At 67.9% G+C, this 47036-nt stretch carries 42 protein-coding genes, 1 tRNA gene, 1 pseudogene and 1 riboswitch; of the genes and pseudogenes, 13 read left to right on the top strand and 31 right to left on the bottom strand.

Features of this window, described 5'->3' with window-relative positions; all coding sequences use genetic code 11:
* The 6 genes from VFL28_01585 to VFL28_01560 all read right to left on the bottom strand — a co-directional run.
* On the bottom strand, window positions 1-231 hold a 231-nt coding region (locus VFL28_01585), incomplete at its 3' end, for a hypothetical protein (GenBank protein ID HET7263330.1).
* 64 nt (window positions 232-295) lie between these two features.
* Window positions 296-1330, bottom strand: coding sequence for an oligopeptide/dipeptide ABC transporter ATP-binding protein (locus VFL28_01580; GenBank protein HET7263329.1), 1035 nt, complete (start codon window positions 1328-1330; stop codon window positions 296-298).
* The gene (locus tag VFL28_01575; protein HET7263328.1) at window positions 1320-2222 is read right to left on the bottom strand and encodes an ABC transporter ATP-binding protein; all 903 of its coding nucleotides are present in this window, start codon (window positions 2220-2222) and stop codon (window positions 1320-1322) included. Before VFL28_01575 ends, VFL28_01580 begins: the two co-directional genes overlap by 11 nt.
* A gap of 125 nt (window positions 2223-2347) precedes the next feature.
* Entirely contained in the window at window positions 2348-3217 is an 870-nt protein-coding gene (locus VFL28_01570; protein ID HET7263327.1) for an ABC transporter permease, read from the bottom strand.
* A gap of 10 nt (window positions 3218-3227) precedes the next feature.
* Window positions 3228-4163: an ABC transporter permease gene (locus VFL28_01565; GenBank protein HET7263326.1), complete on the bottom strand. Its 936-nt coding sequence runs from the start codon at window positions 4161-4163 to the stop codon at window positions 3228-3230.
* Window positions 4164-4225: 62 nt separating this feature from the next.
* Complete coding sequence (locus VFL28_01560; GenBank protein ID HET7263325.1) at window positions 4226-5758, bottom strand: ABC transporter substrate-binding protein; 1533 nt, start codon at window positions 5756-5758, stop codon at window positions 4226-4228.
* A gap of 277 nt (window positions 5759-6035) precedes the next feature.
* On the opposite strand from VFL28_01560, the gene VFL28_01555 reads away from it, so the two are divergent.
* The 3 genes from VFL28_01555 to VFL28_01545 all read left to right on the top strand — a co-directional run bounded on the left by VFL28_01555 (window position 6036) and on the right by VFL28_01545 (window position 10352).
* Window positions 6036-8759 (top strand): SpoIIE family protein phosphatase, encoded by a 2724-nt coding sequence (locus VFL28_01555; protein HET7263324.1) that lies wholly within the window; start codon window positions 6036-6038, stop codon window positions 8757-8759.
* A 62-nt stretch (window positions 8760-8821) separates the two neighbouring features.
* Complete coding sequence (locus VFL28_01550; protein ID HET7263323.1) at window positions 8822-9877, top strand: phosphodiester glycosidase family protein; 1056 nt, start codon at window positions 8822-8824, stop codon at window positions 9875-9877.
* A gap of 82 nt (window positions 9878-9959) precedes the next feature.
* Window positions 9960-10352, top strand: a complete 393-nt coding sequence (locus tag VFL28_01545) for a spore germination protein GerW family protein (GenBank protein ID HET7263322.1) — start codon at window positions 9960-9962, stop codon at window positions 10350-10352.
* A gap of 69 nt (window positions 10353-10421) precedes the next feature.
* On the opposite strand, the gene VFL28_01540 is transcribed toward VFL28_01545, so the two are convergent.
* The 10 genes from VFL28_01540 to VFL28_01495 form a co-directional block, all read right to left on the bottom strand.
* Entirely contained in the window at window positions 10422-10841 is a 420-nt protein-coding gene (locus VFL28_01540; protein ID HET7263321.1) for a VOC family protein, read from the bottom strand.
* 35 nt (window positions 10842-10876) lie between these two features.
* The gene (locus VFL28_01535; GenBank protein ID HET7263320.1) at window positions 10877-11332 is read right to left on the bottom strand and encodes an SRPBCC domain-containing protein; all 456 of its coding nucleotides are present in this window, start codon (window positions 11330-11332) and stop codon (window positions 10877-10879) included.
* The gene (locus tag VFL28_01530) at window positions 11329-11646 is read right to left on the bottom strand and encodes a metalloregulator ArsR/SmtB family transcription factor (protein HET7263319.1); all 318 of its coding nucleotides are present in this window, start codon (window positions 11644-11646) and stop codon (window positions 11329-11331) included. The genes VFL28_01535 and VFL28_01530 overlap by 4 nt, the downstream gene beginning before the upstream one ends.
* A gap of 87 nt (window positions 11647-11733) precedes the next feature.
* Complete coding sequence (locus tag VFL28_01525) at window positions 11734-12615, bottom strand: serine hydrolase (protein HET7263318.1); 882 nt, start codon at window positions 12613-12615, stop codon at window positions 11734-11736.
* A gap of 20 nt (window positions 12616-12635) precedes the next feature.
* On the bottom strand, window positions 12636-13487 hold the full coding sequence (locus VFL28_01520) for an aldo/keto reductase (GenBank protein HET7263317.1): 852 nt from the start codon (window positions 13485-13487) through the stop codon (window positions 12636-12638).
* A 93-nt stretch (window positions 13488-13580) separates the two neighbouring features.
* On the bottom strand, window positions 13581-15254 hold the full coding sequence (locus tag VFL28_01515; protein HET7263316.1) for a thiamine pyrophosphate-binding protein: 1674 nt from the start codon (window positions 15252-15254) through the stop codon (window positions 13581-13583).
* 60 nt (window positions 15255-15314) lie between these two features.
* Window positions 15315-15788 carry a VOC family protein gene (locus tag VFL28_01510; protein ID HET7263315.1) on the bottom strand — a complete coding sequence of 158 codons (474 nt, stop codon included), beginning with the start codon at window positions 15786-15788 and terminating at the stop codon, window positions 15315-15317.
* 97 nt (window positions 15789-15885) lie between these two features.
* On the bottom strand, window positions 15886-16968 hold the full coding sequence (locus VFL28_01505; GenBank protein HET7263314.1) for a membrane dipeptidase: 1083 nt from the start codon (window positions 16966-16968) through the stop codon (window positions 15886-15888).
* 52 nt (window positions 16969-17020) lie between these two features.
* On the bottom strand, window positions 17021-18688 hold the full coding sequence (locus VFL28_01500) for an FAD-dependent oxidoreductase (GenBank protein HET7263313.1): 1668 nt from the start codon (window positions 18686-18688) through the stop codon (window positions 17021-17023).
* Window positions 18689-18715: 27 nt separating this feature from the next.
* Window positions 18716-19501 carry a CDP-diacylglycerol diphosphatase gene (locus VFL28_01495; GenBank protein HET7263312.1) on the bottom strand — a complete coding sequence of 262 codons (786 nt, stop codon included), beginning with the start codon at window positions 19499-19501 and terminating at the stop codon, window positions 18716-18718.
* Window positions 19502-19617: 116 nt separating this feature from the next.
* On the opposite strand from VFL28_01495, the gene VFL28_01490 reads away from it, so the two are divergent.
* On the top strand, window positions 19618-21048 hold the full coding sequence (locus tag VFL28_01490) for a M20 family metallopeptidase (protein HET7263311.1): 1431 nt from the start codon (window positions 19618-19620) through the stop codon (window positions 21046-21048).
* A gap of 180 nt (window positions 21049-21228) precedes the next feature.
* Here the strand turns inward: VFL28_01490 and VFL28_01485 are convergent, their stop codons facing one another.
* Window positions 21229-21651, bottom strand: coding sequence for a cyclic nucleotide-binding domain-containing protein (locus VFL28_01485; GenBank protein ID HET7263310.1), 423 nt, complete (start codon window positions 21649-21651; stop codon window positions 21229-21231).
* 244 nt (window positions 21652-21895) lie between these two features.
* Here VFL28_01485 and VFL28_01480 point away from each other — a divergent pair, with 244 nt between their 5' ends.
* Window positions 21896-23800 carry an SLC13 family permease gene (locus tag VFL28_01480; protein HET7263309.1) on the top strand — a complete coding sequence of 635 codons (1905 nt, stop codon included), beginning with the start codon at window positions 21896-21898 and terminating at the stop codon, window positions 23798-23800.
* Between the two features lie 46 nt (window positions 23801-23846).
* On the opposite strand, the gene VFL28_01475 is transcribed toward VFL28_01480, so the two are convergent.
* Genes VFL28_01475 through VFL28_01465 form a run of 3 tightly spaced genes read right to left on the bottom strand, consistent with a single transcriptional unit; the run spans window position 23847 to window position 25616 of the window.
* Complete coding sequence (locus tag VFL28_01475) at window positions 23847-24680, bottom strand: MBL fold metallo-hydrolase (GenBank protein ID HET7263308.1); 834 nt, start codon at window positions 24678-24680, stop codon at window positions 23847-23849.
* Window positions 24680-25066 (bottom strand): PAS domain-containing protein, encoded by a 387-nt coding sequence (locus VFL28_01470; protein ID HET7263307.1) that lies wholly within the window; start codon window positions 25064-25066, stop codon window positions 24680-24682. The genes VFL28_01475 and VFL28_01470 overlap by 1 nt, the downstream gene beginning before the upstream one ends.
* Before the next feature lie 31 nt (window positions 25067-25097).
* Complete coding sequence (locus VFL28_01465) at window positions 25098-25616, bottom strand: hypothetical protein (GenBank protein ID HET7263306.1); 519 nt, start codon at window positions 25614-25616, stop codon at window positions 25098-25100.
* Between the two features lie 185 nt (window positions 25617-25801).
* Between VFL28_01465 and VFL28_01460 the strand changes: the two genes are divergently transcribed.
* The 4 genes from VFL28_01460 to VFL28_01445 are packed head-to-tail and all read left to right on the top strand — an operon-like array spanning window position 25802 to window position 29712.
* A complete protein-coding gene (locus tag VFL28_01460) occupies window positions 25802-27412 on the top strand; it encodes an ATP-binding protein (protein ID HET7263305.1) in 1611 nt (536 codons plus the stop codon).
* Window positions 27412-27777 (top strand): response regulator, encoded by a 366-nt coding sequence (locus VFL28_01455; protein HET7263304.1) that lies wholly within the window; start codon window positions 27412-27414, stop codon window positions 27775-27777. The genes VFL28_01460 and VFL28_01455 overlap by 1 nt, the downstream gene beginning before the upstream one ends.
* 16 nt (window positions 27778-27793) lie before the next feature.
* Window positions 27794-28918 carry a response regulator gene (locus tag VFL28_01450; protein ID HET7263303.1) on the top strand — a complete coding sequence of 375 codons (1125 nt, stop codon included), beginning with the start codon at window positions 27794-27796 and terminating at the stop codon, window positions 28916-28918.
* A gap of 14 nt (window positions 28919-28932) precedes the next feature.
* Window positions 28933-29712: a serine protease gene (locus VFL28_01445; GenBank protein HET7263302.1), complete on the top strand. Its 780-nt coding sequence runs from the start codon at window positions 28933-28935 to the stop codon at window positions 29710-29712.
* A gap of 13 nt (window positions 29713-29725) precedes the next feature.
* Here the strand turns inward: VFL28_01445 and VFL28_01440 are convergent, their stop codons facing one another.
* The 6 genes from VFL28_01440 to VFL28_01415 form a co-directional block, all read right to left on the bottom strand.
* Entirely contained in the window at window positions 29726-30358 is a 633-nt protein-coding gene (locus VFL28_01440; protein ID HET7263301.1) for a hypothetical protein, read from the bottom strand.
* A 182-nt stretch (window positions 30359-30540) separates the two neighbouring features.
* On the bottom strand, window positions 30541-31539 hold the full coding sequence (locus tag VFL28_01435) for a hypothetical protein (GenBank protein HET7263300.1): 999 nt from the start codon (window positions 31537-31539) through the stop codon (window positions 30541-30543).
* 186 nt (window positions 31540-31725) lie between these two features.
* Window positions 31726-32283, bottom strand: coding sequence for a hypothetical protein (locus VFL28_01430; protein HET7263299.1), 558 nt, complete (start codon window positions 32281-32283; stop codon window positions 31726-31728).
* Window positions 32284-32451: 168 nt separating this feature from the next.
* Complete coding sequence (locus VFL28_01425; protein HET7263298.1) at window positions 32452-33528, bottom strand: GGDEF domain-containing protein; 1077 nt, start codon at window positions 33526-33528, stop codon at window positions 32452-32454.
* A 73-nt stretch (window positions 33529-33601) separates the two neighbouring features.
* On the bottom strand, window positions 33602-35221 hold the full coding sequence (locus VFL28_01420; protein HET7263297.1) for an HD domain-containing phosphohydrolase: 1620 nt from the start codon (window positions 35219-35221) through the stop codon (window positions 33602-33604).
* Between the two features lie 53 nt (window positions 35222-35274).
* Window positions 35275-35364: riboswitch (cyclic di-GMP riboswitch) on the bottom strand.
* A 668-nt stretch (window positions 35365-36032) separates the two neighbouring features.
* Complete coding sequence (locus VFL28_01415) at window positions 36033-37304, bottom strand: amino acid permease (GenBank protein ID HET7263296.1); 1272 nt, start codon at window positions 37302-37304, stop codon at window positions 36033-36035.
* A gap of 219 nt (window positions 37305-37523) precedes the next feature.
* Here VFL28_01415 and VFL28_01410 point away from each other — a divergent pair, with 219 nt between their 5' ends.
* Both VFL28_01410 and VFL28_01405 read left to right on the top strand, forming a co-directional pair.
* Complete coding sequence (locus VFL28_01410; GenBank protein HET7263295.1) at window positions 37524-39044, top strand: PLP-dependent aminotransferase family protein; 1521 nt, start codon at window positions 37524-37526, stop codon at window positions 39042-39044.
* A gap of 194 nt (window positions 39045-39238) precedes the next feature.
* Window positions 39239-40108: an SPFH domain-containing protein gene (locus VFL28_01405; protein ID HET7263294.1), complete on the top strand. Its 870-nt coding sequence runs from the start codon at window positions 39239-39241 to the stop codon at window positions 40106-40108.
* A 157-nt stretch (window positions 40109-40265) separates the two neighbouring features.
* Here VFL28_01405 and VFL28_01400 read toward each other — a convergent pair whose 3' ends face one another.
* The gene (locus VFL28_01400; protein ID HET7263293.1) at window positions 40266-42410 is read right to left on the bottom strand and encodes a glycogen debranching N-terminal domain-containing protein; all 2145 of its coding nucleotides are present in this window, start codon (window positions 42408-42410) and stop codon (window positions 40266-40268) included.
* A 211-nt stretch (window positions 42411-42621) separates the two neighbouring features.
* On the opposite strand from VFL28_01400, the gene VFL28_01395 reads away from it, so the two are divergent.
* Both VFL28_01395 and VFL28_01390 read left to right on the top strand, forming a co-directional pair.
* Window positions 42622-43011: an STAS domain-containing protein gene (locus VFL28_01395; protein HET7263292.1), complete on the top strand. Its 390-nt coding sequence runs from the start codon at window positions 42622-42624 to the stop codon at window positions 43009-43011.
* A 113-nt stretch (window positions 43012-43124) separates the two neighbouring features.
* The gene (locus VFL28_01390) at window positions 43125-44282 is read left to right on the top strand and encodes a glycosyltransferase family 4 protein (GenBank protein ID HET7263291.1); all 1158 of its coding nucleotides are present in this window, start codon (window positions 43125-43127) and stop codon (window positions 44280-44282) included.
* A gap of 9 nt (window positions 44283-44291) precedes the next feature.
* On the opposite strand, the gene VFL28_01385 is transcribed toward VFL28_01390, so the two are convergent.
* The 4 genes and pseudogenes from VFL28_01385 to VFL28_01370 form a co-directional block, all read right to left on the bottom strand.
* Window positions 44292-45395, bottom strand: a complete 1104-nt coding sequence (locus VFL28_01385; protein HET7263290.1) for a hypothetical protein — start codon at window positions 45393-45395, stop codon at window positions 44292-44294.
* Window positions 45396-45640: 245 nt separating this feature from the next.
* Window positions 45641-46234: pseudogene (locus VFL28_01380) on the bottom strand (tyrosine-type recombinase/integrase).
* 352 nt (window positions 46235-46586) lie between these two features.
* Window positions 46587-46661 (bottom strand) — tRNA-Gly (locus tag VFL28_01375).
* Window positions 46662-46760: 99 nt separating this feature from the next.
* Window positions 46761-47036, bottom strand: a 276-nt coding sequence (locus VFL28_01370) for a hypothetical protein (GenBank protein ID HET7263289.1), incomplete at its 5' end; no start/stop codon positions are given.

The following is a 47036-nucleotide window of genomic DNA, read 5'->3' as shown; positions in this document are numbered from 1 at the left end:
CGCCGCGGGGCGTGCCGGCGAGGCGCCCGCCTGCATGAACGATTCGAGCGCGGCGAGTTCCCGGCGAGCCTCGGGCGAGAGCGAAGTGCGCGAGACTTCCATCTCCACGGTGCGGCACGCCGGACAGAGCCAGGCGACCGGGTAGTCGCACGGACTGTCGAAGAACGGCTCCCGCGAAGCGCCGCAGGTCTCACAGTGGCGCGTGGTACCCGTCGTCGGTTCGGTCGCCATGGCAACGACGATTGTAACACAAGCCTGCAAGTCCCAAGCCCCTCGCGGGGCGCCGGCCGGTTCCTTACGTCTGCGCGATCTTTTCCGCCTCGTGGCACGCCACGACGTGTCCGGTCGCGAGCGCGCGCAGCTCGGGCGTCTCACGCAGGCACCGCTCCGTGCGCCAGGGGCAGCGGGGATGAAACCGGCATCCCTGCGGCACCCGCACCGCACTCGGCGGTTCGCCCTCGATCTCGATCGTCTGGCGGGCCGGCGCCTCTACTTCCGGGATCGCGGAGAGCAGCGCAAGCGTGTACGGGTGCAGCGGCCGGGCGAACAGATCCGCCGCCGGCGCCTGCTCGACGATCTTGCCGAGGTACATCACGGCGACCTGGTCGCTCAGGTAGCGTACCACGCGCAGGTCGTGCGAGATGAAGATCATCGTCAGCCCGAGCGAGGTCCGCAGCTCGAGCAAGAGCTGGAGAATCTGCGCCTGAATGGAGACGTCGAGCGCGGAGACGGGTTCGTCGGCGACCAGCAGCTCCGGGCCGACCGCGAGCGCGCGGGCGATGCTGATGCGCTGCCGCTGCCCGCCGGAGAACTCGCCGGGGTGCTTGTGGGCGTCCGCGGCGCCCAGGCCGACGAGGGCCAGCAGCTTGGCCACGCGGGACGGACGGTCGGCCGGCGTCCCCACGCCGTGCACCGTCAGCACCTCCGTCAGCGCGCTGCCCACGCTCTGCCGAGGATCGAGCGACGAGTACGGATCTTGCAGGACGACCTGCATTCGGCGGCGGAACGGTGCGAGGCCGCGTTCGTCGAGACGCGCGAGATCCGCGTCGCCGTACCACATGGAGCCCGCGTCGGGCTGATAGAGCCGTAGGAGACACCGCCCGAGGGTGCTCTTGCCGCACCCGGATTCTCCGACCAGCCCGAGCGTCGTACCCCGGGCGAGGTCGAACGACACGCCGTCGACCGCGCGCACCGCTTCAGGAGGGCGTCCGGCGATGACGTCGAGCGGCGAGCGGGGCAGCGGGAAGTGCTTGACGAGATCGCGGACGCGCAGGAGCGCCGGCGGCGGCGCATCCTGCCGGCCGGTCCGCTCCCGGGGCTCAGACGGCAACGGGTGCCCCCACCATCTCCGCCTTGAGGCATCGGCTCAGGTGATCCGGCGCGACGTCGCGCAGCGCGATCGTGCCCTGCCGGCACTCCGGGGCGGCGAGCGGACACCGCGGCGCGAAGGCGCACCCGTCCGGGAGGCTCACAAAGTCGGGCGGCGTGCCGGGAATCGGCACGAGCGGCCGCGCGCGGTCCATGCTCGGCACCGACGCGATCAGCCCCGCGGTATACGGATGGCGCGGTCGTGCGAACAGCTCCGCGGTCGGCGCCGTCTCGACGATCTGCCCGGCGTACATCACCGCGACGCGGTGCACGACCTGGCGCACCACGCCGAGGTCGTGCGTCACGAGGACGAGCGCCATCCCGAGCTGCTGCTGGAGCGACGCGAGCAGGCGGAGGATCTGTGCCTGGATCGTGACGTCGAGCGCGGTCGTCGGCTCGTCCGCGAGCAGCACGGAGGGGCGGCGCGCGAGGACGACGGCCAGCATCACGCGCTGCCGCTGACCGCCCGACAACTGGTGCGGGTAGGCGCGCAGCCGCCGCTCCGCGTCCGGGATCCCGACCTGGCGCAGCAGCGTGACGATGCGGCGCCGGCGCTCCCCGCGGTCCGCGGGCGCGTCGGTGAGCGCTTCGGCGATCTGCCGCTCGATCGTCAGCACGGGGTTGAGGGCGGTCATCGGGTCCTGGAAGACCATCGCGATCCCGCGCCCCCGGACGGTTTCGAGCTCCCGTTCGGAAAGGCGGAGCAGGTCCCGACCGTGGAAGTAGACCGAACCGCCCGTGATGTGCGCCGGCGGGTGAAGCAGCCGTACGATGGACCGGCAGGTCATCGTCTTGCCGGATCCCGACTCCCCGACGAGCGCGAACGTCTCGCCGGGCGCGACGGCGAAGCTCACGCCGCGCACCGCCGCTACGACCCCCCGCCGGGTTGGGATCTCGAGCCGGAGGTTCTCGACGGCAAGGGCGGGCGGACCGCCTTGCGGTGGGCTCGCCGGCGACGACGAAATTGCCGCGGGCGGAGTCACTGGCCCCGCACGCGCAGCAAGTCCGAGAGGCCGTCGCCGACCAGGATGAACCCGATGCCCGCGAACATGCAGGCAAACCCGGGCATCGTCGCGACCCACCAGGCGGTGTACATGAAAGTCCGGCCCTCCGCGATCATGAGTCCCCACTCCGGCGCCGGAGGGCGGAGGCCGAGCCCGAGGAAGCCGAGCGCGGAGGCCGTCAGGATCACGAGCACGATGTCCGAGGCGAGGAACGTGACCGCCGGTGCGATCGCGTTTGGCAGGATGTGCCGGAAGACGATGCGCCGGCTGCTGAAGCCGAACGCGCGCAAGGCGGCCACGTACTCGAGGTTCTTCTCCCGCAACACTTCGCCGCGGACGAGCCGCGCGAAAATGATCCAGTCGACCGCGCCGATCGCGATGAGGATGTTGGTTTCGCCCGGGCCGAGGAACGCGACGATGGCGATGACCAGCACGGTGAACGGCACGGCCGTGATCACGTCGACCGTGCGCATGACGAGCGCGTCGGCCCACCCGCCGGCGTAGCCGGCGGCGGCCCCGGCGAGCGAGCCGAAGATGAACGGAAAGACGACCGCGAGCACCCCGATGCGCAGGTCGATGCCCGCGCCGTAGAGGACGCGCGTCAGGACGTCGCGGCCGTAGTTGTCGGTGCCGAACGGATGGGCCGCCGACGGCGCCTGCAGCATCGCGTTGAGGTCCTGCGCGTTCGGGTCCGTGGGCAGCAGCGCGGGTGCGAGGATGGTGGCGCCCGTGAGCGCGAGCAGCATGAGCCCGCCGGCGACGATCCCGAGCGGCGGCCTGAGGCGCGCCGGACGCGACGCGGGAACGGCGGCGGCCGCGACGGTCGTGCCGGCGTCCGCGCTCATGCCCCGGCCCTCATCCCACGCGCACCCGCGGGTCGAACAGCGGGTACACGAGGTCGGTGATGAGGTTGATCAGCATCGTGCCGAGCGCGAACATCAGCGTCAGCGTCTGCACCACAACGTAGTCGCGGGAGAGGATCGAGTCGACCATCCACGAGCCCAGCCCCGGGATCGCGAACACCGTCTCGATCACGACCGAGCCGCCGATGGCGTAGGAGAGCCGCACACCCACGAGCGTCACGATGGGCAGCATCGCGGCGCGCAGCACGTGGCCGAACAGCACGGTGCGGCCCCGCAGCCCCTTCGCCCGCGCGAAGTCGACGTAGGTGGTCGTGAGCACGTCGATCAGCGACGAGCGCAAGTTTCGGCTCAGGACCGAGGCGAACGCGTACGAGAGCGTCAGCGCCGGCAAGAACAGGTGCTGCAGGTGGTCCGCGAAGCCCTCGCCGTACCCCTCCGCCGGCAGGAGGCGCAGCTTCAACGCGAAGACGATCAGCAGCAGGATGCCGATCCAGAACGCCGGCGAGGCGAGCGGCAGCGCCATGAACGCCCGGATCACATGGTCCGGCCAGCGGTTGCGGTACAGCGCTGCGAGGAGCGCGAGCGGCACCGCAATCAGTACCGACAGCAGCAGGCTGTAGACGATCAGGAAAAACGTGACGCCCGTCCGGCGCGGCAGCATCGACGTGACGGGGGTCTGGTAGCGGAGCGACTGGCCGAGGTTGCCGGTCGCGAGGTTACGCATGTAGACGGCGTACTGCTCCCAGATCGGGCGGTCGAGCCCCCACTGATGCCGCAGCGCCCGCACCGAGGCGTCCGTCGCCCGGTCGCCGAGAATAGCCGAGGCCGGATCGCCCGGCACCAGCTTGATCAGCAGAAAGATCAGGACGGTCACGAGGAGCGCGATCGGCACCATCTGGCCGATCCGCCCGAGGGCATAGCGCAGCACGTTCGAGCGCTCCGGAATCCGGCGGCCGCCGCGACACGCGGCGGCCGCCGGCGCGGCTCAGGCTACTGCGCCACGGTGACGTTCGTGAAGATCCACGGCCCCGTGGCCAGCTGCACGAACCCGTGCATGTTCTTGTTGAGCGCGTCCGTGTACGGCGCGTAGTACAGCCAGATCAGCGGCGCGTCCTGGATCGCCAACTCCTGCATCTTGTAGTAGATCTGCCGCCGCTTGGCCGGGTCCATCTCGCGCTCGCCTTGCTTGATCAGCGCGGTCATCGCGGCCGACTGGTACCCGGTGTGGTACGACTTGGCGGTCACATAGTCGAACTCGTAGGACGCGAGCTCGGACGGATCGGGCACATCGTTGGTCCACCCGCCGGCGTAGACCTGGTAGTCGAGGTTCCGCATCCGCTGCGTCGCGGCGGCGCGGTCGAGCGGCTCGATCTCGAGGTTCACGCCGATCTTCGCCCACATGCCCTTCAAGAGCGTCGTCGTGGTCTGCGCGTCGGCGTTGCCCGACTGCACCATCGCGCGCAGGGTCACCGGCGTGGGGACGCCCGATTCCTTGAGCAGCGCCTGCGCCTTGTTGAGATCGAGGGTGTACGCCTTCAGTTGCTTGTCGAAAAACGGCGTCGTGATCGGAAGGAACGACGTCGCGGCCGTCCCGTTGCCGTACAGCACGCCCTTCACGATGCCCGGACGGTCGGTCGCCCAGGAGAGCGCCTGGCGCAGCTTGGCGTTGTTGAGCGGTGCCTTGCTAACGTTGAGCAGCACGTGGCTGACCGCGGTCGAGGGGTTCAGCTGGACATCGATCCGCGGATCGCCGCGCAGCGCCGAGAGCAGCGAGAAGGGCGGATAGTCGATGCCGTCCACGCGGCCGGACTGCAGCGCGATCGTGCGCGTGTTGTCGTCGGGGATGTAGATGATCCGCAGCTCGGGCGTCTTCGGCAGCCCGCGCCCGTAGTAGTGCGGGTTGGCCCGCATCGTCAGCTGCTCGCCCTTCTTCCAATCGACGAGCATGTATGGGCCGGACCCGATCGGGTGGTTCGAAATCTCTTCGTGGGACGCCGACTTGAACTTGCTCACCGGCCCGATACTGTTGGAGAACAGCGACACGTCCGAGAGGAACGGCGCGAACGGCTCCTTCAGCGTGATCGCCACGGTGTGGGCGTTCACCGCCGTGATCGCCTGCATCGGCTCGAGCGCCCACTGCCACGGGCCGTCGAGATCGTGCGCGCGCTGGAAGGTCCACACGACGTCGGCCGACGTGACGGGTTCCCCGGTAGAGAACACGGCGTCGGGCCGCAGCGTGAACGTCCAGATCTTGCCGTCCGCCGACACCTTCCAGCTCGTCGCGAGGTCGGGGACGAACCCGTCGCCCGCGGCGTTGACGCGCACCAGTTGCTGGTAGATCTGCATATATGCCCAGATGTTGGGGTTGGCGTCCTGCGTCACCGGATCGAGGTCGTCGGCGGCGCGGTTGACCCCGAAACTGATGACGGTCTTGAACCCGGCCGCGCCGGTGGGCGAGATCGAGGGGAACAACCCGAAGACGAGCGCGACCGCGGCCGCCGCGGCGGCCATCAGACGAAACATGCGCACGACTCTGCCTCCTGATCCGAAATGTGGGACAGCGCGGGCGCGGCGAACCGGGAGGCGCCCGGCAGGCCAGGGTTCGGCGGGTCCTCCGGCAGTTCCTCGGCATCTCCCGGTTCGCCGCGGAACCGAAGCGTGGAACAGGGTAGATATCCTGTACATCATAGTGCCGTCACAGACGTCCGCCGGAAACGGTTTCCCCGTCCGGCCGCCGGCCGGGATTATCGCGCCCGCGGCGCCGCCGCGCCGTCGCGCCCGCGTGTTGGGCGAGGCCGTTGTGGCGGTCGCGGTAGTGGCGGCCGTCACGTTCCTCGCCGTGGGCCTGCGTTCGCTCTCGGTGCGCTCCCAGATGATCGCGACGCCCGGGCTCTTCCTTTACATCCCGCCCATCGCTGCGCTCGCCTACGGCGCCGGCCGCGCGGTCGGCCTCCTGGCCGCGTTCGTCGCCACGGCGGCGGCGTGGGCCTACCTGCTGCCGGCGACGGACTCGTGGCCCGCCGTCGCTTCCACGCTGCCGGTGCTGGCGCTGTTTGCGGTGACCGTCTTCGGGGTCGCGGAGGGCTTCGCGCGCGCCAGCGACACGGAGCGGCGGCGCCGCGGCGTCGAGAACGGGACCGCGCACCTCGCGGCGATCGTCGAATCGTCGGACGACGCGATCTTCAGCAAGAGCATGGACGCGGTCATCCTCTCCTGGAACGTCGGCGCGCAGCGGCTGTACGGCTACACCGCCGGGGAGGCCGTCGGGCGGCCGGTCGCCATGCTCGCGCCGCCGGAGCGCCCCGACGAAATTTCGACGATCATGGCGCGGCTGCGAAACGGCGAGACGATCTCGCGCTTCGAGACAGTCCGCGTCCGCAAGGATGGGGGCCGCGTCGACGTGGCGCTGACGATCTCGCCGATTCGGGACCGCGACCGGCGCATCATCGCGGCTTCGACGATCGCCCGGGACATCTCGAGCCGGCTCCGGCTGGAGCGGCGGCAGCACCTGCTCGTCGACATTACGGCCGCGCTCTCCGGGGCGGTCACCCCCGGCCAGGTCGCCCAGGCGATCGTGGAGCGTGCGACCGCCGGATTGGGCGGAGCGGCGGCGGCGCTGTGGCTCGCGACGCAGGAAGGCACCTTCGAGCTGATCGCGGCGATCGGATATCGGGACGAGGTCGTGGACCGCTGGCGCCGCGTGGCGCCGGGACAGGACCGGTATCTCGACGAGGCGGTGAAGGCCGGGGCCGTGGTGGGGCACGAGGCGGTGTTCGGGGACGGCGCGCCGCGCGCGGCTGCGGGCGGCGGCGCCGTCGTGCCGCTGGTGCTGCAGACGGCCGTGACGGGTGCTCTGTCGCTGCGGTTCGTCTCGCCGCGTCCGATCGACGACGACGAAGCGGCATTCCTTCTCACGCTCGGCAGGCAGTGCGCCCAGGCGTTCGAGCGCGCACGTCTCTACGCACAGGAGCACCAGACCGCGGCGACGCTCCAGCGCGCGCTGCTCCCGGCGGGAATGCCGGAGGTCCCCGGCCTGCGGCTCCGCGCGGTCTATGTGCCGAGCGCCCTCGAGCCCGGCGTGGGCGGCGACTGGTACGACGTGTTCCGGCTTCCCGACGGCCGCGTGGCGCTTGCGATCGGCGACGTCGTCGGACGCGGCGTCGAAGCGGCGGTCGTGATGGGGCAGGTGCGCCAGGCGGTGCGCGCCGCCGCGCTCGAGGGCCACCCTCCGGCCGAGGCGCTCGCGCTCGCGAGCCAGGTCATCCGTTTGAGTCACGAGCACGAAGGCATGACCACCGCGATCTTCGGGATCTTCGACCCGGCGACGGGGGTCTTTGCCTACGCGACCGCCGGCCACCCCGCGCCGGTTGTCGCGAACGCGGCGGGGGTGCGCGCGCTGCCGTCGGGCGGTCTGCCGCTCGGCTTTATGGACGCGCCGGGCGCGCCGTCGTGGTCGGTCGATCTCGCGCCGGGCTCGCTTCTCGTCCTGCACACCGACGGGCTGATCGAATCGACCCGCGATCCGATCGGTGGACAGGAAGCGCTGTTGAATGCGGTCGCGCGCGAAGCGCAGGAGCGCTCGCCGGACGCGGCGCGCGCGCTTCTGGCGCGCACCGTCGGGGAAGCGGCCCCCGACGACATCGCCATCGTGACCCTTGCCGTCGACCCGCAGCCCGTGGACCGGCTCGACCTCGTGCTGCCGGCGGAGCCGTCGAGCCTCCGGCTGATGCGGCACGCGCTGCGCCAGTTGAGCCGCGGGCTCGGGCTCGACGAGGACGCGGTGTCGGCGCTCATGATCGCGTCCGGCGAGGCCGTCAACAACGTAATCGAGCACGCTTACGGCGTCACTCCGGGCTCCGTGCTGCTCCGCGCCACCCCGGCCGACGGCGTGCTGCGCGTCGAGGTGCAGGACCGCGGAAAGTGGCGGCCGGACCGCGCCCACAACACCGGCGGCCGCGGTCTGGACCTGATCCGGGCGCTGGCGGACGAGGTGGAAATCGGGAGGGCGCCCGGCGGCACCACGGTCACTTTCACCGTGCCGCTTCCGGACCGGGCCGCTGCTCCGGCCCGTGCCGCTCCGGCGCCGGGACCGGCGAACCCCGCGGACCCTTCCACGCCGTCCGTCCGTCGGGTGGGAGCGCCGAGGTCCGGCCGCGCGCCGGGCGACTGGCAGAACTGGCGCACCCGCGTGGTTGACGACGTGCCCGTGGTGGAGATCTCCGGCGACGTCGACTCCGAGAACGTCGGCCGGTTCAAGGTGCTGATCCAGGAGGCGTGTGTCCATGCCGGGCGCGGTGCGGTCGCGCTGTCGCTGACGCAGGCGCGCTACTTCGACAGCCAGGGCCTTCGGGCGCTGCTGCAGGCGGGCCAGCGCCTCGCGACGATGCGCTGCTTGCTGCTGCTCGTCGTCGGGCCCGACGCGCCGCTGCGGCCGGTCCTCAAGGCGATGGACGTCGCCTCGATGCTGCCGGTGTTCGATTCGCTGGCGGACGCGGTCACCGCCGCGCGTGTCAGGGAGTCGTGAGCGCCCGGGTATAACGGCAGGGGACGTTTGAGGAATCAGGGGGAGCGGTCATTACGGGGGGAGTGGCGTTCCGGCTGGCCGTCGCGGCCGCCGCGATCATCGTCGTCGCCGTGCCGCCGTCCGCGGCGCCGGCGTATCCCGCGCCGTATGAGCGGACGAGCGTGGCCGTCGGGAGCCGCGTGCTTCCGGCGATCGTGGTGCGCGCGCCGCTCTCACGGTACCGGCTCGGCGTGGCGCTGGCCGGGAGCCGTGTCGGCGACAACGCGTGGTTGGCCTCGATCGCGCAGGCGTCCGGGGCGGCCTGCGCGATCAACGGCACGTTCTTCGCCGCCTACGCCGGCGAGACGCGCGAACCATACGGCACGCTGGTCGTGAACGGGCGGCTGATTCATCTCGGGGATTTCGGCACGCGGCTCGACGTCTTCGACGGCGGCGGCATGCGGATGGTCCGCGAGCGTTTGCAGATCCGGGGGGCGCTCGAGGGCAGCGAGGTCTACCCGTACAACTGGTACGCTTACAACCTGAACCAGACGCCGACGGCGTCGACGGGCGCCTTCATCTATACTCGCGACCGCGGCCCGAGCCTCGGCTTCCACGCGGATCTCGCGGTCACGGCGCACCGGGGCCGGGTGGTCGCGATCGAGCAGAACCGTGACGCGCCGATCCCGGACGACGGGTTCGTGCTCGCGTTAATGGGCCGAGAGGTCGGCGTCCTCGGCTGGAAGTTTCGGATCGGCCAGCGGATCGACTACCGCGCGGTGCAGGACGGCGAGCCGCTGCGCACCCGGTTCAGCCTCGGAGCCGGGCCGCGGCTCGTCGACCGCGGCAGGATCGTTTTGGACGCCGTCGCGGAAGGCTTCCGCGACCCGAAGGTTACCGCATATCACGGCCGGCGCTCGCTCATCGGCTATACAGAAGACCGCCAGGTTCTGTTCGCCGTGGTGAGCGGCGCCACGGTTCCCGAGGCGGCGGAGGCGGCGCGGCGGCTGGGCGCCTGGGATGCGATGAACCTCGACGATAACGCCTCGAGCAGTCTCGTCTGCGGTGGCAACTACCTCGTGCGTCCCGGTCGTGAAATCGCAAACGCGCTCGTCCTGTGGCCCGTGGCCGGGCCGTAGCCACACCGCAGCGCTCGCACGGGCTCGCAGCGAAGGCGTACGATGGACTCGCGGCGTGGGGTGCGCCGCGAGGAGGCGGTCCATGTTTGCAGAGATGCTGAACCGGTTCGGGCAGATGCACGAGCGCGCCACCGTCAAGACGGTGTTCGGCGAGCCGTATCAGGTCAACGGGCGTACGATCATTCCGGTGGCCAAGGTCTCGTTTGGGTTCGGCTTTGGGGGCGGACAGGGCACCCTGAAGGGAAACGGCGCCCAGAGCGTCGATGAGGCCGGCAAGGACGCCGGAGGCGGCGCGGGGGGCGGCGGCGGCGGACGCGTCTCGGTGCGGCCCGTCGCCGTGCTCGAAGTCGGCGCGGACGGGACGAAAGTGAAGCCGATCGTCGACGTCGCGCGCCTCGCGCTCGCGGGCATGATCCTTGCCGCCTGGAACCTCTTCTGGATCACGTACACCGTGCGCCGCGTGCGCGCGCGCTGACCGGAACGCCGTCGGCGGCCCGTCCCGCTCCTTATCGAAGCGGTGTCAAGGCGAGCCGCTGCCGGGTCCCTACGACGGACGGGCCGGCTCAAACAGCTCGATTGGGTTCCCGTCCGGGTCTTCGAGCTGCACCTGCCGCCCGCCGGGACCCGTCTCCATCCGGTTGCGGAAGCGGATCCCCCGGTCTTGAAGCGCCGTCATCGCGGCCGGCAGTTCGGCGACGCGCAGGACGATGCGATTCCAGCCGCCCGGCTCTTGGCGGCGTCCGTCGGGCATCGGCCGCGATCCCGATGCGTTCGGGCCGCTGAGTAGCAGTTTCAACTGATCGAGCGATAGGGTCGCGAACGCCGGCAGCGCCTGGTGATCTAGGTGAAAACCGAGCCCCGTGTAGAATGCGATCGACCGGCCGACATCTCGCACTTGGTAGCGAACGCCGTGACAGCCCTTGATGCGGTAGAGCTCTCGAGCGGGCATCGCCGCCGTTTTCATCGCACGTACCTCCCGAGTCTACCGCGCCGTCCGCGTCACGCGCGCGGCTTGCCCTCCGTGTATTCCTGGAGCCAATTGAGGATGTTGGGCCAGCCGCGGTGGCTCATCCGGGACGTCTCGGTGGCGAGCCCGGAATGCGTGATGCGCACCCGCGTGACGCCGCCGCGCTCCTCGAAGTCCCAGCGCACGACGCTCTCGGTGGCGTCACCCTGCCAGTCCGGCAGCCAGGTGTGGACGAGCAGGCGCGGCCGCTCGATTTGGCGGTACACGCCGGTGACGGTGACGCTCTTTCCGCCGTAGCCGTAACCGCGCATCACGAGCCTGCCGCCGGCCCGCAGGTCGGACTCGATCTGCGTCCATCCGAACTGCCCTTCGTGCCCCCACCATTTGACGCACTGCTCAGGATCGGTCAGCGCGTCGAAGACACGCTCGGCCGGCGCGCTGATGGTGATTTCCTCGACGATGGGGCCTTCCGTTTTGGTCGCGTTCATCGGGTCTCCTCCACATAGCGCTTGAGATCGCGCAAGGTTGCGCGCCAGAAGGCGCGGTAGTCCTGAAGCCACGCGTCGACGGTGCGGAGCGGCCGCGGATTCAGCTGGCAGATGCGCGCGGTGCCCTGCCGGCGGGCGGTGACGAGGCCGGCCGCCCGCAGCACCCGGAGGTGCCTCGAGATCGCGGGTCGGCTCGTTTGGAAGTTACCCGCCAACTCACCGACCGTTCGGCGGCCCCCGCGAAGCAGTCCGAGGATCCTCCGGCGCGTCGGGTCGGCCAGCGCCCGGAACACGGCATCGCGTTGGGTGTCCATGACCGTAACCATTTGGTTACCAAATAACGTAACCGATCGGTTACGGTTTGTCAACCGGGGTGGATGTCGCGACGTTCGGGGTGGCGGCTACTCCGGCTCGGCGAGCGCGTCCCAGCAGGCGCGGCTGAGCCGGCCGATGTGCGCGGTGGCCGCGGCCTTACCCGGCTCGCCGTTTCGCAGTACGCGCGGCACGGGGTACGTGTAGACCGTGAGCACGAACAGCGGCCGCCCGTTCTGGAAGATGATGCCGGCGTCGTTGATCGCGTTGCCGCCGGTGCCGGTCTTGTGGGCCACCTTCGTGCCGGTGGGGAGCCAGGAAGGGAGGCGCGCCGTCAGGTTCTGCCAGCTCAGGATGTCGAGGGCGTAGCGGCAGAGGTCCGGCGTGACGCCGAGCCGCGCCGCCGCGTCGGCATCGTCGCCGCCCTTCAAGACCGCTTCCAGCAGATGGCCGACGTCGGCCGGCGTCGTGGCGTTCAGGCGGTTAACGTCGTGCGGCGGCACTTCGCCGGGCGGCATGAGCGGGTAGTTCTCTTGCGGGATGCCCGCGCGGTGCGTCGTACCGGTCATGCCGATCGACCGGCAGAACGCGTTGATCGCATCCAGGCCGACCAGGTCGGCCACCGTGCCGGTCGCGACGTTGTCGCTGACGATGATCATCATGACGAGAAAGTCGTGCAGCGTGAGGGTGGACCCCGGCCGGAAGTGCTGCATGCAGCCGCTGTCGCTGATCTGGTAGCGCGCCTCGATCGCGACGCGCCGGTCGAGCGACAGCCGCCCCGTGTGCACGTCGCCGAGCGCGGTCATCAAGATCGCGATTTTTCGCGTACTCGCCGACGGCACCACGACGCTGCCGCGGCGGTCCGCCGAGACGCCCCGGCGCAGGTCGCGGAGATACCAGCCGGTCTCGAAGGGCTGCGCATCGCATAAGGCGTTCAGCGAGGACGCGAGCCGCGCGCGCTCCGTGATCACGTCGGAAACACCGCCTTCCATCAGAGTTCGGTGAGAGACTGGTATTCGTCGTCCGAGAGGCGCAGGTCCGCCGCGGCAAGGTTCTCCTCCAAATGCTCGGGCGATCCCGTGCCGGGGATCGGCACCACGGCCGGGGAGCGGTGCAGCAGCCACGCCAGCGAGACTTGCCAGGGCGTGGCGCGGTGCGCCGCGGCGACCTTGTGGAGCACGGCCGTGAGCTTCTTTGCGGCGCGCCGCGCGCCGGCGAGCGGCGCCCACGGGAGAAACGCGAGCCCTTCTCGCGCGCACACGTCCAGCACGCCGTCCGACTCGCGCTCGGCGAGGCTGTACTCGTTCTGGACCGAGACGATCCGCGCGACGGACTGCGCCTTCCGCAGTTCTTCGGTGGAGACGTTGGAGACGCCGATGTGCCGGATCTTGCCCTGCGCCTGCATCTCGACGATCGTCCCCACCGACTCTTCTATCGGCACCTTGGGGTCGACGGTGTGCAGTTGATAGAGGTCGATCCGCTCGACGCGCAGCCGGCGGAGGCTCCCTTCGAGCGCCTCGCGGAGGTGCGCCGGCCGCCCGCGCGCGATCCACGCGCCTCCAGGCCTGGTGAAGCCGCCTTTCGTCGCGATGACGAGTCCGGCCGGGTACGGGTTGAGGGCTTCCGCGATCAATTCTTCCGAGACGCCGGGACCGTACGAGTCGGCGGTATCGATGAGCGTGACACCGAGATCCACCGCGCGCCGCAGCACCCCGAGCGCCCGGGCCCGATCGCGCGGCGGGCCGAGCCCTCCGCGGCCGAGGATCCGCAGCGCCCCGAAACCGAGCCGCGCGACGCGCAGATCGCCGCCGATGACGACCGTGCCCGCCGCGGATGCGTGCATCGCGTCAGTGCCTTCGGTCGCGCCGGTCCGGTCCCTGCGCCCGCCGCGAGGCGGACGCGGCGTGGGGCGCGCCTGATCCGGCGCCCGCGGCGTTCATCGCATTTTCCGGGCCATCATGGCGTTCGCGAGCGGACACGGCGTGTTGCGGATCGTGACGCTGACGAGCGACGGCCGTCCCGACTCGCGGGCGCGCCGGATCGCCGGGACGATCTCGCCGGGCTGCGTGACGTGCTCGCCGTGGCCGCCCAGCGCTTCCACCATCTTGTCGTAACGCACCGGCCGCAGCTCGGTTCCGACCGCTCGGCCGTAGTACGCCAGCTGGAAGTTGCGGTCGATGCCCCACAACGCGTCGTTCCCCATCACCGCGGTGAACGCGGCGCCGTGCCGGACCGCCGTGTCGAACTCGATGCCGTAGAATCCGAACGATCCGTCGCCGATGAGCAGCAGTACGTCCGCCTCGGGGCGCGCGAGCTTCGCCGCGATCGCGTAGGGGACCCCGCAGCCCAATTGGCCGAGCGGACCGAGGCGTAGCCACCCCCCGGCGTTCCGGGCCCGCAGATAGCTCCGCCCCCATCCGGCGAAGTCGCCGCCGTCCACGACCAAGATCGTGTCGTCGTCGGTAAACGTATCGACATCCCGCAGCACGCGCACGGCGTGCAGCGGCGTCTCGTCGGTGCCGAGCGCCTCGAACCGAAGCCGCTGCGCCTCGCGGGTCTTGCCGAGCTGCCGGCGCCACGCCGCCACACCGGTCCACCGCTCCGCGCCGCGGGCCGCCTCGGTCATCTGCCGCACGACCGCTCCGACATCTCCCACGATCCCGACGTGCACGCCGCGGTTGCGTCCGATCTCGGCCGGCGAGGGATCGACCTGGATCAGCGTCGCGGCCGCGTTGAAAAACGGCGGCCGCCCGTAGCGATAGCGGTGATCGAGACGCTTGCCCAGCAGCAGAACGGCGTCGGCCTCCCGGAAGTGCTTCGCCGTGTCGTTGAGCGCCGGATCCCCATACCCGAAGCACAGCGGGTGATCGTCGGAGAGCAGCCCCCGTGCCTGCTCGACCGTAAAGCACGGCAGGTTCGTCGCCTCGACGAAATCCCGGAGGTCCGGCGGGGCGAGGGACGCCCTCGCCGCGTTGGCCGCGACGACGACGGGCCGTTCGGCGTTCCCCAGCACGTCGATCGCCTGCGCCACGAGCGCGGGATCGCCGAGGCTGCGGCCCGCGGGGCGGTACTCGCTCGGCGGATAGGCCGGCGTTTCGCTCTCGGCGACGGCGGCCTCCTGGATGTCGATCGGAATCGTCAGGTGCACCGGACCGCGGCGGCCCTCGAGTGCGGTGCGGAACGCCGTGGCGATCATGCCGGGAATGCGGCGGCGGTCCGGCACCATCCACGAGCCCTTGGTGGCCGGTGCGGCCAGGCCCACTTGGTCGATCTCCTGAAAACCGTACATCCCGCGCTCGACGAGCTCGCCGCACCCGGCCAGCAAAATGACGGGGCTCTCGCTTGCGTGGATCGGCGGCAGCGCGGAGATCGCGTTGGCGAAACCGGGACCGCCGGTCACGAGCGCCACGGCCGGCTCGCCGGTCACTCTCGACCACGCGTCCGCCATGTGCAGCGCCGCCGCCTCGTGCCGGGTATCGACGAGGTCCATCCCCTCGTCGACCGCGGCGTCGCAGATCGGCAGAATGGTATCCCCGACGATCGTGAACAACTTGCGGATGCCTTCGAGTTTGAGGCAGCGGAGCGCGAGATGCGCTCCCCGTAGGGTCATGTGAGATGTCTAAACCGCCGGACGGCCGGCCACCTGCCGCGCGGACGCCCTCGGCCGTCGCTACGCCCGGTCGTAGGCGCGCTGCAGCGCCGCGATGTCGATCTTTACCATCTCCAACATGGCCTTCATCACTCGCTGGGACTTGGCGGGGTCGGGATCCCGCAGGAGCCGCGGCAGAACGGCCGGGGTGACCTGCCACGACAGTCCGAACTTATCCCGCAGCCAGCCGCACTGGACCTCTTTGCCGCCCGCCGACAACCTGTCCCAGTAGTAATCGACGTCGTCCTGCGTCTCGCAGTTCACGACGAACGATATCGCCTCCGTGAACTTGAACTGGGGGCCGCCGTTGAGGGCCAGGAACTCCTGTCCCTCGAGCTGGAACCGCACCACCATCGCCTGCCCTTTGGGCCCCGGGCCCGCGTCGCCATAGCGGCTGACCTCGCAGATCTTCGAGTTCTTGAAGATCGACGTGTAGAACTGGGCCGCGTCCTCCGCGTTGCTGTCAAACCACAGCATCGGTGTGATCCTCGGCATGGCGCTTCCTCCCTCGCGAGTCTCTTGTCGCCGCGGTAGTCGTCCGGCGCCGCCGACTGCCGGCGCCGAGAGCGGGGCCGTGTAGTCCTTACTACTCTTATCCGCCCCAGGCCTCGCGGAGGAAGCGGATCCAGTTGCCGTGCATGACCGCGGCCACGTCGGCGGGCGGGTATCCGCGCTCGGCGAGCAGCGCGCCGATCTTCTGCAGATCGGCGATCGTGTCGAGGTCGTGCGCGAAGCCTTCGCGGCCGACGCCGCCGTCGAGGTCGCTGCCAATGCCGGCGTGTCGTGCGCTCCCCGCGATCTGGCAGATGTGGTCGATATGCGGCACGATGTCGGCGAGGGTCACGTGCGCGTTGCTGTCGCCGTTCGTCCAGCCGGGAATCATCTGCCAGCAGCCCGGAACCGTGCCGATGACGCCGCCGCGTTCGACGATCGCGCGAATCTCCTCGTCCGTCAGCTGGCGCTGGTGAGGGTTGAGCGCCCGGCAGTTGTTGTGGCTCGCGTGCACCGGGCCGTCGTAGTGGGAGAGCGCCTGCCAAAACGCCTCGTCCGAACAGTGCGAGAGGTCGAGGCTGATGCCGAGCCGCGCCATCTCCCGGAGCAGCGGGGGGCCGAGTTCGGTCAATCCCTCGTCGCAGCCGGTGCCCCCGGCGTACCGGCCGTGCCCGAAGTGCGCCGGACCGAGCAGCCGCAATCCGCCCTCCCACCACTCCCGCAGCGTCGACGGCGAGAGCACGGGATCGGCGCTCTCCATCGTGATAACCATGCCGAGCGGCGGGGTCGGTGCGGGATCGTCCGATGAGTGCGCGGCGTCCCAGTCGGTCCATTCCGCGACGTGCGCGTCGAGTTGGACCGCGTCCCGGATGATGCGGATGTGCCCCTCGCGTTCGAGCGCCTGATGGTAGGCGAGGTGGCCCTTGCCGTGCGCGTGGGCCTGGATCGCCGTCGGGTAGTCAATGCCGGGCTCCGGGCGGCCGCTCGACCGCGCGAGCACGGTCGTGAAGCAGAGCGCGACCCGGCCGCGCCGCATTTCCGGAAAGGCGACCGTGCCCTGCGCGCGCCCCGGTCCCTTCATCGACCGTTCCAGCACGCGGGTCGTGTAGGCGGACGTCAGCAGGTCGCGGTTGCCCTGCAGCGCGTTGAGGGCGAGATCGAGATGGCTGTCGACGATGAGCATGATCTGTCGATTCCGCAGAGCGGCGCGGGGGCACCTGCCGGCACGCGGCGGTTCAGGCGGTCGACGGCGCGGCGGCCTCCCGGGCGTGCGCGGCGCAGAGATGGCGGCCGCAGATGTAGCCCCAGGTCATGCACGGCCCGATCGTGCTGCCCGCGCCGACGGCTTTCGAGCCGATGGGGTTGGCCATCGCCGCGCCCGCGCAGTAGAGTCCCTCGATGACGCTGCCGTCATCACGCAGGACCTGACCGCTCGGATTGGTTCGCGGGCCCCCTTTCGTCACGAGGATGGCCCGGTCGAACGGCGCGGCGTAAAACGGCGGCCGCTCGATCGTCCCCAGCGCGCCGCCGGGCGTGTTGAATTTCTCCCACGCGGTTTCGCCCCGGTGAAATTCGTCGTCCCTGCCGCGCCGCGCGAATTCGTTGAACCGGTCCACCGTGGCGGTCAGCGCCGGTGCGCCGAGGCCGATCTGCGCGGCGAGATGCGCGAGGCTCGGCGCCGTGTGAAGCTTCCGCCCGCGGTCGAGCCGCCAGAGCAGCATGACCGCCGGATTCTTTCGGGCGAACTGGGCGTCGAAGATCCGCCACGCCGGCAGGTGAACCGGCAGGCCGGTGGCCGGGTCGCGCTCGTCGATCGCCACGCCGAGGTTCGGGCGCCCTTCATTTAAGAAGCGGCAGCCCGTGCGATCCACCACGATGCAGTGCGGACTGTACACGTCGGTGATGGGCACCGCGTGACGGTGCCCCTCGTATCCGATCGGCAGGCAGCAGTAGATGAGCGCCTGGTCCATCCGCTCGAGCCGGGCGCCGGCGGCCGCGGCCATGCGCTGGCCGTCGCCGGTGTTCGTGCGCGGGCTGCCGATGAGACCGACGTCGCCGGGGAAGTAGCGCGCCCGGAGCTCCGGGTCCCACTCGAAGCCTCCGGTCGCCAAGACAACGCCGCGCGCGGCGCGAATCGCGACCAGACCGCCGGTTCCGGTTGCCTCGACGCCCGCGACGCGGCTCGGCGTGCCGCCGCCGCCGTCCGTGACAAGCCGTGTGACCCGCGTCTCCGCCATGATCTCGACGCCGTGGTCGAGGCAGCCCTTAAGTAAACCGGTGACGAGGGCGTTTCCCATGCCGACGCGCCGGGTGAGCCAGCGATAGGCGAGGGCGGGGGCGATTTTGAGAAGTGTCGGCACCGGCCGCGACAGTACCGGGCCCACCACCATCTCACTGTATTTGAACCGCTGCCCGCGGGTAAACCGGCGGATCCGATCGCGCCACGGCCCGAGGATGTTCTGGCTGATCAGCCGCGGGGACAGCATCCGGCCGTGCGCCTTGCCGCCAGGCGCCTCGACGTAGGGATCGGGGTGATGGACGAGCTCGAATCGGAGCGGGGAGTTGGCCTCGACGAACGCCAGCATCGCCGGTGCGTTTTCGACGAAGGCGCGCCAGAGGGGTGCTTCGATCTCGGCCCATCCGTCGGGCGCGACGCCGCGAATGTACGTTAGCGCCTCGTCCGTGGAGTCCGACATCCCCGCGGCGAGCATATGGTGGTTGGCTGGGATCCACGTGCCGGCGCCCGACATCGCGGTCGTCCCGCCCAACACCGATGCCTTTTCCAGCACGAGCACCCGCGCGCCCCCGGCCGCGGCGGCGAGTGCGGCGCACAGGCCCGCCGCGCCGGATCCGGCGACCACCACGTCGGCTTCCCGGTCCCAGCGCCGCGGCACGTCGGTCACGGGGCCGCCGTCATGCCGGCGGCCGGGTCATTTGGCGACGGCGCAATCGTGGTCCTGAAGCTCTTCACCGCTCGCGTCGTCGCCCGGGGCCGTGCGGCCGTCGAGGATGTAAAACCCGGGCCGGCCGTCCGAGAACGTCGCCCCCACGACAACGAGTGTATGATGCCCCATGTCCAGCCGGGCGCCCGGCACACCGTCGGCCAGGAGGGTGAAGGGGTTGGTCCGGTTGAGCCCCTCGCCGTCGACTTTCACGGCCAGGTACTGGTGCCCGGCGAACGACACGGCCAGAGGGGCCCAGCGGCCGCCGATCGCCCTTTCCTGCCGTTTCAGGGTATCGCGGACGCCGGCGCGCACGCAATCGATGTGGATGTGGAGCTGGTTCTGCGACCGGCCGGTCACCGAGTTGATCGCGAGCGAGATGTCGTCACGGGACATCGTCTTGTGCAGGACGCCGTCGATGTAGTCGCGGGATCGCCACGCGTAGGCGAAGTAGTTCGGCGCGCCCGCGGCAAGGAGAAGCGGACTCTCGATTCCGGTCACGCGCGCGGTCGGAATGAGCAGAAACTGCGTCGCGCCGACCAAATCTTTGAGTACCACGTAGCCGTTCTGCTCGCCCTTGCTTACATCCACCAGCCGGCACGGCGCCGGGCTGCCGTGTTGTCGCTCGTTCGGGACGCACATGGTGTGCACGATGTTCCAAAGGACGTTGGGGTCCGAGGACGCCGTCCCGGTGAAGAGTACCGCGATGAGGAGGCAGGCGAGGGCGAACGCCCAGATCCGGGACCACGGCGCCCGTACGCTGCGCGACTTCACGGTTGGCCTTCTTCCGTGCGCCGGTCGGCCAATCCTCGCCGCCGGCGCGGACGTCGAGGAAATCGCACACGGCGCCGCCGAAGAGCCGTGGGGCGGCAGACAAAGGAGGAGAGGCTGTGGTCGTCAAGGTTGACGAGATCGTCCGCCACGTCGACGCGAAACGCGACGCCTTCGTCGCGCTCGCCGACGAGATTTGGCGGCTCGCGGAGATCCGCTTCAACGAGCGCAAGTCCGTCGCCGCGCACATCGGGGCGCTTGAAGAAGAAGGCTTCCGCGTCACCCGCAACGTCGGCGGCATGGACACGGCGTTCGTCGCCGAGTCCGGTACCGGCGGTCCGGTGATCGGCTTCCTCGGCGAGTATGACGGGCTCGCGGGCCTCAGCCAGGAGGCCGGCGTGGCGCAGCCCGAGACGGCGACGCCGGGAGCGGTCGGCCACGGCTGCGGCCACAACCTGCTCGGCGCGGGCGCCGCGCTCGCCGCGGTGGCGCTCCGCAACCACCTGATGAGCACCGGCACCAAGGGTACGGTGCGCTTCTACGGGTGTCCGGCGGAAGAGGGCGGGTCGGGCAAGACGTTCATGGCCCGCGCCGGCGCGTTCGACGACCTCGACGCCGCCGTCTCCTGGCATCCGGGGTGCTTCGCGAGCGTGATGTCGCGGAGCTCACTCGCGAACTTTCAGGTGTACTGGCGATTCACCGGCCGCGCCTCGCACGCCGCGGGCGCGCCCCACCTCGGGCGCAGCGCCCTGGATGCCGTCGAGCTGATGAACATCGGCGTCAACTTTCTGCGCGAGCACATGCCGTCGAGCGCGCGCGTTCACTACTCGATCACCGACGCGGGCGGCATCTCGCCGAACGTCGTTCAGCCGCGCGCCGAGGTGCTGTATCTCATCCGCGCGCCGGAAGTCGGCGCCGCGCGCAGGCTCTTCGACCGGGTGAGGAAGATCGCCGACGGCGCCGCGCTGATGACCGAGACGCGGGTGGAGATGGAGATCGACAAGGCCTGCTCCAACATCATCCCCAACATGGCGCTCGCCGAGGCGATGTACGAGAATCTGAAGCGCGTCGGCCCGGTGCCCTTCGACGCCGCGGACGTCGCGTTCGCCGGAGCGATCCGCAAGACGCTCACCCCGGACGACATCGCGCACAGTATCGAGATGTACGGCGCGCCGGAAGCGGCGTCCGAGCCGCTCTACGGCGCGCCGGTGCCGCTCGATCCCACGCCGCGCCTCATCGGCGGCTCGACCGACGTCGGCGACGTCAGCTGGATCATCCCTACCGTGCAATTGTGGGGCGCGTGCTTTGCGGTGGGGACCCCGGGCCACTCGTGGCAGCTCGTGGCCCAAGGCATGGCGCCGGCGGCGCACAAGGGCATGGTCCACGCCTCGAAGGTGATGGCGGCGACCGCGCTCGACGCGATCCGGGATCCGGAGCTGTTGCGGCGGGCGAAGACCGAGCTCAAGGAGCGGGTCGGCAGCGGCGGGTACACCTGCCCGATTCCGGACGAGGTCGTGCCGCCGCCGTTGCGGAGGGCGCGAGGGGCCTGACGCCTCTCCAAGGCGCCGGCGTTCCCCTCTCGCGGCGGAGGGTTCAAAAACGCCGGCGATCTCGGACTGGGAGCGGAAGGATCGGGCCGCGGTCGCGGCCGCGCGAACGGATCTGCTTCTCTACCACCGACGTCGTGACGGCACGCGGCGGCCGTAGGCGGCCCGCGGCCCGAGGGTGCGCTAGACCGGCCGTTCCGCCTCTCTCAGACGGCGGGCGAGCGTGCGGACGACCTTGCGGACGATCGGCAGATGATCGTCGAGCAGTCCCCAGAATTCGCGGTAGCCGACGACGAGGAGCCGCATCGGCGTAACGGCGTCGACGTCGGCCGAACGCGGCTCGCCGTCGATCAGGCTGATCTCACCGAACGAGTCGCCGGGTCCGAGGTGGATTGCACGGCCGCGACGGGTCGTGACCCGGGCCCGGCCGTCGACGATGATGAACAGCTCCCGCCCCGTTTCCCCCGCCGCGGCGATGCGGCGCCCGGCAGGGACCGCGACCTCCTCTGTCAGTCGAGAGACCTTCTCTAGGTCGCGCTGCGAGAGCCCTTCGAACAGCGAGATTTTTTCCAAGGCCGCGACCTTGCTCGATCGCTGCGTTGCCATCCAAGCATCCCCTTAGTCCGGCCTGCGGTGCCTGACCATGGCGGAGAGGCCTGGCAGCGCACCATGAGGCTCCCGCCCCAAAAGTCTCTTCGGTGCTCCCGGCGTCTGCTCCCTCAAACAACTTGACCAGGTGCGCCGGAAATGGAGACGGTCCGGCGGGGGCGAATCTAGGGGCCACCGTGACGGGTTCATTCCCTCGCACGCCCGTGGAGGGCGGTGCTCTCCGCGCGCCGGCCGCCCGCGTATGAGCGAGCGGGGCCCGGCATCGCGTTCCCCTGAGCCGCTGGAACGCCTCGTGCGCCGCGTGCCGTTCTTTCAGGATCTTGACCGCATAGACGTCGCCCGGCTGGTTGGGGCGCTCGAAAAGGTTCACTTCGTAGCCGGATCTTCGATTTTCATCGAGGGGGCGGAGGCGGACTCGCTGTATCTGCTCGAGACCGGCAAGGTTGAGGTCAGCGTGAAGGCGGAAAGCGGCGAGCGGCCGGTGGCCGTGGTCGCGGCGCCCGGGTACTTCGGCGAACTCGGCCTGCTGCTCGCACGCCGCAGCGCCTCCGTGCGGGCGATCTCAGACGTCGAGGCTTGGACACTGCCGCGCCACCGATTCAATCGAGTGGTCCGGGAGCGGGGGGCGGTAGGCGTGGCCGTGGCGGCGTCGCTCGCCCGACTTGTCGAAGACCGCACCCGGGAGCATGCGGGAGTCGCGGCAGCGCCGCGCCAATCGCAAGGGGCCGCGCCGGTGACAACCGCGGCGGCGCCGTCCCGTGTGTCGCAAATCACCGCGGTTGCCGTTCCAATCATCCTTCCCTTCATCTTGTGGTGGGCCCCGCCTCCGGCCGGTCTGAGCCCGCAAGGTTGGCATGTTATGGTCATTGTCGTCGGCGCGGCGGCAGGATGGCTGCTCCAACCCGTGCCCGACTTCGCGATCGCGCTTGCGATGATGGCGGCGTGGGGGTTGATTGGGCTCGTCCCGATTCCCGTCGCCTTCGGGGGGTTTGCGAGTCCGACATGGGTGCTCGCCTTTGGGGCGGTCGGGCTCGCCGCCGCGATGGCGCGTTCAGGTCTGTTCTTCAGACTCGCCCTGCTGCTCCTGAGAATCTTGCCGGCGACGTACACCGGCCAGCTCCTAGCGCTGCTGATTGGAGGCGTGCTGACCACTCCGCTCGTGCCGAGTGCAGGGGCGAGGATCGCGTCTGCCGCCGGGCTTGCGCACGAACTGGCGCAGGCTCTCGGCTATGCGGGGCGAAGCCGCGCGAGCGCGGGACTGGCGTTCGCGGGCGTCATCGGTTACACCACGTTCAGCAGCACCTTCCTGACCGGGCTGGCCACGAATTTTTTCGTGCTCGGTCTGCTGCCGCGGGCCGAACGCGCCCGCGTCGATTGGTTCACCTGGTTGCGCGGCGCCGCGCCGGTCGGGGCTCTCGTGCTTCTCGGCGCGCTCGCGGCTCTCTGGCTGCTGTTTCGTCCTGAACGCCCGCCCACGATTTCTCACGAGGCCCTGCAGCGCCAGTACCGCGTGTTGGGCGCGCCCTCGAAACACGAGATCGTGACGGCCGCGGCCGTCGCCGTCTTCTTGGCCGGCATGGTGCTTGAACCGGTGCTCCACGCCGACCCGGCCTGGTTCGCGACGACGGCCCTCGTCGTCAGCCTGGCCGGAGGCGTCCTCGATCGCGCGACGTTCCGCAGCGGAATCGCGTGGGGGTTTCTCGTGCTCTTCGGACTCCTCGTCAATTCGGGGGCCGTGTTTCACAGCGTCGGGATCGACCGCTGGATCGCCGGCTGGCTGGTTCCGGTTGCTCGCCTCGCCGGCCCGTCGGCCATGGTGGTCCTGCTCGGCGCGGTCGTCGCGGCGTGCCGCCTCGCGCTTCCCCGCGTCCCGGCAAACTTCTTGCTCACCCTTGGCCTGATTCCGATCGCGCCGCAGCTCGGACTGTCACCGTGGCTTGTCGGGTTTATCGTGCTGACCGTCGGAAACACGTGGCTGCTGCCGAGCCTCAGCGATTTCTACATCCTCATGCGGGACGGCACAAAGGGCGAGATGTTTACCGACCGCGACGGGCTCCGAATGGGCGTTGTGCTGACCTTGTTGGTCCTCGCCGCTATCGCGGCGAGCGTGCCCTACTGGCGTGCGATCGGATTGATCTCCGGCTAGCGGCCGCCCTCAGGCCGGGGGCGCGGTCGATCGTCCAACGGCCTCGTCACAATGCGAAGCGCATGCCTTCCCGGCCGCTCACGCACGGCAGCGGCGCCGCCCGGCGCTCCGCGTCCTCGAGCAGCGCGTCGAGCGCGGCATCATCGCGGTCGGGATCGTGGTGGAACAGCACCAGCAGCGCCGCCCGCGCAACCCGCGCCAGCGCAACGGCGTCCGGTGCCGTGCTGTGCCCCCAGCCCCGGCGCACGGCGTACTCTTCCGGGGTGTACTGCGCGTCGTGGATGAGCAGCGCCGCGCCCTTCGCCAGATCGTATCCGGACGTCCACTGCGGCGCGTCGAACCGGCCGCCGGTCGCCAATGCGGGCTCGTGGTCCGGCAGGTAACACACGGCGGCGTCTCCGTCTGAAACGCGGTACCCGACGGTAGGGGCGGGATGACAGACATAGTCCGCGATGATCTGAAACCCCGGCACATCCAGCGGCCCGCCGGGCACATGGTGGAGGGTCAGGCGGCACGGGAGATCCCGCAGCGGAAGCGCGGAGACGGGCGGCGACAGATAGCGTGCCAGCCCGGCCCGGAGTGCGTCGGGCGCCGCGGCCGGCGCCCAGATGTGCAGATTCAAGCCGGAGGCGAACAGCGGCTCGAAAAACGGCAGTCCCTGAACGTGATCCGCGTGGAGGTGCGTGAGCAGCAGATCGAGCCGCCCTTCGTTTGGCCGAATCACCTCGCCCAAGCGCCTGATCCCGGTGCCGGCGTCGAGAATCACGGTTCGTCCGCCGGAACCTTGTACCCCGACACAGGAGGTGTTGCCCCCGTAGCGGACGGTGCTCGGGCCGGGGCTTGGAATCGAGCCGCGCACGCCCCACAGGGTGACTTCCATCAGGCGTCCCAGAAGATGGCGACGGCGCCGAGAAGGCGATCTCCCTGCCGTATGATCGGGAACGCCGTCATGACGATACGCCGCGCGAGGCCGGCCCGGTCGATGAGCCCGAGAGTCTGATGTGCAGGTTGTTTTCGGCGCATCACGGCGCGGATGGAGAGTGCCGCCGGATCGAGCAGCGTTCCCGTGGCGTCCGTCGCGGAAAGAAGCGCCAGGCGCTGCGGCAGGAGCACCTCGCCGACCTCGTCTCCGCGGAGGTCAAGTAGCCGTTCGGCGGCCTGGTTGCAGTAGAGTAACACTTCCTGCTCGTCGACCACGCACATCGGCTGGGCCAGGGTCGCCGCGACTTGTCTGAGCAGGATCAGCTCGATCGGGCGCTGAGCCATCCCGGGATAGCGCCGGATTCTCGGCGTTCGGTTAGGCGGTCTTCTGCGCGGGTGGGCGCGCAAAGCGCGCGCCGAACATCTTCTGCCAGGGTACCCAGAACGGCTCCTTCGGTTGCGGGGGCGGCGCGGGGGAGAAGACATCCCGCCCGGCCAGGAGCGTCATCACCGCGTCGGCGATCACGTCCTCGAGGAGCGGCATGCGTGCTTCCAGGAACTCCTCGTCGGTCGCGAAGGTGGCGCGGCGCACGCCGGTGCGCAGGTATGCCGCGACGTCCCAGCCCTCATCCGTCAGCTTCGCCACCAGCGAGTAGACCGATCCGGCGCGGATGCGGAATCTGGCGGGTCCGATCTTCACGTGAAACTGAAGGAGGATGGGCTGATTGGTCGACGCGACCAGCGTTTGCGCCGTCTCGAGGCACACGCCGCCGACGCGGTGCGCGCGTTGTTCCAGCTCTCGGAGCTTCGCTTCCCGCGCGGCTAGGAAGCGAGCGCGCTCCTGAAGCTCGCTCTCCAATTGCTCCACTCGCTTGCGGAGCTGCTCGCCCGTCACCCGCGCCAAGCCCCCCGAGCCGGCTGTTGCGTGAGAAACCAGGAACGCAACGCGCTTGAGCGCATTCTACTGTAAGACGCTTTTCGGAGCAAGGATTTTCGATACCTTCCAAGAACACACCACGGCCGAGCCGGGCTCGGGGGCGCGGCGGGGGGAGGGACGGGGGCGGAGCCCCCTGCGCGGGTATGAGTTTGCAGCTCAAGCTCGTGCTCCTTTTCCTACTCCTCGAGGACTTCATTTTCGGCAGTTTTCTGTTCCTTGTCGGGCGCGGCACGCTGGTGCAGCAGAGCACGGTGCTGACCGGGCTGTTGCTGTCCGCGGTGGGCGTGGGGCTTGCGGCGTGGCTCGCCCGCGGCTTTGTCCGGCCCCTCCGCGGCCTGGCCGCCGCCGCCCAGAAGATCGCACAGGGAGACCTCGACGTCCGCCTGGACGTCACGACGAAGGACGAGTTGGGGCTGCTCGCCGACGCGTTCAACCGCATGGCCGCCGGCCTCGGGACCACCGTCGAAGCCCTGAACCGCAAGATCCGGGAATCGCAGACCCTGTACGAAATCAGCCGGGAAGTCAACGCGCAGGTGGCCTACGAGCCCACCCTCGACCTCATCGCGGAGCAGGCACAGCATCTGCTCCACGCGGAGACCGGGCTCGTGGCTCTTCGCGAGGGCGAGACCGACGTCTTCGCAACGCAGGCCGTGAGCGGACAGGGCGCCGATGACTTCGCCGCGATGCGCTTCGTTCTTAACGGCGGCATCGACGAGCGCGTGCTGGACTTCGGCGCGCCGGCGGCCGCGAACGGCGACTCGGCGGGTCCCCCCGAGCCCGGCGTCCACGCGGAGCTGCAATCGGTGCTCGGCGTGCCGCTCAAGGTGCACGACCGCGTGATCGGCGTCCTGTACGCGGCCGGTCGAGACCCCCGCCGGTTCGACGCCGACGCCGAGCACCTCTTGGCCGCGCTCGCCGATCAGGCCGCCATGGCCATCGAGACGGCCCGGCTGCACGAGGACGTGAAAGCGTACGCGAGGGAGCTCGAGGCCATGGTGGCCTTGCGGACCCGCGAGCTCAAGGACCTCAACGACCAACTCACCGTCGCCTCCCAGCACAAGTCTCAGTTCCTCGCGAACATGAGCCACGAGCTGCGTACGCCGTTGAACGCCATCCTCGGCTACGCCGAGCTGATCCTGGACGACATCTACGGCGCGGTCCCGGACAAGATTCGGGACGTCCTGCTGCGGATGCAGCTGAGCGGCCGGCACCTTCTCCGGTTGATCAACGACGTGCTGGACCTCTCCAAGATCGAAGCGGGACGGGCGGCCCTGTCGCTGAGCGATTACTCGATGCAGGCCGTCGCCCAATCGGTCTTCACCTCCGTGGAATCCCTCGCCAAGGCGAAGAAGATCGCCCTGACCGTGGCGGTGCCGCCCGATCTTCCGGTGGGGTGCGGAGACGAACGGCGGATCACGCAGGTCCTCTTGAACCTGGTCGGCAACGCGATCAAGTTCACCGACACGGGTGAGGTGCGGATCGAGGTGGCCGCGGACGGCGGGGAGTTCCTCGTGACGGTTGCGGACACGGGCCCCGGGATTCCGGAAGCCGATCGGCAGCGGGTCTTCGAGGAATTCCAACAACTCGACAACACGAGCACGCGCAACAAAGGCGGCGCGGGCCTCGGGCTCGCCATCGCGAAGCGGATCGTCGAGTGGCACGGCGGGCGGATCTGGGTCACCTCGCAGCTCGGCGTGGGGTCGACGTTCGGGTTCACGCTGCCGGTTCGCGCGGCAGCGGCGGGGGTGGCGTGATGACGAAACGTATTCTGGTGACGGAAGACAACGAGGACAACCGGCGCATCATGCACGACCTCCTCGTCAGCGCGGGCTACGAGGTGTTCGAGGCGCAGACCGGCGCGGAGGGCGTCGCCGCGGCCGGGACGCAGCGCCCAGATCTGATTCTCATGGACATCCAGCTGCCGGTGTTCGACGGGTACGAGGCGACGCGGCGGATCAAAGCCGATCCCTCCCTCAGCGCCATCCCCATCATCGCGGTCACCTCGTATGCGCTCAGCGGCGACGAGGTGAAGGCGCGGGAGGCGGGGTGCGACGGCTATATGTCGAAGCCCTTCAGCCCCCGCGAGCTGCTGGCCAAGGTCCGCGAATTCCTCTCCTGACCGTCGAGGAAACTCCGTGCGGACGCCCCCGCTCATCCTCATCGCCGACGACAACCCGATGAACGTCGACGTTCTGCGGGCCCGCCTCGCGGCCCACAACTATGACTTGATTACGGCCGCGGACGGCGAACAGGCGCTCGCGGCGGCGCGAGAACACCGCCCCGATCTCATCCTGCTGGACGTCGACATGCCCAAGATGGACGGCCTCGAGGTCTGCCGGCGGCTGCGCGGCGACGACGGCGTCCCGTTCATTCCCATCATCATGGTCACCGCGAAGGCCGACTCGGCCGACGTCGTCGCGGGGCTCGAGGCCGGCAGCGACGAGTATCTCACCAAGCCGTTTGATGGGGCCGCGCTCGTCGCCCGCGTCAAGTCGATGCTGCGGATCAAAGCGCTGCACGACACCGTGCAGGCGCAGACGGCGGAGCTGACGGAGTGGAATCGGACCCTGGAGCAGCGCGTCGCCGCGCAGGTGAGCGAGATCGAGCGGGTCAACGGACTGAGGCGCTTTCTGTCCCCCCAGGTCGCGGAGGCGATTCTTTCCGCCGGCACCGACAAGGTGCTCGAGAGTCACCGGCGGGAGATCACCGTGGCCTTCTGCGATCTCCGCGGGTTTACGGCTTTTTCGGAGACCGCGGAGCCGGAGGAGTTGATGGGCGTGCTTCGCGAGTATCACGCCGCGCTGGGCGAAGTGATCTTTCGCTTCGAGGGGACGCTGGAGCGTTTCGCCGGGGACGGGTTGATGATCTTCTTCAATGATCCGGTGCCGTGTCCGGACCCCGCGCTGCGCGCCGTTCGCATGGCGGTCGAGATGCGAACGCGCGTGACCACCCTCGCCGACGCGTGGAGAAAACGGGGCCACCAACTGGGGTTTGGGATGGGGATCGCCCTCGGATTCGCGACCCTGGGGCGGATCGGGTTCGAGGGCCGCTCCGATTACGGCGCGATCGGCGCGGTCACGAATCTTGCCGCCCGGCTGTGCGGCGAGGCCCTCGCCGGCCAGATCCTGATCAGCCAGCGTGTCTTTGCGACGATCGAGGACGCGGTGGATGTCGAGCCTTTGGGCGAGATGGCGCTCAGAGGACTGTCGCGGCCGGTCTCCGCCTACAACGTCCTGCGGCTCAAGGAGTCCACCGCCTGAGGGCAGCGGGCGCCATGCGGCGGCGGGTGACGCGCGGGATCCGGTCGGCTTCGCTCATCGCGGTGGCGTTGAGCGCCGGTTTGATGTGCCCGCCGCTCGTGTCGCGCGCGCAGGAGATCGCGGGTTCGAGCAGCGTGGTGGCGTTGCTCGACATTACGGTCCCGCCTGCCGGGAAAGACGTTTTCGGCTCGGGCTTCTTCGTCGGCCCCGAGGGCACCGTGTTGACGAACGCGCACGTCGTGATCGGAACGCTCCGCGATCCGGACCACTACCGCCTCGTCGCGCTGTGGCGCGCCGAGTGGTTCTCGGCATCGGTCGCGTGCGCGTCCTTTTCCGCGTCCGACCCGGGACCTCTTGATTTATCGCAGACCGTCCGTCCCCATAAGGACGCGGCCGAAGTCCAGCTCAGTCCGGCGTTCGGCAGCCAAGCCCTCGAGATCCACGGACGGCAGTGGCGCGCGCACACGGGGCCGCTGCCGGTGTTCCCCGCCCTCGCGTTTGCCGGGCGGGACCCGTCCGCCGGACAGCAGGTCGGGAGCCCGGGGTACGGATTTAGCGGCGCCCCGCCGACCCTTGCGACGTATCGGGGCCGCGTCCTCGGTCTCTACGCGGCGCCCGACGGCACTCCCGTGGTCGTAGTGCGCTACGCGGGGGTGGTGGAACACGGGCAGTCCGGAGCGCCCGTGCTCGACGCGTCGGGTGACGTCGTGGCGATGCAAACGTGGGGGTCGGTCTCCCGCCCCGCCGACGGCGCGGCCATCGCCCAAAGCGCCCTGCGAAATCCGTGCCGATGAGGACTATGCCGGATCACGGGGCACCGGTCACCGCCAGCGCCTGAATAACCATCGGCGGCCAGCCTTCGGGCGCGACGGCCGACCCATAGAATACGCCCGTTACGCGCACGGACAGACCCTCCCGCAGATCGGCGTGCCCGCCCACAAGCACCGACACCGACCGTAGGTCGCCCTGCAGACGAAGGAACATGTACGGCTGACCGCGGCCGTCCATGAAGGGCTCGACGTGCGAGACTCGTCCGTCCACCGCCACGACGTGATGGTCGAAAAGTTCCGGCGCCCGCACGATACCATCGACCGTCGAGGTCGCAGGCGGCGTCGTCAGTCCCGGGTCGAAGGTAGGTTCAATCGGCGGCGCGATCATTGGCACCAGCGGAAGAATCGACAGTGACGTGGGGACGGCGGGCGACAGCACCACAACACGGGTCGGAGCAACGAACACTCGGGGGCGCACGACGATCACGGGCTGGATGATCACCTGCGAGAACGGAGATAATCCCAGCCCGCCGATGGGCAGGCCGGTGAACCCTGAAGTCACAAAGAAAATCACGGCGTTGGAAAAGACGGGGAACTGAACCACCGCAACGCCCGCCCATCCCGGCGTCGTCCCGGCAAGCACCAAGACCAGGCCTGCCGCCGAAAGCAACAGCCGACCGCTCCCGCGCCTCATCGCCGCACCCCACGACCAGCCTTGTACCTCTAGTGTACCGTCAAGGACGCACGATTTGGGTCAAAACGAGGTAACGGGTGGACTACGCGCAGTCCGAAGGGATGTCGGAGACTAACGGAAGTCCAAACGCACGGGCGGTGCTCCGGCGCCGGGGCTCGTCAAGCGCCGCCGCCGGGCAGGAAATCCAAGCGCACCGGATACGCCGAGGACCCTTCGGGCGACGTCCAGATATCGAACAGCCAGGTCCCCGCGGGGATCCAGTACCTTCCCACTTCCCGGCGGGCGCCGAGCGGGAGCGGAGGTATCTCGACGAGCCTGCCGTTGACGACGAGCGTCCCCGCGGCGGGTCCGTGACGAGGCGTAAAGACGAGGCTCAACAGGACCGGCCGGCCGGACGCATTGACGCAGTTTACGCGCAGATGATAGACGACGCCGTAATTCCCCTTTAGGATCTCGCTTGGCTGGCGCCCCGCGAGAAATCTGCCGCTGGCGAGCTGCAGGCCCCGCGGTTGGTCCAATTTCGCCTGGACATGTTCCTCGATGAAAGGCGCGCTGAAGACGCCGAATGGATGCGTACCCACTCGGGCGAGAAAACTCGCCGGGGCGATATCGCCCTCCGACGCTCCGGGCAGGTACGCCAGCACAACGAGCGTGAGGCGACCCCCGGTAATCTCCATCTGTGCAAGCCCGCTGATGACGTCGTGGGGCTGAAGCACGGTCTCGAGGAGCGGCTTCCACTGGTGCGGGGCGATGTCCATCTGCACGGCGGCGTTCGCCAGAACCGCCTGCCAAAACTTGACGGCCGCGGAGTGGCCCGCCGCCATGACGTCCTGGGTTGGTCCTCCGGCGCCCAGCGTGACCCGAAGGTGGACGGCGCTGTCGTCAGGGTCCAGCGCCCAGACCTGAATCGCCATCCGAGACGTGGGGTTCGCGTTTTCATGATGGTACAAGAGGCGCACGCACCCGCCGCCGCCGGTTTCGGCGCGGAAGAGGCCGCGCGTGCCGCGCACCGCCTCGGGGTTATCGCTCACGAACAGCGTGTCCGCACGGCATAGGCCGGCGATTTCCTCGCCGGCGGTTGCCGTCGGCGGAAAACCCCAGGCCAGCGCCGCCACGCACAACGCCAACGACAGAGATGGGAACCTGCGGAATGGCACGCGTTTCCTCCGCGGCATCGACGCGGCACGTAGGGCCCGCGCGGTCTCGACAGCCCACACACCCTGCGCTGGGCATCATGCCCTCTCGCGATCGAATGCAGACGCACCGGCGCGGGCACACATTTAGCCGGGGCCGCGCCCATCCACGCGAGCCCCGGTTTGTTTGAGTTGTTTCGACGAACCGGATTACAGGCCCGTCCTGACGACCGTCCCTGCGGACGCCGTGTTGACGGCGATGTTTAAGTCGCTCGCCGTCGTGGTTGCGTAGTCGATCCGCATTTCATCGCCGACGCGGAGTGTGGTCACCGGAACCTGCCGATTACCGTATGCGACGAGCATGCCCGCCGGGACATAGATGCGCGTTACCGGCCCGTATCCCGCAGTTATCAAACGCTCTCCACCATGATCACCGTTCACGACAGCAGGGAACGCCCCAATAACGATATCCGCGGTCGCGGCACAAGTGTCGGGCACCGTGCCGGAGCAGGAAAGCGAGATCGCCTGGATCTCCCCGTCGATCGTATTCGTCGGGTTCACGGATCCTGCCGGCGTGGATTCAGGTGCCGCGGGCGCAGGCGTCGGTGTTGCGGGCGCCGGGGCGGGTGCGGCGGGGGCCGGCGCCGGTGCCGCGGGCTGGGGTTGATACATGGGCTGCGACGGCTGCGTATTGTACTGTGCGGTGGCTACCGACGCCGTCAGCACAAGGGTTGCCACCATCAGGATCTGCGCGTGACGCAATTTCATCGAACACCCCCTGGGGGTTTCTGGCGGTAGTCGGATGGAACTGCCGCTAAGCGGATTTTTCCCACACACATCTCGTCCGGTTCAATGAAACGAAACTTGTATCGGAAAATAATGATCCCGGCCTGGGTCCGGGATCAATCGTGCCCGAAGCCCGATTTGGCGCGGCGCCTAGGATTCTGCCACGACGCGATTCCTACCGCGCGCCTTGGCGAGGTAGAGCGCCGTGTCGGCGCGAGCGACTGGCTCCGCGATCGGTTCGCCGCCGCGAAACGTCGCGACGCCGAAACTTGCCGTAACGGCAGGCTCCGGATTCACGCTCGGTGGCGACGCCAGCGCGCTGCGGAGACGCTCGGCGAGTCCAAGCGCTTCGCGACGTGAGGTGTCAGGGAGGATCGCGAGGAATTCGTCCCCTCCCCAGCGGCCCAGGAGGTCGGCGGCCCGCAGAACCTGACGAGCGCGTTGACCAACGACCGCCAGCATTCGGTCTCCTGCGCGGTGCCCTTCTCGGTCATTGATTTCCTTGAAACCGTCCAGATCGAACAAGAGGAGCGACAGCGGGGTCCCTGTCCGGACGCTGCGGGCTTTCCCGCGTTCCAGTGCATCCTCAAGGGCCCGGCGATTCGGCAGGTCGGTCACGAGGTCCACCCACGCCATCTCTTGTAGCATCGCGCTGCGAGCCACGGCCGTCGCATGGCGCGTTTCAAGGTCCATCAAGAGCGCGACCATTACCGTGACCACGCCGCTGGCGAGGAGGATCGAACCTCCTATTGCCAACGCGGACCCCCACGCCGGCCCGTACACGGCGAACCGCCACGCGCCGGGAACCAGGAGGGCGGCGTAATAGGCGCCGATCGTAGCGTAGAGCCGCGAACTCTTCCCGAAGACCACCCATCCCATCGTCACGATGACCGGCCCCCACGGAGCAAAGACGGCCGCTTCCACCGCAAACTGCTCAGGAGCGAGCGGCGCAAACAGCAAGTGCACAACCTTCGCCGCGACATAGGAGACCACGAGGAAGGCCGTTCCTTCCGCGATGCGGTCCGCCACGCTGGGCAACACCCACAGGCCCGCCAGGGCGGTGAGGAGGCACGCGGCGGCGGTCAAAGACGCGACATTGTCAAAGGGATCGTTCGCCGCCAGAACCCAGGTGATCAATAACGATCCAACGGCCGTGGCAAGGCCGACGCCGAAGATGCGAAGATGGCCCTCGTCCAGCCGACGATCGCGAGGGGGCGCGGGCTTCACATCGGCCGGATGCCCAGACGCGGCTGGACGGTCCGGCCTGGTCTCCGTGTCGCGCCACCCCCCCAGAGTCCAATCAGACATTGTCGAGTGCCAGAAATGCGGCGACGACGCGCGGGTCGAATTTCACCCCCGCCTGTTCGCGCAGGTACGCTCGCGCCCGTTCGTCGCTCCAGGCCCGCCGGTATGGCCGGTCTGAACGCAGCGCGTCCCAAACGTCCACGACCGTAAAGATCCGCGCGGCCAGCGGAATGTCTTCGGCCTTCAGCCCTCGCGGATATCCCGACCCATCCCAGAGTTCGTGGTGGCAGTATGGAATGTCGAGGCTGAGCCGGAGGTAGGTGACCGGTGCCAGCATCTCGTACGCGTAGGCCGGGTGTTGCCGCATCACCGCCCGTTCCTCGTGCGTCAAAGGGCCCGGCTTGCGCAGGATCCCATCGGGAACGGCGATCTTGCCGATGTCGTGCAGCAGCGCGCCGCGACGGATGTGCACGAGGTCCTCATCGGAGACGCCAAGGGTCTGTGCCAGCCGAACAGTCAGCGCCGCGACCCGCTGCGTGTGGCCTTCGGTTTCTTCGTCCCGCATCCCGAGCGCCCGGGACCAGCCCTGGAGCGTCGTCTCGTAGGCCGTTCGTCGTGTGAATTCCGCGAGCTGCGCGGACTGAACGAAGAACTGGCGGACGAGTTCGGCCACGCGCCCGAATTCCGCCCGATCTTCCCCCAGGCGGTCGAGTCGCCCGGGGTCGCCGGTTCGCAGCGTCTCGGAGATCACGCCCAACGGGACATTGACCCATCGGTACAGGGCGAGAGTCACCATCCCGATCGTTCCGAGACCGAAAAAGGCGAGCAGCAGAGACCGCTGGCGTCCCTGCTGGTGGACCTGAATGAACCGGTTCGGGACCTGTTCCGATTCGGCGACCGCGAGTGGCGCGCCGTTCCATGTCCGCAGCGTCTCCCGGACTCTAATGACCGTCCAGGGTGTTGCCGGACGTGGGCGCCCGGCCTTGTCCGGCGCGGGAAACAGCCGCACCGTCCCGTTCATCATTGTGGAGAGATCGCGCAGGTATTGCCGGTCCCACACCCGCCCCGCCAGCAAGTATCCTCGGGCGGGTGTTCTTCGTTCAGGGTCGTTGGTGGGCTGAATTGTCGCCCCCCGGACTTCAACCAGGCCGTACCGGCTGGCCATGAAAAAGTGGGAGAAGGGGCCGTGCGCGGTGAGGAACCGCGGGATCGCCGCCGGCGGCGCCGCGGCCGACAGTGCCGGGTACTGGCGGTTGGCGACGGTGTACGTCAGCGAGTAATCCGGGCGGTACACCCACAGCGCATCGACGTCGAAGGTCGAGAGGGCCGTGTCGAGATTTTCGTGCGCCCATTCGCGGTTCCCGGTCTGAACGAACGCTACCATCTCGTCCCAGAACGTGTAATCGACGGAGAGCGCCTGCAACGAGGCGCCCTTGAGCGTCAATAGATGTCCGAAGAACTGCGCCTGCGTCCCCTGGAAGATTTCCGCGTAGGATCGGTTCCTCTGGGTCTCGCCAACGCTGATGGCTCCCGCGCCCAACAAGAAGAGTGCCGTGAACACGGCGATCAGCACGTTGATCTTCGTACGGACGCTTATCGATCGCAGCCGTGCGGGAAGCGGAGGGGCTGTCGCCGTCCCCTCTCGAAGCGCGCGCGTCGCGGTCGCGAGACTCATACGAAGTCCCTCCCTGTAGCTAGCCACGAGAGGGACTTCGGTCCGACCGTCTCCTCGGCAACCCGGCTAACATCCCCGGCGACATCCCGGAATGCCCCGTGGCTTTGCGTCCCCAGGTTGCCCTGGGTTTGCCTTGAGCGAGGTGCCGTTGCGTAGTCGCTCAAGCAGTATGGTAATCGGCAAGAGGCATGGTAGTCGTTAAGTGAAGTTTCTGGTATCGGACATCGGTCTGATTTGACATCCGGCCTACAGATGTGCAGAAAACTTCCAGCAATCCTTCAGCAGGGGCTGACCAGATACGGGGGAAACACGAGTCGACGCGGTGGTGGAAGGCCACTTTGGCAGTCGCGTCTTGTGGGGTAGGAGACCATCAACAGGAGATTGGGGGGAACACGTGAAGAGGCTCATCGTCGCTTGCGCGTTGTCGTTTCTCGCGGGATGTGTCGTTGCCGCCGTGGCATCGCCGGGGGCATACTTTGAAGGCGTGTCCGACATTCAAAATAAGCCCGACTCGTTTAAGGACGGTTATGCGGCGGGCGTGTACGATACTGTGTCCATCTTCGCAAAGGCTGCCGCCAGTGGAAACGGGATCAGCACTCAAAAGACTCTCAGCCTATTCCAGTGTCTAGACTCGCGGGGGGACAAACTGGGACTATTCCGATCCTGGGCCGATGGCGTCTGGGGTGGAGGAGGAAGCGGGTCGGCGGTACAGATGCTCGTTAACCGCTGTTTGTAGAAATCGACACTGCCCCCACCGTGGATGCCGCGAGGCCGGTGCCCAGCGCGTTGAGGCGCCGCCGGCCTTCGCCCGTCATGAGGTGCCGGCGCGTGCGCTAGCGCCGGACGGGCGCGCCGCCGGGGCGGTGAGCCATTGGAATCCGAAGGAGCACACGGCGACGCCGCCGATCCAGGCGAGGAGGGGGCCGGAGAAAAGCAGCAGGACAGTGCATGCGAGCAGAGTGATCGCAGCCGCGTAGCGGAGGGGCGGCCGCAGCAGACGCGTCGCCGCGGCCATCGACAGGATGTAGGTCGCAATAAAGGACGACGTCGACAACGGCAGCAGGTCGGCGAGCGTCCAGGCCCGCGCGTAGGCGACGGCGGCCGCAGCGGCGCAGACCGCGCCGAGGGCGGCGAGCGCGCGACGCGGAGTGCCGGTCGGCCCGGTGACGCCCAGCCAGGCGGGCAACTGCCCGCGCTGAGCGAGGGCGCCGATGAGCCGCCCGATGCCGGCGGTGTAGGCGTTGAGGGGCGCGAACGACAGTACAAAGCCGGCCGCGCCGACGAGGACGGCGGCCACCGGCCCAAAGGCGGCGCCCGCCATGACGCCAAGCGGCGCCCCCGATCCCAGCGCGCGTCCGTACGCGCGGGTGCCGATCGTCGCCACCGCCAGCGCGACGTACAACAGGCCAACGAGCACGACCGCGATCACGCTGGCCCGCGCGATGTCGCGGGCACTTTCGAAATCCGCGGCAAGCGGAGTGATGGCCTCCCATCCGACGAACGCCCAGAACAGCTGCAGCGCCGCCAGGCCGACGGCGCCGGCGCCGTGGGGCGCGAACGGCACGAAGGCCCCCGGGTCGACACGGCCCAAGGTCCGGGCCACGACCAGCACGAGCGCCGCCGCGATCGCTCCGACCGCAAACAACTGCGCCCGAACGCTGACGCGCAGGCCCGCCGCGTTCAGCACAAAGGCGAGCGCAACGAGCCCCGTGCCGAGGGCGAACGCAGCCTCCCGGGAGCCGCCCGCGAGGCTCGCGCCGTACTGCCCGGCGATGAGGGCCGCGACGACGGTTCCGGTCGGTACCTGAGCGAGGAAGATCCATCCGGCCGCGCCACCCCACTGCGCGCCGAACGCGCGCTCGACCGCGCCCGAGAATCCTGCCGCGTCCGGGCGCTGCTGCGACAACGCGGCGTACGTGAGGGCCATCGGGAGCGAGAGCGCAACGAGTCCAAGCCACGCGAGCACCGACGCCGGACCGGCGGTCTCCGCCGCGATCGCCGGGAGGACGAGGACGCCGGTCCCCAGCACCGCCCCGACGTAGAGCGCTACGGCCTGCCACAAGCCGAGTTTGTACGTCATCATCGGCGATTATCGCTCGGAGTTGTGGAGACGGTGAAGGCCCAATTGCAGCCAAAGTGATAAGACCACTTCGATCACCCCGCACACCGCTATGATAGTCTTGTCTGTACCAGCCGATTCGGGTACCACCACAACGCGTGACTCAAGACAGACTACGGGGATGCGGCCGTTCTCGACTATCCGATTCTTGCGGCACATTCGTCGCGAGCGGTGCGATCGTTCATGACTGACTGGCGCGTGGCCAATCTGTTGATCCGCATCGACGGCCATTTGGCCGGGACGCTGCAGCAGCAGCTCTACCGCGAGATCCGGCGGGCGATTCTGGCAGGCGTACTCACGCCCGGTACTCGGCTGCCGTCGTCGCGCGCCCTCGCCGACGATGCGGGCGTGTCCCGCACCACCGTGGTACTGGCGATGGAGCAGTTGACGGCCGAAGGGTATCTCGCGGCGCGCCGGGGTGCGGGCACGTTCGTCGCCGACGATCTGCCGGACGATCTACCGTCCGTGCCTCGCCGCGGACGAGGGAAGCGGGTCGCCGGGCGGCGACCACCCGCCTCCGTCCCGGCGCTCTCCCCCCGGGGCGCGGCGCTCGCGGCGACGCCGCAGGGGGCGCAACGGCTTGGGGGCGCACCGCGGGCGTTCCGGATCGGTACACCCGGCCTCGACCTCTTTCCGGCTCGGCTCTGGCAGCGCCTCGTCAACCGTCGGTGCCGAGCCACGGCCATCGCGGATCTCGACTACGGCGATCCGGCCGGATTCGGGCCGCTTCGCGAGGCCATCGCGGCTCACGTGCAGGCCGCACGCGGCACGACGTGCGGCGCCGATCAGGTGGTGATCGTCGCGGGCGCGCAGTTGGGGCTCGATCTCGTATGCCGCGCCCTATTGGATCCCGGCGAGCAGGCTTGGCTGGAAGAGCCCGGGTATCCAGGCGCGCGGAGTGCGCTCGTCGGAGCCGGTGCGCGGATCGTCCCGGTGCAGGTCGACGGCGAGGGGCTCGACGTCGAGGCCGGCGTGCGCCGCGCAGGCCGGGCGCGTCTGGCGTACATAACGCCCTCGCATCAGTACCCGCTCGGCGTGCCGATGAGCCTGCGCCGGCGGTTAGCGCTGCTCCGCTGGGCCGAGGCCGCGAACGCGTGGGTGGTCGAGGACGATTACGATAGCGAGTTTCGCTACGGCACGCGGGCCGTGCCATGCCTGCATGGGCTGGACAACCGCGGGCGTGTGATTTACATCGGGAGCTTCAGCAAGACGCTCTTTCCGGCGCTGCGGCTCGGGTTTCTCATTGTCCCGCCCCGGATTCACGGAGCCCTGGTCGACGCCCGCCGCGCCGCGGATCAGCACCCGCCCGTACTGGATCAGGGTGTGCTCGCGGACTTCATTTTCGAGGGACACTTCACTCGGCACTTGCGGCGCATGCGCACCGCGTACCGGGAGCGGCTTGGCGCAATGGCTGCGGCACTCGAGCGCTACTGCGGCGGGGCGCTGCGGCTCCGGTCGGTGCATACCGGGTTGCACGCGATCGCCGATCTCGACGGCGCGAGCGCCAGCCGGGTGGCGCGCGAAGCGGCCGCGCGCGGCGTTGAGGTGACGCCGGTGGCCGCGTATTGCGCGAATCCGGCGCGGGCCGCGAACAGCCTCGTCGTCGGCTTCGCAGCGGTTCCTCCCGATGCGCTGCGGGAGGGGGCCCGGCGGCTGGCCGCCGCGATCGAGGCGACGCGCCGTTTGCCACCACGCCGGGCGTGAGGCCCGAGGCGGAGACGCTGTCCGGTCAGACCATCCGTGGCGGGAGCCGGCAGGGCGGGGCATCCGTGCGCCGTGACTTCTGTAGGAGTCCGTTAGCACGGTGATACAAACTTGCCGCCTAAGTCACCTCGCCGTTTGAGACGCAGGGGCCCCCTCCCGTGGACACGAAGGGGTCGTGGAATCGGAGGATTACCATGGGATATGAACTTACGATCGCAGTTGTCGTCGTCGCCTTGCTCCTAGCGTATAACGGGGTCAAGATTGTCCGCGACTACCAACGCCTAGTGGTCTTCCGCCTGGGCCGCACTCTCGGCCCGAAGGGTCCGGGGTTAGTCTACCTAATCCCGATCGTCGACAAGGCGGTCTGGGTGGACCTCCGGGAGGCGTTCCTCGAGATCCCCGCACAGACGTGCATCACCAAGGACAACGCCCCGATCTCCATTGATTTCCTGATCTACTGGAAGGTGTTCGATCCGCAGCGTACCGTCATCCAGGTGGGCAATTTCGCCGGCGCCGCCCAGGGGATCGCCACGACCGGGCTGCGCGCCGTGATCGGCGACCTCAGCCTCGATGACGCCCTGACGAAGCGGGAGCAGATCAACCAGGTCATGCGCGCCAAGCTCGACGAGGTCACGGAGCGGTGGGGGGTCAAGGTGACCACCGTGGAGATCCGCGAGATCACCCCTCCCAAGGATGTCCAGGACGCGATGACGCGGCAGATGTCCGCCGAACGGAGCCGGCGCGCGCTCGTGACCGAGGCCGACGGGAAGAAACAGGCCGCCATCACCATTGCCGAAGGAGAAAAGCAGTCGGCAATTCTAAAGGCCGAGGGCGACCGCCAGGCCGCGATCCTTCGGGCGGAAGGCTTCTCGCTCGCCCTTGGCACGATCTTCAATGTCGCCAAGACCGTGGACATGAATACGATGAGCCTCCAGTACCTGGAGGCCCTGAAAGCCCTCGGAGCGGGCCCCGCCACGAAGTTGGTGTTCCCGATGGAGTTCACTCGGCTGCTCCAACCATTCGTGGATGGGGGGCGTGGGATTCCGCCGCAGCGGACGCCGTAACTGCCCCGAGATCGCCAGCATCAGCGAGACCGTGATCGCTGGGAGTATGTGCCAAGGCCATTGACTGTTCGTGTCGCCAGCAGTATGATGATTGTGCTGATGCGCACCGTTTGCGGCCCGGCTTGTCACCGGGCCGTGTTCTTTTCACGCGTGAGGGTCACCTGTGCTGGACGACGTCGCTGCGGGGCACCACAGTCAACGGCCCCTCCAGGTGGCGGATCTCGAACCGGTGCACCTTCCCTTCCCGCCAGCAGCGAAATGAGATCCGGGCCTGTCCTACCTCAAGGTGTTCGACTTCAATCGAGGTCAGCCAAGGCGGCAGATCGGGCGCAAGGTAGAGACACTCTTGGGCGGCGTCGCCGCGAAGGCCGAGGATGGCCTGTAACAGGAGGAACGCGCTTCCGGACGCCCACGCCTGGGGAATGTTGACGCCTAGGTACTGGACGGGGAACCCAAGCGCTTTTCGCTGGTGCCCCGACATGAGCTCCGGCAGCCGGTAGCCTTGGAACAGACCGGCGGCGTCGAAAATGCCGCGTGCAATCTGGCTCACCGCGGCGCCGTACCCGTAGCGTTTGCAGCCGGCGGCGATGAGGGCATTGTCGTGCGGCCACACGGCGCCTCGCTGATAAGCGAACGGGTTGAACGCCGGATGGGAGGCACTGAGCGTTCGGATGCCCCAGCCGCTCCACATGTCGTCAGACAGCAGCCGGCTCACCACGCGGCCCGCTCGGGCCGGGGGGACGATTCCCGACCAGAGGCAGTGGCCGGCATTGCTGACGACACTCGCGATGCGCCGCTTGTCGGCGTCGAGGCCAAACGCGTACGTTCCTTCGTCCTCCATCCAAAAGGCCTCGTTGAACCGTTCGAAAAGGACATCGGATTCGGCGCGCAGACGCGCGGCGCGCGACTCCTGCCCCACGGACGCAAATAGGGCCGCCATCCGCTGCTTCGCGTCGTAGACATAGCCTTGAAGTTCGCAGAGCGCGATGGGCGGTTCCACAGGGCGCCCGTCGTCGTAGACGATCCCATCGCCAGAATCCTTCCATCCTTGGTGCTTGATGCCACGGGGGGAGCGTGTCCGGTATTCTTGAAAGCCGTCGCCGTCTCGGTCCCCGTAGCGGTCCATCCAGTCTAGACAGCGCTCTGCCGCGGGCAAGTACGCGTCCAGCAGCGCGCGGTCGCCGGTCCACGCGTAGGTTTCGTGGAGCAGAATGGGGTAGAGCAGCGTGGCGTCCGCGCTCCCGTAATAGGGTGTGTGCGGGATCTGCCGGAACCGGGCCAGTTCGCCGACCCTCAACTCGTGCAGAATCTTGCCGGGGTCGGCGTCACGAAAGTCATCGACCTGCGTCGCCTGGTACGCCGCCAGCTTCTCCAGGGCCCCGAGGCTGAACGATCGGTCCATGCTGAGCGTCTGCAGCCCGGCGATGATGCTGTCTCGGCCAAACAGCGCCACGAAGTACGGCGCGCCGGCCGCGATGACGCTGGGCGTTCCCGGGCCGTCGCTTTCCATCAATAGGGAGACGAGGTCCTCAGCCGCCTGGCGCACCGTGCGTGTCATCGTATCGTCACTGGAGCGTACATGTGTGACGGCTGCGCGCCAGCGTGTCTCAAACTCTGTGCCGTTTTCTCCCGCCTCATAACACCGGTCCGGCGGGGCGAAGGCGATTCCATCGACTTCGGGTATCAGGTGGGCGCAGAGGTGCCAAATTTCCTCGGGCTGGAGGATAAAGTCGAATTGCAGTCTGGATCCCTGCCACCGGCCCGGGGTGGACTGTCGTTCGAGCTGATAGGTAAATCCGGCCCGGTAGCCGTCCCGCACGTATACCGCGTGCAGGCGCTGATGCTCGGCGTCCCACTCCGTCGAAATCGTACGCCGAATTCTGGGATGATGCCCCCGCACCTCAAACAGATCGGCAAAGTCGGTCCCGAGCTCGATCTCCAGCGTGAGCTCTACCGGGACGCGCTGGTAATTGACTAGGTCCAGGTCTTCATGGACCCCGCCGGAGACGGCCCGCTCGACAGAAAGCCCCACCACGTGTTTCGGGATCGGCCCGGACGCGCTCAGCAGCGCGGGATTGGCGAATTCGAACCGCGCAGCAGAGTGCGATAAAGGAGACGAGGTCACTAGGGACCATTTCCGCCCGTTGATCTTGTAGCGGTAGTGCGAAAGAAACCGGACATCGTGGGTGAACAACCCCTGTTCCGCGGTCCCTTTGACGACCCCGTCCAGCGCGCTGACCATGAAGGTCTGTCCCCGGTTGATGGTGATGACATCCGGACCGACCTTGATCCCGGTGAGCACCGTTCACACCTGCACTCGTCACGACGTGGGACCGTTGCCCCAAGATCTTGTTGAGGGACGTACCGGGTCTCCTCCAGGGAGTGACTCTACCAAGATTCTCTTGTGTATCCGCCTGCGAAGGAGTACGGTGAGTATGCCTCCTGTTTCTCGTGTCCTCGAACCTTTCCCCGGACATTGGTCGGCTCTTCGGAGGAGAAAGCACGGTGCACACATGTCCACATCATCTCCGGACCTGCATGTCGGCGGCCTCGAGTGGGTGAGCGAACGGACCAACGAAGCCATGGTGGTTCGTCCCGTCGGAGAGGTCAACGCGGCCGCCATTCCCGTCCTGTGGTCCAATCTGAGGGCACTGCGTGAGGACCACCTCAACGTCATCGTCGACCTGAAGGCGATCCCGCGCGTCGATCCTGATGGGATGCGTGCGTTGCTGGATATGCATCAGCTGTTCATTCAGTGCGGACAGCGGCTCGTGTTCGCGGCGCCGAGTCCCGTCGTGCGCGCGCTTCTCGAAGCCGAGGGGCACGAGCAGGCGATGCCCATCTTCGTCTCCGTTGCCGCGGCGCTCGCGACGTTTCGCTCGCCCGCTCGCGCCGTCTCCTGATTCGGGAGCTACCGCGCCGCGGCGGCGAACGGCCCGTCAATCACCGTGGCACAAGGGGATGGTCGTCGTGTTCGACCAAGGCTGCAATACTTCGAAGGAAAAGAGGAGTACCAATGAAGATTGCTCAGGTTGCCCCACTTGCTGAAAGTGTGCCGCCGCGGTTCTATGGCGGCACTGAGCGTGTCGTCTCCGGCCTAACGGAGGAGCTCGTACGGCGAGGCCATGACGTCGTGCTCTTTGCGAGCGGGGATTCAGAGACATCTGCGGAGCTGGTGGCATGCTGTCCGGAGGGCCTGCGGCTGAACCCCCACATGCGGAATCACGTCGCATATACGATGATCGAGTTGGGAAAGGTCAGCGCGCGGGCACGGGACTTTGACATCATTCACAATCATCTTGATTACCTCGCCATGCCGACGGCCCGCCAGATCCGGACGCCGATGGTCACAACGCTCCACGGGCGCCTCGATCTCGCGGAGCTCCAGGACGTGTACGCGGAGTTTTCCGACCAGTACCTCGTGTCGATCAGTAACGCTCAGCGACGCCCCATTCGCCATGCTCGGTGGGCGGCGACCGTCTATAACGGGATCGACCTGAGACACTTCACGTTACGGCAGGGCTCAGGCGGCTACCTTGCTTTCTTAGGACGGATTTCGCCGGAGAAGGGTGTCGACCGGGCGATCAAAATTGCCCAGGCCGTGGATATGCCGCTTCGGATCGCCGCAAAAGTCGACCCGGTCGACGACGAGTACTTCAAGGCGAAGATCAAACCGATGCTATGCGATCCCCGGGTGGAATATATCGGCGAAATCGACGAAATGCAAAAGGACGAGTTTCTGGGCAACGCGTTTGCCTATCTCTTCCCGATCGACTGGCCGGAGCCGTTTGGGATGACGATGATCGAAGCGATGGCCTGCGGCACGCCGGTGATCGCCATGAACCTTGGGTCCGTGCCGGAGGTCGTGGTCCACGGTCAAACAGGATTTGTCTGTCGCTCGCAGGCAGAAATGATCGACGCGGTCCAGAGAATAGACAACCTCTCCCGGGCCGCCTGCCGGACCCATGTGGAGAACCACTTTTCTGCGCGCCGTATGGCCGAAATGTACGAAACCGCATACCGCACCGTCGTCGCAGATAAGCTAGGCCACGCGGGACGCGGCGCACGGAGGAGCAGCCACGCCGCTGTCGGCGACGTGGCTCGGGGCCTGGCCGGAATCCGGCACGGCGCCCCACTGGCGCGGCGTACGGATACCGTCACAGACTTAGTTTAGTCTAGGACTCTATGGCTGATAGACCCAGTCTGCGCTGCCGCCCTGTCCGACGATATACACGCCATCCGAGGTAACTCCGGACGCCCATGTCTCGCCGCCCTTCGACGCGCCCGGAACGGGGATTTGGTTGCAGACCGGGTGGTTGACTGAACCTTTAGTCCAGGGGCCGCCATCCACCCAATAAGCGTACCCTGACACAGTGCCCGTGAAGGCTACCCCGACGATCCGACCACCGTCGCTGATGCCATGAATACGGCCGCCAATCGCGCCGGAACAGGTCAGGGTAGCCACAGAACTGAGCGGTATGACCGTCACCTGCGGCGCAGCCTGTCTCGCCGCCTTCAGGTCAGCGAGGTTGAGCACAAACCCTTGATCTTTTCCACTCGCATCCGGATAAGAACCCACGATTACACTAGCGGGGTCGGCGCCATCCACGCCTCTGGCAGTGCCGCTCCCGGCCACTGAAATGTCGAACGAAATCCAACTCCCGCTGACGATCGTCGGACTAGCGCTGGTATTGACTTGGACGGCGAAGGAGTGCGATGTCTTTCCTTTGTTGGTGAGGTAGGATCCCACCACCCACGCGATGCCGCCAGTTGAGACGGTAATTCCGTTTGGATGCTGGCCATAGGCGTTGGCGTCGCCGGAAAGGTTAGCCGCCTTGAAGGAAAGGACATTCCCTTGCGGGTCCATCACAAAAGCAGGCCGCGTTGTATCTGAGGCCTCATAAATGCCGGTCATAAAACCGTCCGGGCTAATGGCCTGCGGAAACACTGAGGTGGCGCCTGGTATGCTGACATTATTTCCACAGGAACTCGTAATGAAGGCGACGTTCGCCTTGAATCCGAGGTAGGTCCTGCTTACATCTTGAAACCCCACAATAGAATACGTCGGGGAGGTTCCATTGACGCCGAAGACCTGGCCGCAACTAAAAGATGTAATGGTTCCCAACGCGGCAGACGGAACGATAAGAGCAAAAGCGATACCTAGTGAAGCGAGCAACAGAGCACCGGTCTTGAGCCACCGCGCCATACCAATATGCTCGCGGCATCGACTAGGTTTTGCGGAAACAAGGGCAGAGACGTGCTGAACCAAACCACGTATCAAGCCCATAGACTCCCCCCTCGATTCTATTCGGACCAGTCGTGTTCAGGAGCGGCTGCGGACGACAACAAGTGTGGGACAACGCTACGAACAAGAAACGATTGAAATAGGCAATTCTGGAAAACCCAGCGGCACATCGTTCCTCATTGGTGTCTAGAGTTCCTACCGAAGTCCCCTTTGCTCTTATGGGTGCTGGCAAGGATAGATAGAGGGCCGGAAAACCCCCGGCCCCCGCAACCCGTTCAGATTCCTTATCAGCGGCCCGCTCTCAGGTTGTCGAGCGGACTGGCCCTCCTGAATTTCCGACTCACGTCCGGCTTCGCTAGATGAGCATAACGAAGGGCCATCGCGAGGCTTTCGTGGCGCAAGACTTGCCTGACCAGTTCCAAGTCCCCCGTCTGTTTCAGTATCGACGTAGCGGCGTAATGTCTGAGTGCGTGGGGACCAACCTTCCGGCTCAGGCTAGCACGAACGGAAAGACGGTGGAGGATGTGGGGCCCGTGGGAACGGCTGAGTGCCCGCCCCTGCTAGTCGCAGAACAGGAAGTCCTCAAGCATCGCATCCGTACGGCTTCCAAGCCACGAGCGCACAACCTGGGCCGTCTCTGCACCGAAGAAACCAACACCATCCGTCTGACCCTTGCCACCGCGCACCGACAGGGTTCGGGCGTTGAAGTTTACGTCTTCGATCCTCAGTCTCAATGTCTCACTGATTCGTAGACCGGAGTCGGCGAGAAGAGAGACTAAGGCGCGGTTCCTACGGCCTTCGAAGGTCTCGTCACAGGCCGCGAGGAGCCGTCCGATTGTGTCGTCTTCGGGGACCCTCGGGAGAGTCTTGGGGCACCGCATTTTGATGCCCCTGGTCGGTGCCTCAGTGAGCAGTCCGGTTTCGACGCACCAGCCGAAGAAGGCGCGATGGCAGCGATAGTGCTGGTGGACGGAGACAGCCTTCATCCGAGTTTGCAGAGCAGTTAGGTACTTCTGAACGACAAGAGGCGTAACGTCAGCCAGCACGGTTACGCCAGTTTCCCGTTGGAGCCGGCTGAGGTTAGCCTTGTAGATTGCGACTGTTTGACGGGAGCAGTTTGCGACCTGCCTAGTCAGTAAGAAAGATTGCTGAACATCTGACCACGCCTGAGCGTCTGCTTTTTCTGGCTGTTCTGGCGACGCAGAATCGCTAGAACCCTTGATTTTATTGGGCTGGAGCGGGAAATGGGATTCGAACCCACGACCCTCTGCTTGGGAAGCAGATGCTCTACCACTGAGCTATTCCCGCTCGCCTATAGAGCCGGTCTACGACACTTCCTATTATAGCCCCTTCCGTTCTCGCGCGCGGGTATTGACATGCCCACGTGTGGTCTGGGATGTAGGCCGGCTACGTAGGGTTACCGATCCGGTATTCAGAAAACGGCTCGCCGCGCCGCATGCAGCGAACGCGCGTGAGGCGCCCCCCGATCAGCGACTCGAGCCACCGGTGCACCATGTCGCACACTTCGGCGTGCTTGACCGCGAGGCGCATCACCGGACAGTTGTGCTCGCGCAGCAGCTGCTCGCCGGCTTCCGAGGTTAGCACCGGCATGAAGCCGCGCTCGGCGAGAATTTTTCTCACCTCTTCGAGCCGCTCGCGGCCGCTCAGCCGGACTACCCGCGG

The sequence above is a fragment of the bacterium genome, from assembly GCA_035691305.1.
In the GTDB taxonomy this organism is placed as follows: domain Bacteria; phylum Sysuimicrobiota; class Sysuimicrobiia; order Sysuimicrobiales; family Segetimicrobiaceae; genus DASSJF01.
The sequence above is the reverse complement of the archived record's forward strand: the minus strand, read 5'-3'. Positions and strand labels throughout refer to the sequence as shown.

Bases quoted from the DNA above. Each gene is read 5' to 3' on its own strand.
- VFL28_01560 (HET7263325.1), bottom strand. From the start codon at position 5,758: ATGTTTCGTCTGATGGCCGCCGCGGCGGCCGCGGTCGCGCTCGTCTTC.
- VFL28_01470 (HET7263307.1), bottom strand. From the start codon at position 25,066: ATGGCTCAGCGCCCGATCGAGCTGATCCTGCTCAGACAAGTCGCGGCG.
- VFL28_01415 (HET7263296.1), bottom strand. From the start codon at position 37,304: ATGATGACGTACAAACTCGGCTTGTGGCAGGCCGTAGCGCTCTACGTC.
- VFL28_01385 (HET7263290.1), bottom strand. From the start codon at position 45,395: ATGGGCTTGATACGTGGTTTGGTTCAGCACGTCTCTGCCCTTGTTTCC.
- VFL28_01480 (HET7263309.1), top strand. From the start codon at position 21,896: ATGAGCGAGCGGGGCCCGGCATCGCGTTCCCCTGAGCCGCTGGAACGC.
- VFL28_01570 (HET7263327.1), bottom strand. From the start codon at position 3,217: ATGAGCGCGGACGCCGGCACGACCGTCGCGGCCGCCGCCGTTCCCGCG.
- VFL28_01420 (HET7263297.1), bottom strand. From the start codon at position 35,221: ATGAGTCTCGCGACCGCGACGCGCGCGCTTCGAGAGGGGACGGCGACA.
- VFL28_01475 (HET7263308.1), bottom strand. From the start codon at position 24,680: ATGGAAGTCACCCTGTGGGGCGTGCGCGGCTCGATTCCAAGCCCCGGC.
- VFL28_01395 (HET7263292.1), top strand. From the start codon at position 42,622: ATGTCCACATCATCTCCGGACCTGCATGTCGGCGGCCTCGAGTGGGTG.
- VFL28_01430 (HET7263299.1), bottom strand. From the start codon at position 32,283: ATGAAATTGCGTCACGCGCAGATCCTGATGGTGGCAACCCTTGTGCTG.
- VFL28_01515 (HET7263316.1), bottom strand. From the start codon at position 15,254: ATGACCCTACGGGGAGCGCATCTCGCGCTCCGCTGCCTCAAACTCGAA.
- VFL28_01535 (HET7263320.1), bottom strand. From the start codon at position 11,332: ATGAACGCGACCAAAACGGAAGGCCCCATCGTCGAGGAAATCACCATC.
- VFL28_01520 (HET7263317.1), bottom strand. From the start codon at position 13,487: ATGCACGCATCCGCGGCGGGCACGGTCGTCATCGGCGGCGATCTGCGC.
- VFL28_01510 (HET7263315.1), bottom strand. From the start codon at position 15,788: ATGCCGAGGATCACACCGATGCTGTGGTTTGACAGCAACGCGGAGGAC.
- VFL28_01545 (HET7263322.1), top strand. From the start codon at position 9,960: ATGTTTGCAGAGATGCTGAACCGGTTCGGGCAGATGCACGAGCGCGCC.
- VFL28_01390 (HET7263291.1), top strand. From the start codon at position 43,125: ATGAAGATTGCTCAGGTTGCCCCACTTGCTGAAAGTGTGCCGCCGCGG.
- VFL28_01485 (HET7263310.1), bottom strand. From the start codon at position 21,651: ATGGCAACGCAGCGATCGAGCAAGGTCGCGGCCTTGGAAAAAATCTCG.
- VFL28_01540 (HET7263321.1), bottom strand. From the start codon at position 10,841: ATGAAAACGGCGGCGATGCCCGCTCGAGAGCTCTACCGCATCAAGGGC.
- VFL28_01410 (HET7263295.1), top strand. From the start codon at position 37,524: ATGACTGACTGGCGCGTGGCCAATCTGTTGATCCGCATCGACGGCCAT.
- VFL28_01405 (HET7263294.1), top strand. From the start codon at position 39,239: ATGGGATATGAACTTACGATCGCAGTTGTCGTCGTCGCCTTGCTCCTA.
- VFL28_01455 (HET7263304.1), top strand. From the start codon at position 27,412: ATGACGAAACGTATTCTGGTGACGGAAGACAACGAGGACAACCGGCGC.
- VFL28_01505 (HET7263314.1), bottom strand. From the start codon at position 16,968: ATGCTCATCGTCGACAGCCATCTCGATCTCGCCCTCAACGCGCTGCAG.
- VFL28_01530 (HET7263319.1), bottom strand. From the start codon at position 11,646: ATGGACACCCAACGCGATGCCGTGTTCCGGGCGCTGGCCGACCCGACG.
- VFL28_01445 (HET7263302.1), top strand. From the start codon at position 28,933: ATGCGGCGGCGGGTGACGCGCGGGATCCGGTCGGCTTCGCTCATCGCG.
- VFL28_01460 (HET7263305.1), top strand. From the start codon at position 25,802: ATGAGTTTGCAGCTCAAGCTCGTGCTCCTTTTCCTACTCCTCGAGGAC.